The sequence below is a fragment of the Nitrospira sp. CMX1 genome (assembly GCF_054902215.1).
The window spans coordinates 1-57,671 of record NZ_JBUBKD010000057.1 but is presented as its reverse complement, the minus strand read 5'-3'; the positions used below and the strand labels follow the sequence as shown (position 1 = coordinate 57,671).

Sequence of the window (57,671 nt, the reverse complement as noted above, 5' to 3'; positions counted from 1 at the left end):
GGAGTTGATTCCTTAATAAAACGATGATGACCACAGTGAGAAACTTTATAGATTCCCGTCTTAGTTGTACCGGCGCACAATACTTGGAGCATAGGTAACCATGCAACACCCTGAATCCTCCGTACACATCGAGCAAGATGGATTTCGTGCTGCTCGTGAGTATTTGGTCATTGCCTCGCGTAATAAATGGGTCATTCTTGGATCTCTTGCGCTTTCTATGACCTTGGCGTTGATGTACTACCTCGTTGCCACCAAGTATTATCAATCGAGCACGTTAATCGTTGCTGAGGGGCCCAAGGGGATCAATAGTGTCATTGATAGGTTTGATAGTGGAGGGAGAAAAGGCGATCTCGAAGATAAATTTGATCAAATCCTGTTTCTTATCCAGCGACAAATCATCAGCCCTGATTTCTTGGGGGAGATTGCCAAGGAGACTGGCTTATATGCGGATGGGCTAGATGAAGAAGGGCAGGCGGACGCTCTTTACGAGGTGGCCCGCAGGACACGGGTGGAGCGGGTCAAAATGGAGGCGTCTGCTGGTTTTAGTAGCTCGACCTTCCTAGAAGGATTTGTGGTCTCTTATTTGGATCGGGATCCTAGAACGGCTATGCGGGTGACAGAACGTATCGCGGGCAAATTTATTGAAGACACAAACAAGGAACGAGAGAAGGAAGTAGAAGGTGCTGGAGAGTTTTTGGATCAAGAGCTGCAGCAGATGAAGCGTGAGTTGGAGAAGAAGGAAGATCGCGTCAGTCAGTTTAAGAAAACGCATGTGGGGGGGCTTCCCAGCCAAGGAGAAGCCAATATGCGGTTGTTGGATCGTGTGGAAGTCGATCTTGTGAGGACGAACGAGGACCTCCAACGCCATTCCGAGAAGCTTGCGATGCTGAATCAGGCAGTGCAACAGTACCGCGCATCTGGGCAACAGAGTCCGAGTCTTGTGACTTCTCGATCCATGGAACCAGACCCGTTGTTTAAGCGGCTTCGAGAACTGCGAGAGCAACTCGTGAAGTTGAGAGCTGAGTTTTGGGATGGGTACCCTGAAGTAGTCTTAGTAAAAGAAGAAATCCGACAAGTAGAGGATGAGCTAGTGAATGTGTATGGACGTGATGCAATCAGGTCGGATAAAGCGCCGCTCGATCCGTATCTTCAGGACCTTGCGAAGTTGCAGAGCGAGGAAAAGACGGAAATTTCTCTTCTTCAGCGGCGTCTTGGGCAGTTGCAAGCGTCTAGGCAAGACCTTGAAAAACGGCTGGAGAGGTCACCCATTGTTGAGCAGGAGCTCCTGGTCCTTGAGCGCGATTACGGCAATCTGAAGGAAAATTATGCGAAGCTCCTTGATAAGCGTTTGCATACGCGAGTCGAAGAAAATATTGAGAAACGCCAGAAGGGCGGTAAGTTCCGCATAATTGAGCATGCCATGCTTCCACTGGCTCCGGTTGTCCCAAACAAAGCGAAACTGTTGGCCCTGGGATTCTTGTTTGGATGTGTGTTGGGGGGAGGATTGGCGATTCTGCGAGAGCGACTTACGGAACAATTTCGAGGTCCAGAAGATGTTGAATTTCTTCTTACGGGTCCTCGGTTGTTGGCCGCCATTCCAGATTTTTCATCCTTATGGCAGACAGGTAGTGGTTCAGATTTATCGCAGAAAACGGCGTTGCCAAGGATTTCCCTCGGTATGACGATGAACTCTCGATCGGAGGGGATGCGGGGTGCTCTATCCCCTATTGGGCAAGCCAATTTTCAGGGGCTTGATAGGAGGTTTGTTACAAAGCTCTACCCGCGCTCCATGGCGGCTGAGCAATATCGTGTTGCTGCAGCAAGATTACAGCTTCTCAATACTTCAGGTGGGCCGATCGTTGCGGCTGTAACGAGTGCGATCAAGGGCGAGGGAAAAACAACGACTGTGATCAATCTCGGGTATACACTTGCTCGAGATTTTGGGAGGCGGGTTCTTCTGGTGGATTGTGATTTTGTGTTTCCCGAAATGGCGGCGTTTCTCGAAGCACCAGTCAAGCACGGGCTTGTTGATTGCCTAAAGAGCGATATTCCTCCACAGCAAGCGATGGGAGCGTTCTCTGACGTGTCCTGTTGGATTATGCCAGCTGGTGAATCGGTTGCTGGTTCTACTGAACTACTACGAGCTGGCCAACTAGGCCGAGTCTTGTCTCAGCTCCGAGATGAGTTTGATTATGTCCTTCTGAATGCGCCCCCAATCCTCCCTGTGGCGACTATGAATGTGCTTGAGAGCCATTGTGACCTCCATGTGCTGGTTGTACGGGCAAATGTGACATCAAAGCAGGCGGTCAAACAAGCGCTTGGTTCGCTACGGGCGCAAAAACCCATCCATGTGATCCTGAATGGCGTGGCGTCTAACGCGCTCCCAAGCTACATGTTGGATTATTCGGCCGGTGAACGGTCCGTGGCAGTGTAGATCCTGGTTCCACGGTAAGCGAAATGGATAAGAAATCACCAGTCGCCCTTGTGGCCAATCGAAACTCCCACGTGAACCGGTATCGCAGAGAGAGTGGCATGTCTATTGAGATGTCTCAGGGGATGACGGAAACAGGATAAACGGTTGCCTGGGTTCCTGATCCGGTGAGACATAGGTAGGAGCCGGCTCACCTGCTGGCCCCAGATGTCTGATGAACCGGTAAATGGCGCGCAAGTCCTGCTCCTTCATCTCGCGGAGGACAAACCAGGGCATAGGGGGGCGAAACTCGACCGAGCGAGCAATTCGAACCCATTGTTCTTCAGAGAGATTGTGGAAATACAGCCGTAAGTTGCTCGCATAGGTCGTGCCCCAGGGCCCTCGCCACCCCATGGCATCTCCTTTGAGCCAGTCTTTTTCGGGGATTCTCCCTGCAGCCTCAGCATAGCCGGTCGTGTGACAATCGTTACAGCCGGCGATCTTGATGATATACCGTGCATGGTCTGCAGTCTTCTTATCAAGGGCCGTTACTTGTTTGGTCGATCCGGCCTGTTCACCAGCTAAGGCTCCCGTGGTGAGCGTGATGGCAAGCACGAAGCATAACGGTGTTGCATATATCACTCGTATCATATGCACGGTGTTGTCCTCTCCTATGGGTTTCTCCATGATTGTGTATTGCTCGGCATGATCATCGATTGTTCATGCTGGAGTGTGGAAAGAGTATTGTTTAGTAATCATCGATTTCATCAGTTTCATCGAGCATCTCTGCTGTCACTTCATCTGGTTCAGCAGTCCATTGAGCCAGGGGAATGCTTTTTGCTTTGAGAATGGCCTCCTGCTCCGTTCCTGCAGCCATGGTGAGTTCGTAGCTTACGATTTGTTTGACTTGAAACATCCTCATGTTGATTCACCCTTTATATCTGTTCTGTTTGCCATTGAGGCACAGGTTGTTGATGTTCAGTTCTATCAGGTCCGCTGTGACCGTCATCAGTTAGGTTGTCTGGTGCATCGCTAGCAGGGGGCTTCTTTTTCCCCTGCATTCGAGCCTGTTCCAGTTCAGTCTGTTGCCGCATCTGTTCGAGTTGAAGGTGGAACTGCCGTTCCCTTTCATCGTTCTGGAATAGCGGCCGTGTATTCCCTCCAGCTCCATCTTTCCCATCGGCTTGAACCTCCAACGGTGTACGAATAGTACCCACCATGACACCGAGTATGAAATTCTAGATCGCTGTTTTCTCAGGCTCCTTTCCTTTTTAGCCCTATCGAGTGTTCACCAACGTTGGTGTGAGTGGATAGTCACTTCCCGAATGAGGAACCAGGCATTTTAATCGATTTAACCCCAGATACCATAGAGGCTCTTATAGCTTGATCCGGAGATCTTCGTGCTATCGCCCAGTCGTTACCTTGACTCTATTTCCATCGCTTTGCTAGAGTGATCAACTAATCTAAATAGTTGAAAGTTCCTCCGTTTCTGAACCATTTTCACGAGTAACTCTGAGGCAACATTGTGATGAACGCCTGGTTGTGTGATGACTTGCATCGCTTCAATCGTCGCCTATGTATCGATGGGCTCCAAGGGGAATGGGGTGGTGGAGACTCAGTAACTGAAGAAGAAGAGCTGCCGCTGCCTCCACAGAATGTTCACGCCAAGTCTGGAAATGGGCGCGTGACCATCACGTGGGATCCGGTTCCGGACGCCATGTACTATAACCTCTACTTCCAGACAACCAAGGGTGTGCAGATCAAGTTTTCGGAGCTGACCAGGCCGATCGCTGGCCCAGAAGATTTTAAGAGTGCCATCGGTGTCAAGAAGGACAAGGCGACCTGCTTGGAAGGGGCCTCCAGTCCCTATGTCCATGACGACCTCGCCAATGGCACCTGCTACCACTATGTCGTGACCGTTGTCACCCCGAAGGGAGAAAGTCTTGAATCTCAAGAAGTGATGGCGATTCCCTCCCCATATCTCCTTGCCATGGTGATTGGATGCGAGGGAGTGGGCGATGGTGAACTCAGCTCTCCGACCGGTATCGCGCTCGATAAGGAAGGCAATCTCTATGTGGCGGATACCGACAACCATTCGATCCAAAAGTTCGATAAGACTGGAAAGTTTCTGGCTCGATGGGGTGGTGAGCCGAGTTCACAGGAAGGCCAGTTCTACTATCCCCGTGGTCTAGCGGTAGGGCCAGACGATGTCGTGTATGTGGCCGACAGCGGGAACAACCGTGTCCAGAAGTTCGATCTCGAAGGCAACGCCCAGAAGGCCTGGGGAAAGTTTGGGTTTGCCTGGCGGGGTGCCGAGATGGGGCGGTTCGATGTGCCGTGGGGGATTACAACGGATCAAGACGGAAACGTCTATGTGTCCGACACGAGCAACGCGCGTATTCAGAAGTTTCAACCAGACGGGCAGCCGCTGTTGAAGTGGGGGCGGGACGGCAGTTTCGATGGTGCGTTCTTTTTCCCGCGCGGGGTCGCGGTGGATTTTGTCGGGAATATTTATGTGGCGGATGAGAGCAACAACCGTATTCAGAAGTTCGATACTCGCGGAAGTTTTTTAACGAAGTGGGGGCGTGAGGGGAGTGGACCCGGGCAATTTAGGTCTCCCTGGGGGATCGCCTGTGATGCTCTGGGCAATGTCTACGTGGTCGATAGCGGCAATCATCGGATTCAGAAGTTTGATGGGAACGGGACCTTCCTCTGTTCGTTTGGAAACCGTGGAAAAACGGAGGGACAGCTTAACTTCCCCTACGGGATCGCCGTGGACAAAGAAGGTTGTGTGTTCGTCGTCGATAGCGGGAATAATCGCATTCTCAAGTACGTACCGACCGAAGAGGAGTTGAATCGCGGCAAAGAGCAACCGGCGCAAGCAGCGGACGCCGGGGTGGTGCAGCCGCCTCGTAGCCTTGCCGTCAAGGCGGGTGATACAGAGGTCTTCCTGAGTTGGATGGAGGTGTCAGGCGCTCAGTCGTACAATCTCTATTTTAGTACTTCACCCCACATCACGATTGAGGGAGCCACCAAGATCGAGGGAGTGACGAATCCCTACACGCATGAAGGTCTTACGAACGATACCCCCTATTTTTATGCCGTGACGGCATCCTTTGAAGATGGGACGGAAAGCGGGTTATCCGAAGAGGTGACGGCCACGCCGGTGCTCATTGATATCACGGCACCACAAAATCCTTACGCTGTGATCAACCATGGGGCGTTCATGACGAACTCTCCGGATGTTGTGGTGACGATTTCGGCGACGGATTTGGATACAGGAGTCGCGGCCTACTTCATCTCCGAGAGTCCATTGACGCCCATGGCAGGCACACCGGGGTGGGTGGATGTGACGCTGGCGATCAAGTTTGGAGCGACCATTCCGTTCATTTTGTCTCCGGCCGACGGGCAGAAGACGATTTACGTGTGGTTCAAGGATATTGGGAACAATATCTCGACCCCAGCGAGTGCGACCATTCTCGTCAATACCTCCGGCTATCTCTGTGTAGCAAAGTGGGGGAAGCCTGGTCGCGGTGCGTCGTTGTTGCACGGCGGAGAATTCATGGCGCCGATGTACGGCCTCTGCGTGGATCAGCAGGGATCGCTGTTCGTCGTAGACAACGGCAACAATCGCGTGCAGAAATTCGACAGTGCGGGCAACTTCATCATCCTGTGGGGGAGTTTCGGTTCCGCGAATGCCAACTTCCATAACCCGACCGGTATTGCCTGCGACGGGAAGGGCGATGTCTGGGTGGTCGATACCAACAACCATCGGGTGCAGAAGTTCGACGGAAAACTGGGTGGCTACCTGATGAAATTCGGCTCGCGTGGGAATGGCGAGGGGCAGTTCAATGCCCCATGGGGCATTGCGGTCGATCGTGTGCGTGGATATGTCTATGTCGTCGATAGTGCCAATTTCCGAGTACAGAAGTTCGACATGGCAGGTGAGTTCATCATGGCGTGGGGCAGCTTCGGCAACGGAGATGGGCAGTTTTATTTCCCACGCGGAGTGGCTGTCGACCAAGAGGATGGAACGGTCTATGTCGTCGACATGGGCAATCACCGCATTCAGAAATTCGATACCAGTACCAACGTCTTGCCCCAGCTCTTGACGAAATGGGGAGGAAGTCCGGCCGCCGGGCATGCCAGCAGCTCCTTGGCGCAGGAGGCAGGACAACTGCGCTCGCCTTGGGGGATCACGGTCGATGGAGCCGGGGATGTGTATGTGACGGATACGGGAAATCATCGGATCGAAAAGTTCGACCGCGAGGGTAATTTCATCACGCAGTGGGGTGGGTTCGGCAACGGTGACGGGCAGTTTAATTTCCCGTACGGGATTGCCGTTGATGCCAAAGGCAGTGTGTTTGTCGTCGACAGCGGCAATACACGAGTGCAGCAGTTCATGCCGGCGGACGAGGGCAGCGAACGATTGCAAGACGAGGCAGAGGAATTGGCTGAGTTGGATAAAGCGCAACGAACTCAAAAGGTCTGACGAGGGAACAATGCTGGATAAAGAGCCGCGACTGGGACTGACCTACGATGACGTGATTCTAGTGCCGGCCAAGTCACAGATTCTCCCTAATGAAGTCGATACAAGCACGTTCGTCTCGCGAAACATTCGGGTCAATATTCCGTTGGTCAGCGCGGCCATGGATACGGTGACCGAGTCACGATTGGCGATTGCGATGGCTCGTGAGGGGGGGATTGGCATTATTCATCGAGTCTTGTCTCCGGCGGATCAAGCCATAGAGGTGGATCGGGTCAAGAAGTCTGAGAGCGGGATGATTATGGATCCGGTCACGATTTCTCCTGATGAAACCATTCGAGACGCGCATCAGCTCATGGCGAAATATCGGATTTCAGGGATTCCCGTCACCAAGGGTCGCAAGCTGGTGGGGATTCTGACCAACCGAGACTTACGGTTTGAGAGCAGAATGGACCTGAAAGTGTCGCAGGTGATGAAGCGGGATCGGTTGGTGACGGCGCCGGAAGGGACCAGTCTCGAGAAAGCGCGAGAGATCCTTCATGAACATCGGATCGAAAAGTTGCCGGTCGTCAACAAGCAGTATGAATTGAAAGGCCTCATCACCATCAAGGATATTGAAAAGCGGATTAAGTATCCCAATGCCTGCAAGGACGGACATGGACGCTTACGGGTTGGGGCGGCAGTCGGTGTTGGGCAGGATACGGAAGAGCGCGTGACCTTGTTGAAGAAGGCAGGCGTGGACCTTGTGGTGATCGATACAGCCCACGGCCATTCACAGGCCGTGCTGAATACCGCGAAAATGATCAAGAAGTTGTATCCAGATCTTGAACTGGTTGCGGGAAACATCGGGACGGCAGAGGCGGCGAAGGATCTGTTGAAAGTCGGAGTCGACGCGGTGAAGGTGGGGGTCGGTCCTGGCTCGATTTGTACAACACGGATCGTATCGGGCGCCGGCATGCCGCAGCTGACGGCCATTGCTGATTGTGCGAAAGTCTTACGTGGGACTGGCGTGCCGGTCATTGCGGATGGCGGGATCAAGTTTTCCGGAGACATTGCCAAAGCGCTTGCGGCTGGGGCCTCATCCGTCATGCTCGGTGGATTGTTTGCTGGAACGGAAGAGTCTCCGGGAGAGACGGTGTTGTATCAGGCCAGAACCTATAAGGTCTACCGCGGCATGGGGTCCATCGGCGCCATGGAGCGTGGGGGGGGCGATCGGTACGGACAGGGGGGACGCCCGGCGCAGAAGTTGGTCCCTGAAGGGATCGAAGGGCGTGTGCCGTACAAGGGGTCCTTGGCTGCGGTGGTCTATCAATTGGTCGGTGGCGTGCGATCGGGAATGGGGTACTGCGGGTGTAAGTCGATTCCCGATCTCCAGAAGAACGCCACGTTTATCAGGCAATCGGTCGCCGGTCTCAGAGAGAGCCATGTCCACGATGTCATCATCACGAAAGAAGCGCCGAACTATCGAATGGACTGGGAATAGATGCCGGTAAGGGGTTCCGATACCTGACCAGGCACTCACACACGTACCCCTTGCCACTCACGCCTCACCTCTCACGCGAGTAACATGGAACTCTGGCACGATAGAATTCTGGTTCTTGACTTCGGGTCTCAATACACGCAGTTGATTGCCCGCCGCATTCGCGAGGCGCAGGTTTACTCGCAGATTTTCCCCTGTACGACTTCGTTAGCGACTATCCTTGCCTATCGACCGAAGGGCATTGTGCTGTCCGGCGGGCCATCCAGCGTCTATGAGAAGAAGGCCCCTTCGATTGCAAAGGAACTCTTCGATCAAGGTATTCCCATTCTGGGTATTTGCTACGGCATGCAATTAGTGACACATCTGTCCGGTGGGGAGGTTGCCAGGTCGGTGCATCGTGAGTATGGCCGCGCGGAACTCACGGTCGACGATGCAAGCGATCTCTTTAAAGGAGTGGGCACCAGGCAGCTGACCACCGTCTGGATGTCGCATGGCGATCGCATTGAACGGATGCCGCCTGGATTTCGATCGATTGCGCATACGAGTAACTCACCCGTTGCCGCCATGAAGCGGAATGACGCCAAGCGCCGAATCTATTGCCTGCAGTTCCATCCCGAAGTGGCCCATACCCCGGAAGGGACCAAGATCCTGCGCAATTTTGTGTATGAGATCTGCGGTAGCAAACCGACATGGACCATGCAGTCCTATGTCGACCAGGCGGTGACGCAGATTCGTGAACAGGTCGGCAAGGAACGGGTGATTTGTGCATTGAGCGGTGGAGTTGATTCCTCCGTGGCGGCGGCGTTGACGCACCGAGCGATCGGGGATCAGTTGACCTGCATCTTCGTCGACAATGGAGTGTTGCGGGCGGGTGAACGTGATCAGGTCCAGAAGACTTTCGCCTCACAGCTCCACCTGAATCTGCGTGTGCTCGATGGGACGAAGCCGTTTCTTGCGGCGCTGAAGAATGTGACGGATCCAGAACGAAAGCGCAAGATCATTGGTCGGCAGTTCATCAAACATTTCGAGGTCGAATCGAAGAAGCTCAAGGGGACCAAGTTTCTGGTCCAAGGCACGCTCTATCCCGATGTGATCGAGAGCGTCAGCTTCAAAGGGCCTTCAGCGACCATCAAGACGCATCATAATGTCGGCGGTTTGCCGGCACGCATGAAACTCAAATTGATTGAACCGTTGCGAGAGCTCTTCAAAGACGAAGTACGGGTGTTGGGGCATGAGCTGGGATTGCCGGACGAGATCATTTGGCGTCAACCATTCCCAGGACCTGGATTGGCGATTCGCGTGTTGGGTGCGGTGACGGCGGAACGCTTGGCGATTCTGCGCGCAGCGGAAGCGATCGTCGATCAGGAGATCAGAAGCGCCGGGCTCTATCGGGAAATCTGGCAGGCGTTTGCCGTGCTGTTGCCGATTCGCACGGTGGGTGTCATGGGTGATCAACGGACCTATGAACATGTGATCGCCATTCGTGCCGTGACGAGTGTCGATGGGATGACGGCCGATTGGGCAAAGATTCCCAATGACGTGCTCGGCCGCATGTCCAATCGGATCATCAATGAAGTCAAAGGCGTGAATCGAGTGGTCTATGATATCAGCTCGAAGCCGCCGAGTACGATTGAGTGGGAGTAGAGGGTGATGGGCGACCAGGTGACTCCTGTGCTCGCGCACTCAAGATCGCTCTGCTGTGTAGGCAAATGTCGGTTGCTCGGTGCATGTGCGCAGGAAAGAGTCACCTGATCGCCCATCAGTAGGTAAAATGGAAATACGATTGCAAAAACTGATCGCCAGCACAGGACTCGCGTCACGCCGGAAGGCGGAGATGCTGATCGCCAGCGGCCGCGTGACGATTAACGGCAAGGTGGTGACCGAACTCGGAACGAAGGTCGATCCTGGTCGAGACCATGTGAAGGTCGATGGTAAGCACCTGACCTCCGCACAGCCGTTCGTCTATCTGGTGTTGAATAAACCGAAGAATGTGATGTCCACGTTGGACGATCCCGGTGGCAGGGATACGGTGAAGGATTTTCTTCATGGCGTGTCCGTGCGAGTGTTCCCGGTCGGGCGATTGGATTTCGATAGTGAAGGTCTGATGCTGTTGACGAATCACGGTGACCTGGCTCAGGCCCTGCTCCATCCGCGATATCATGTCCCCAAAACCTATTTGATCAAGGTGAAGGGAGTGTTGGGGGACGGAGAAATCAGGAAGCTGGAGCAGGGGGTGAAGCTCGAGGATGGTATGACTGGTCCAGCCCATGTGAAGAAGGTGAAGAAGGCTGAGCAGAACTCCTGGCTGGAGCTCACCATCCGAGAAGGGCGGAAGCATCAAGTCAAACGGATGTTGGAGGTCGTGGGGCACCCGGTCATCAAGCTCCAAAGAATACGGATGGGTCCCCTGTCGTTGGGTGGGCTTGCTCCAGGTGAATTTCGATTCTTGAGCGATCGGGAGGCGAACGCATTGCGAGAGCTTGTAGAGGAACGGAAAGATGCGGTCGAACGGGGAGAGGAACAAGTCGTGAAATCGAAACGTCCTGTCAGGCAAGCGGGATGGGCAAAGCCGGCGAGAACGAAACAGTTTTCCTCCAAGAAAGCGAGAGTGGCATGAACGTGCGGACGCACAAGTGCGGGGAGTTGAACAAGAAGCATGTGGGCCAGACCGTCGTGTTGAACGGCTGGGTGCAGCGTCGGCGAGACCATGGCATGGTCATTTTTATCGATCTGCGAGATCGCACGGGCATTACGCAGGTGGTGTTCAATGCCGAGCGCAATCTTCGGTGCCATCAAGCGGCCCACACACTCCGCAGCGAATGTGTCGTGTCTGTGACTGGGCAGGTGATGGCACGGCCGGATGAATCAAAGAATCCCGATCTCTCGACCGGTGAGATCGAGATCTTCGTCGATGACGTAGAGATTCTGAACGAGGCGAAGACGCCGCCGTTCTTGATTGAAGATGACGCAGATGTGACGGAATCGATTCGGTTGAAGTATCGTTTCCTGGACCTTCGCCGCCCCAGGATGCAGAAGCTGCTGAGCCTTCGCCATGGTATTACGCAGGCCACCAGAGAGTTCGTGAATGCAGAGGGATTCTTGGAAGTGGAGACGCCGATTTTGACGAAAAGTACGCCGGAGGGCGCCAGAGACTACTTGGTCCCAAGCCGCGTGAACGCCGGACAGTTCTTTGCGCTGCCGCAGTCACCGCAATTGTTTAAGCAGGTGCTGATGGTCAGCGGCGTCGATCGCTATTACCAAATCGCTCGTTGCTTCCGTGACGAAGATCTCCGTAACGATCGGCAGCCTGAGTTTACGCAGATCGACTTGGAAATGTCCTTCGTCGACCGCCATCAAGTGATGAGCTTGATGGAGCGCATGATCGTCACGATCTTCAGCAAGGTGGGTGGCGTGCAGTTGCCGACGCCGTTCCCACGGATGACGTATGCGGAGGCGATGGGCCGCTATGGGTCTGATAAGCCTGACCTTCGGTTCGACATGCCGCTCTACGACATGACGGCATTCGGAGCGGCGAGTGCGTTCAAGGTTTTCAAGGATGCCGCGACCAAGGGTGGGATCGTGAAGGCCTTGATAGTGAAGGGTGGCGCGACATTGTCTCGAACCAGGATCGATGCGTTGGGAGACACGGCCAAGAGTTTCGGGGCGAAGGGCCTCGCCTGGCTGAAGCTGACTGCGGAAGGTCAGCTGGAGTCTGTCATCGCGAAGTTTTTAGATCCGAAAGCGTTCGCGACAGCTCTGCCGGATGCGAAGCCTGGTGACTTGGTCCTGTTCGGCGCAGACAAGCCGGGGGTTGTCCACGATGTGATGGGGCGGATCAGATTACTCTTAGGCGAAGAATTAAAACTAATCGACACTTCGGCTTGGAAGCCCTTGTGGGTAGTTGATTTCCCCATGCTGGATTATGATGCGGACCAAAAGCGGTACGTCGCCATCCATCATCCCTTCACGGCACCGCTCGATGAAGATCTGGCCCTGTTCGATTCCGATCCGTTGAAAGTGAGGGCGAAGGCCTACGATATGGTGCTGAACGGGAGCGAAATCGGTGGTGGCAGCATCCGCATCCATCGTCGCGATGTGCAGAGCAAAGTGTTCGATCTGCTCGGGATCAGTAAGGAGGACGCAGCGGTTAAGTTTGGGTTTCTGCTGGAGGCGCTGGAGTATGGCGCACCACCGCACGGTGGGATCGCCTTCGGGCTGGATCGGTTGGTTATGCTGCTGGGTAACGCCGATTCAATCCGTGACGTCATTGCATTCCCCAAGACCCAGAAGGCGCAATGTCCGCTGACCGACGCACCATCGACCGTTGGCGCCGACCAACTCAAGGAACTGCGCATTAAGCTCGATCTCGTGGAGTGACCGAGGCCCTGCATCGGAACGCTCTGATCCCGGTGCTGGGCTCATCTGCGTGTGGCGTACGCCATTTCTGCGTTTCTCCGCTATGGTTCTGCATCAGACAAGTCTGCTCCAATTGAAGTAGACAAATGCTGTTCGACCTTTCCCTCGTCTCATCGTTGAATCTTTCGTAGAATACCCGTGTCCTGTGTGAAGGTGTCTGCAAACTTCTGCCGGAAGGAAAAGGGGAGTCCGTCATGAGTCATGTCATGCTGATCATCCTGACGCTATTGGCCGTCGTCCCGTGTAGCTCTGTGAGTCTCTTGGCGGAGACGGCGCAGGCGGTTGCGGAGGATAGGTCCAGGAATCCCCACATCGAAGTCTTCACACCGGAAGGATCTGTCGAAGGTGTACGCCAGGTCAGGGCAAGATTTTCGGAACCGGTGGTTCCGTTTGGCGACCCACGTGGCATCGTCGATCCGTTCGACATCGATTGCCCGGAAGCAGGGACGGCTCGATGGGCTGACGGAACTAATTGGCTGTTCGATTTTAAGCGAGATCTTCCTGCCGGAGTCCGCTGTACCTTCTCCCTCAAAGCTGCCGCTCAAACCCTGTCGGGACAGAAACTGACCGGGCCCAGCACCTTTTCGTTTTCAACCGGCGGGCCAGTGATCAAGTGGTCGCAGCCGCAAGAGGGAACCCACGACATTGATGAGGAGCAAGTCTTTGTCCTGGGGATTGACGGCGAGGTCGATCAGCCATCGGTCCTTGAGCATGTGTATTTCAGAGTCGATGGAATTGAAAGCCGAATCGGGGTCAGGATACTGAGTGGGCCTGAACGGGCGGCTGTGCTCAAGCATGTGTCGGGTCCAATAAAGCCGACGTCTCTCATGGTTCTCCAAGCCCGGCAACGGTTCCCAGCCGAGCACGCCGTCACGCTTGTGTGGGGGCATGGGGTGCGCTCGAAGAGCGGTGTTGCCACTGATCCTGCCCAGACGCTCCCGTTTCGAACAAGAGGGGCATTCCGGGCGACCTTGTCCTGTGAACGCGCCAAGGCAGGAGCAGGCTGCTTGCCGTTTAGCACGATGACTCTGAATCTGTCCGCACCCGTCACGGTGGCTCAGGCCAGCAAGATCGCGCTGAAGGACGCACAGGGTGCGGTCCTTGAACCGGTCCTGGAAGCGTTCGGGGGGGTGACGTTCCGCGTGAAGAATGGTGTGGTCATAGGTCTCTCAAGTAAGGCGGGTGGCTCAGGTGGAGCCGTAGCAGATCAGAAGTCTCCGGATCCTCATGAGTTCCAGAACATAATGATTGAGCGGGTGCAGTTCAAAGGGCCGTTTGTGGAAGGTCAAGCCTACCAGATCGAAGTGCCCGATGGGTTGGTTGATGATGCAGGTCGGAAGCTGGATAACGCCGATCGATTTCCACTTACGGTTCGGACTGGTTCTTTCCCTCCTCTCGCCAAGTTTCCTTCGACTTTCGGCATTTTGGAATCGAAGGCGGATCCGGTCTTACCGCTCACCGTGCGCAACCTTGAGGCCAAGATCAATACAAGTGTGCTGCCGGTCATACAAGATACCCAATATGCTCAGAAGTTGTCCGGGCAAGTGGTGCAGGTGAAGTCGGCAAAGGTTCGAGAGATCCTGGACTGGCTCTATCGGGTTGAGCGGAAGAATTCGATGGAATACGAGATGCGTACGGCTTCAATTTTTTCGAAGTCGATGGGAAAGCCCAAGCGCTATACCATCCCCAATCTGGAGGGCAGCAAGGCGACTGAAGTTCTGGGACTGCCGCTCCCCAAGTCTGGGTTGTATGTCGTGGAGATCAAGAGTCAGATTCTTGGAAAGGCGCTTCTGTCAAAACCGGCGCCTATGTATGTCGCGACGGCAGCCTTGGTGACCAATCTTGCCGTACATTTCAAGAAGGGACGTGAAGCGTCGCTGGTATGGGTGACGGCACTGGACAGTGGGAAGCCCGTGTCGGATGCCACTGTGACCATCCATTCGTGCAGCGGCAATGAGTTGTGGAAAGGCAAGACGGACAGCCAAGGGATTGCAAGAGTCGGCCCCCTGCCGGAACCATCGTCCTGTGAATGGCACAACGACTATTTCGTCATGGCCACGACGCAGGATGATCGATCGTTCATGCGGTCGTCCTGGCAGGATGGGATTGAGTCCTGGCGATTCAATCTGTCCTCGGGATATCAAGCCCAGCCGGGAACAGCTGCCCATACGGTATTCGACCGAACGTTGTTGCGGGCTGGGGACAAGGTCCAGATGAAGCATGTGATCCGGCACCCGAGCATGCACGGCTTCGCGATGCCAAAAGAGGATGAGAAACCCAAAGCAGTCGTGATCCATCACGAAGCGACGTCACAGCGGTATGAATTTCCGGTTCAGTGGGATGCGCAGGGCATTGCAGAAACGAGCTGGACAATTCCCAAAGACGCCAAGCTGGGTACCTACGGCGTGTGGCTGAAGAAAGAACCGCCGCAGTCGCAAGACAGGCCAGTAGCCAACGATCAGGAGGCCTTTTACTCCCCACAGGGACTGCGCTCCGGAGAATTCCGTGTCGAAGAGTATCGGGTGCCACTCATGAAAGGCGTCATCAATCCCCCTGCGAAACCACTTGTGGCTGCGTCAGAGGCGACGGTGGATCTTGCGGTGAGTTACTTGGCCGGAGGGTCTGCCGGGGACCTCCCGGTCACGTTTCGCAGTCTTGTTCAACCAAAAACGCTGCAGGCCTTCGAGGGATTTGAGGGAGCGGCCTTCGCGAACGGACCAGTGAGGGTGGGGCTCACGAGGGAACGACAGCAAGATATGGCTGAGGAGCGCGAAGAGACAGCTCCAACGGAGGGTGAGAGTGAGAGCGGACAGAATGGTGGTGACGGCCAACCGTCGAAGAAGGAATCGAAGCTTACCCAAAGCCAGAGTCTGGTCCTGGATGCCAATGGAGGATTCCGGACCACGGTTCAGCATCTCCCAACCGTACAGGTTCCAATGGATCTCGCGATGGAACTGGAGTTCCGTGACTCAAACGGCGAAGTGCAGACGGTGGCCAGCACCGTTCCACTGTGGCCGGCCCATCGGCTTGTCGGGCTGAAGCTGGACTCTTGGGTGGCAACACAAGACAGACTGTCATTTCAGGCAATCGTCGTGGACACGTCCGGCAAGGCTCTCACCGGGGTTCCCGTGACGGTGGACCTGTTTGAGAAGAAGGTCTATTCCCACCGCAAGCGATTGCTGGGCGGGTTTTATGCCTATGAACATGTGACGGAGGTCAGGTCGGTTGGGACGGTATGCGAAGGCCATACGGATGGGCAGGGCCGACTCGCGTGCGAGACGACGTCGTCGGTATCCGGGAACGTGATTCTGCAAGCGCAGATCGCCGATAAGGCCCAGCATCGTTCAGCTGCGCATGCGGACTTGTGGATTCGGGGTGAGTCGGACTGGTGGTACGGGGTGAGCGATGACGACCGGATGGATGTGCTGCCGGAGCGGGGCCGCTACGAGCCGGGAGAGACGGCGAAATTGCAAGTGCGGATGCCCTTTCGAGAAGCCACCGGGCTCATCACCGTTGAGCGAGAAGGGGTGATCGATGCCTATGTGCAACCACTGAGCGGGAAGACGCCGGTCGTCGAGCTGCCGATCCTCGATACCTACGCACCGAATGTGTTTGTGTCGGTGCTGGCGGTGCGGGGGCGGGTGGAGGGGGTGAAGCCGACGGCCTTGGTGGACTTGGGAAGACCTGCCTATAAATTGGGACTCGTTGGCATCAACGTCGGCTGGAAGGCGCACGAGTTGAAAGTGGTGGTGGCCTCGAATAGCCAGATCTATCGAGTTCGTGAGAAGGCCAAGATCGCAATCAAGGTGACGCGGACGGATGAACAGGCTTTACCGCCTGGGAGTGAAATCACCCTCGCGGCGGTGGATGAAGGACTGCTGCAACTGTGGCCGAACAACAGTTGGCGTCTGCTCGATGCCATGATGAAACCAAGGAATGAAGAGGTGGATACGTCAACGGGCCAGATGCACGTCGTCGGAAAGCGACACTTCGGGTTGAAATCCAAACTTCCCGGCGGTGGAGGGGGGAAGCAGCCGACGCGCGAGCTCTTCGATACGCTGTTACTCTGGAAGGGGCGGATCCCGTTGAGCGAGAAGGGTGAAGCGACGATAGACGTCCCGCTCAACGATTCGATCACGAGTTTTCGAATCACGGCAGTGGCGACAGCGGGCAGTCAGCTCTTTGGGACCGGGTCGACCACGATTCGGTCCACTCAAGAGCTGATGATTCTATCTGGGATCGCGCCGCTCGTTCGGGAAGGAGATCGGTATCGATCGGAAGTAACCGTCCGCAATACCTCGACGAAAGCGATGGATGTGACGGTCACTGGTCTGGTGCGGCAGCTGCCCAAGCCGCTGGGTCCACAGACGGTCGCGTTGGCACCAGGAGCAGCCAAGACCATCGGGTGGGAAGTGCTGGCGCCGGTGGGGGTGGAGCAGTTGGTCTATGAGATTGAGGCTACTGAGAAGGGTGGGAACTCGGATAAGCTCAAAGTCGTGCAAACAGTCGTACCGGCCGTACCGGTGAGGACGTTCCAATCGACGGTCACGCAGTTGAGCCGGGATGCCCGTTTCCCGGTGGAGCGCCCGAAAGATTCCCTATTGGGAAAGGGCGGTGTGTCCCTCACGGTCCGCCCGAGTTTGGTCGGCAGCCTTGGTGGTGTCGAAGCCTACATGTCTCAATACCCCTATTCTTGTTTGGAACAGCAGGCCTCGCGAGCGATCGTGTCACAAGATGAGACAATATGGAAGAAGATCACCGATGACTTGCCGGCATATCTCGATGGAGACGGGTTGGCCAAGTATTGGCCTGGGATGAATGGGGGCAGTGATGTACTGACAGCCTATCTCCTGGCAGTTGCGCATGAGGCTGGGCGGCCCATCCCGGCGGTCACCTTGGAGCGTATGCTGTCGGGGTTGACGAAGTTCGTCCAAGGTTCGAGCACCGGCTATTCACCGTTGAATACCTCGGATCTGACGATCAGGAAGTTGGCGGCCATCGAAGCCCTCTCTCGATATGACAAGGCTGAGGTTGGCATGTTGGATGCGATCAGCATCACCCCGAATCGGTGGCCGACCTCGGCGGTGATCGATTGGGTCAATATTCTCCGGCGGGTGCCTGACGTGAAAGATGAAGCCAAGCGCAAGGCGGAAGGCGAGCAAGTTCTTCGCACTAGATTGAATTTTCAGGGCACCACGATGGGGTTCTCGACTGAGCAGGAGGATAAACTGTGGTGGCTCATGACGTCGGTGGATACCAATGCCGTTCGTCTGGTGCTGACAGAGTTGGATTCGTCGAAGTGGAAAGATGACATGCCGCGAATCATGCGTGGGGCGATCGCTCGACAGAAGAGAGGGCATTGGGATGTGACGACTGCGAATGCCTGGGGTGCTCTGGCGGTGCGGAGGTTTGCCGCGGCGTTCGAGCGTGAAGCGATGACCGGAACAACGACAGCCGGTTTGGGATCACAGTCGGACGTCGTGAATTGGTCGAAGGAAGAGAAAGGCGCGGCACGGTATTTCTCGTGGCCTGATCAACAAGCCGAGGTGGCTGTCCATCATCAGGGAACAGGAAAGCCCTGGGTGACGGTCCAAAGCCGTGCGGCGATTCCTCTGACGGAACCGTTCTCGAGTGGCTATCGAATCGTGAAAACCATGACGTCTGTGAGCCAGAAACAAGCGGGACAGTGGACGCAAGGCGATGTAGTACGGGTTCGCCTGGACATCGAGGCCCAGGCTGATATGACGTGGGTGGTCGTGAATGATCCTATTCCCGGGGGAGCGTCCGTGATGGGCGGCGTCGGTCGTGAACGGCAGTTGCTGACGCAGGATGAGGTACGAAAGGGATGGGTGTGGCCGGCGTTTGAGGAGCGGTCATTCGAAGCCTTCAAGGCCTACTATGCCTATGTGCCCAAGGGGACTTTTACCGTGGAGTATACGGTTCGGCTCAATCAAGCCGGGCTCTATCAGCTCCCATCTACGCGGGTAGAAGCGATGTATGCACCGGAGATGCTGGGCGAACTGCCCAATCACGAATTCGAAGTCAGTCGATGATGTGCCTGAAGCGGGTGTGGCCGGTGTTTGAAGAGCGGTTGTTCGAAGCCTTCAAGGCCTACTATGCCTATGTGCCCAAGGGGACTTTTACCGTGGAGTATACGGTTCGGCTCAATCAAGCCGGGCTCTATCAGCTCCCTGCTACACGGGTAGAAGCGATGTATGCATCGGAGATGCTTGGCGAGCTGCCGAATCACGAATTCGAGGTGAATCGGTGACGTTCGTGAGAGTGGTCCGGCTTCTGCTGCTGTTGGCGGTTGGTCTGCAGGGCGGTGCCGCTTACGGGTTTGACCAGTCGTTTGATCAGGTGCGACACCGCTACCGGTCGTCGGATGCGTTTTTGCTGGACCGAAATGGCATGGTGATTGATCAGCGTCGTGTGGTGCAGCAGGGGCGACGGTTGGAATGGGTGGCCTTGACCGAGACCTCTCCCGCCTTGATTCGAAGCATGTTGCAAGCTGAAGACCATCGCTTCTATGACCATCACGGGGTGGATTGGCTGGCGATGGGATCAGCGTTGTTCCATGGGGCCGGTGGTGTGCGAGGCGCCAGTACGATCTCGATGCAGCTCGTCGCACTGTTGGATAGGAACCTTCACAGAACTGCGAATCGCAAAACGCTGTGGCAGAAGGTCCAACAGGTGCGGGCCGCACAGGACGTAGAGCGGACCTGGTCTAAAGACGAAATTTTAGAAGCCTATCTCAATCTCGTGAGTTTTCGCGGAGAAATTCAGGGCCTGGCCGCAGCATCCATCGGGTTCTTCGGCAAGCGCCCTCATGGCTTGATCGAGATGGAGTCTGTAATCCTGGCCGCGCTGCTTCCTGCTCCCAATGCGGATATGGACCGAATCGTTGCAAGAGCCTGCGTGTTGGCCAAGAGACAACAGATGGCGGAATCCTGTGGCACGATCATGGAGAATGTCCGAGAGCTGTTGTCCAAACCGCCGATGTTCATCCAGCAGGAACATCTGGCCTCCCATGTTGCGGCCCAGATTCTGTCAGGGGCAGAGGTCCGTGGGAAGAATCAGTCCAAAGCGGTGAATACGACCTTGGATGGACAGGTCCAACGTGTGGCGATGGAATCGCTGCGGCAGCAATTGCAGGCACTTCGTTCGCAGCATGTTGAAGATGGCGCGGTGTTGGTGGTGGAGAATGCGACCGGCGAGGTCCTGGTCTATGTCGGCAGCAGCGGCGAGCTCTCGCGGGCTCGGCATGTCGACGGAGTGCGGGCCAAGCGTCAGGCTGGCTCCATCCTGAAACCCTTTCTCTATGGCACCGCGTTCGACACCAAAGTGCTGACGCCTGCCACGCTGTTGGACGACAGCCCACTGGAAGTCTCCGTTGAGAACGGAATCTATAGACCCAAGAATTACGACCGACAATTTCGAGGGTTGGTGACCGCAAGAACGGCATTGGCCTCTTCGCTGAATGTGCCGGCAGTCAACGTCTTGCGATTGGTGCGGGAGGATGTATTTGTTCGTCGGCTGCAGTTGCTCGGGTTTACCGGACTGCAAGAACAGGGGGACTTCTATGGACCGTCGCTGGCACTGGGCTCTGCCGATATCTCACTGTGGGATGTCGTGAATGCCTACCGAACTTTAGCCAACGGGGGGGTTAGAACTCCACTCAGGCTTGTGCCAGACGGGGTTTCCAGCCAAGAGCAGATGCGTGTGTTTTCACCAGAAGCCACATTTCTGATTGCGGACATCTTGTCGGATCGTGAGGCCAGGAGTGCGACGTTTGGCTGGGAGAGTCCGTTGGCTTCTCGGTTCTGGAGTGCGGTGAAAACCGGGACGAGTAAGGATATGCGAGACAATTGGTGCGTGGGCTATACCGACCGCTATACGGTTGGGGTGTGGGTCGGGAATTTTTCAGGAGAGCCGATGTGGAATGTCAGTGGGGTGTCCGGCGCAGCTCCCGTGTGGCTCGATGTGATGAACTGGCTCCACCGCGACGGTGCCAAGATCGCACGGACTATTCCGCAAGGCGTCACGCATAAGACTGTCAGCTTCAGCACAGGTGAACCGACGCGAACGGAATGGTTCATCACCGGAACGGATCCGCAAGCGGCCAAGTCCCTTATCCCTCAACGACAGCCACGGATCGTCTATCCCGTCGCGGGAATGGTGCTCGCACCGGACCCGGATATCCCCGTTGGACAACAACAGATGTTTTTCGAAGCGCACCCAACTGATCCGCGCTACCGCTGGCGGTTGAATGGTACTGATATGGGGGCCGCCGGCGAGTTGACCATCTGGGAACCGGTTGCCGGCGCACACAGGCTGGCACTCATCGGGCCGGAGCAGCAGGTGGTCGAAACAGTTGAGTTCATGGTGCGGGGGGCGACCCAACCACAGGAACCGGATCCCGTGGTCAACGGCGATCAGTCCCGTTGAGAATTTCTCACGAATCTCTGTTGTATTGCGTGGTTTGGCCCCTTGCGCTTACAATGGCCCTCGCATGCGATGACAGAAATGGTTCTCGTAGAGAGTGTTGTATGAGACTCGATGCTGGTCAGATGGAGGTGTTGGATCAGACCATGGTAGAGGTCTTGCGCCAAAAGACTCCTGCTCAACGTCTGCAGATCGGTTTTGTGCTGTGGGCTTCCACCAAGAGCATGCTAACGGCGCATTTGTCCGCAGAGCATCCTGATTGGACACAAGAACGCATTGGTCAGGAAGTGGTGCAGAGAATGTCACAGGGAGAATCCTGAGTTGTTCAAGCAGCGTTCCAGAGACACGTTCGTGCTGAGCTTGTCGAAGCATGAACGGAAGGGGCTAAGTTGTGAGCCCTTCGACGAGCTCAGGGCGAACGGATTCTCAATTGGATTTGTATAGGGAAGACAGGGTTTCCACGCTGGGAGCTAAGGCAGAATGGCGGGTAATACATTCGGTCGAATCTTTACCGTTACCTCTTTCGGTGAAAGCCATGGTCCGGCAATTGGCTGTGTCGTCGATGGCTGCCCACCTGGGCTGACGCTATCCACCGAAGATATCCAGAAAGATCTCGACCGACGGAAGCCCGGTACCTCTCGTCATGTGACCCAGCGGCAAGAGTCGGATACGGTCGAGATTCTCTCCGGCGTGTTTGAGGGAAAGACGACCGGTACACCCATTGCGCTCCTGATCCGCAACGAAGACCAGCGTAGCCGGGATTACGGTAACCTGATCGATACCTTCCGGCCAGGCCACGCTGATTACACTTACTGGCAGAAGTATGGGATTCGCGACCATCGCGGTGGGGGACGAGCTTCAGCTCGAGAGACAGCGGTACGTGTGGCGGCGGCGGCGATTGCGAGGAAGTGGCTCAACGAAAAGTATGGGGTGGTCATTCGTGGGTATCTCAGCCAGCTTGGGCCTCATGAGTTGCCATTCAAGACTTGGGACTCGGTGAGTCAGAATCCGTTTTTCTCTGCTGATCCGGATATCGTACCCAAGCTCGAATCTTTCATGGATGAGTTGCGGAAGGCCGGGGATTCGGTCGGGGCTAAGATTACGACGATTGCTGAGCATGTGCCGGTTGGGTGGGGTGCGCCGGTCTATGCGAAGCTCGATTCGGATCTGGCCGCAGCGATGATGAGTATTAATGCAGTCAAGGCTGTCGAAATTGGGTCAGGCTTTGCCTCGGTGACTCAGCGCGGCTCTGAACATGGCGACGAACTGACGCCAGAAGGGTTTCTCTCCAACAATGCCGGAGGCATTCTCGGCGGCATCTCAACAGGGCAAGATATCGTCGTCACCATTGGTATCAAGCCTACGTCGAGCATCCGCATCCCACGCAAGTCGATCGATAAGCAGGGCAAGCCGGTCATGGTGGAAACCAACGGCCGCCACGATCCCTGCGTCGGTATCCGTGCCACCCCGATCGCCGAAGCCATGTTGGCCCTCGTTCTCATGGACCATGCACTCTTACATCGGGCACAGAACGCAGATGTGACGACGAAGACTCCGAAGATTGCTAGTAGAATAAAAGATACCGACCTCACAGACTAAGATGCAGCTAACCTTGAAGTATATTCTTGACCCTCTCGGAACGTGATTTATTCAATGGTCAAAAAGATTCTTTCCCATAAAGGCTTGCCGGGCTTGAAGAGTTGAGTAGAGCATCCAGCTATAGTTACATGGCTATAGGTAGGTATAGTGGTACCAGATTTTCAGTCATTGATGCTTCCAGTCCTTGAGCGTCTCTCCTCAGGAGGCGATCAAGCTTCATCTGCCATCCGACAGACTGTGTCCGCACATCTCAGCCTTTCTGCTGAAGATCTCTCTACCATGCTACCAAGCGGCCGCCAGACTACTTTCAGCAATCGGGTGGCATGGGCACTGAGTTACCTCAAACAGGCCGGTCTTGCTGAGAGTCCAAGGCGTGGACTTTATCGCATTACGCTCAGAGGTACTGGTGTCTTAGCGGAGCATCCAGACCGCATCGATATCCAATACCTGATGCGTTTCCCTGAGTTTGTTGCATTTAGGACATCCGGTGCCGAGATTTCTGATCCCATACCTGCAACGGCCAAGGCTGTTGCTGAAACAACCCCTCTCACTCCTGATGAGCAAATTCGACTTGGATATAGTCGCTTGCAAACTAATCTCGCAGCTGAGGTGCTTGAGCGTGTGCGCCAGGCGTCCCCTAAATTCTTTGAGGAACTAGTTGTCGAGCTGCTTGTGGCAATGGGATACGGTGGTTCCCGGGAAGATGCTTCTTCTGTTCGCGGTGGCAGTGGGGACGAGGGTATTGACGGTATCATTAAAGAAGATCGTTTAGGACTGGACACCATCTATGTTCAAGCTAAACGATGGAAGGAAAATGTAGGTCGTCCTGAGATCCAACGATTCGCTGGTGCACTTCAAGGGCAGAAAGCTCGTAAAGGCGTGTTCATCACAGCGTCAACTTTTACGGCGGATGCGCGTTCCTACGCTGCCAATCTTCAGACAACCATCGTCCTTATCGATGGTCCCCAACTTGCCCAGCTAATGCTGGAAAGTGGTATTGGAGTATCACAAACTGGAACAGTTAAGCTGCTTCGCCTCGATGAGGACTATTTTGTCGAAGAGTAGATGTGTTTTCTAGATGGGGTACTCTAGATAACCCGATCAGTTTTGTCTCTCGTTATTCCAAAAACAGACCGCAAAAAGGAAGACTTGTCGAGCTAGGTGCTCAATGTGGCGTCGCCTGGAGCTTGGCGAAGGCTTCACGGGCCTCGTTCACGATTGCCGCGAGTGCTTTGTCTGGGCTGCCGGCATCGAATGGTGGTTGCGGATCGTACTCGATCAAGAGTTGGGTGAGTTGTGCCGCATTGGCGCCGAACTCCTCGGCTACTAGTGTGAGGGCCATGTCGATTCCTGAGGAGACGCCGGCGGCGGTGAAGACTTTGCCATCTCGGACCACTCGCTCTGTCGTTGGGATTGCTCCAAATTGTTTGAGTACGTCATGCGCGAGCCAATGGGTGGTGGCTTTTAATCCACGGAGCACACCAGCTGCTGCCAAGCCCAATGCCCCCGTGCAAACCGACGTGGTCCATTTGGTGGCCTTGTGCACTTGGGCGATCCATTCGATCACTTGCAGGTCACCCATGATGGCTTTGGGGTAGGCCGTTCCTGGTACGAGGAGAATGTCGGGACTGGGAATCTCATCGAGACTGTAGTCTGCCGTTAACCGGAGCTTACCGAAGTCTGTCTGCTTTACCCCCTTCTCGCGTGCCACGAAGCGCACATCGGTGTTGAGTGTTGGGGCCTGGAGCACTTCGTAGGGGCCGATGGCATCCAGCGCCGTCATCCCGTCATACAATAAGATTGCCACTTGTAGTTTCTTTGTTTCCTGTACGTCTTGCATGGTTGCCTCCATGGTGATGTTCTGCGTCAGCCATTACGGATCTGGTGTCCCATCGTATGAAATCGTTGTCGATAGTCCTGTGGCGTGATGCCTTTATGCCGCTGGAATGTGCGGCGTAACTGTTCGTGCCCGGTGAAACCACAGGTCTGTGCCGTGATATCAAGCGACGTGTTGGTGGTTTCCAAGAGGCGAACAGCATGTTCCAAACGAAGCTTCTCCAAATAGAGTGCCGGTGTGTCTCCGGTTTCCGTGACGAAGACACGCGCGAAGGTTCGTGGGCTCATGCCGGCTTGTGAGGCCATGTCCTCCACAGTCATCGGCTTATGGTGATGGTCCGCCAGCCAGCTCAAGTGGTCGGCTAACCGTTGCCCCTCGACGGCCTGAGCTTGTAGTTGTGTGCTGAATTGGGACTGCCCGCCGGGACGTTTCAGAAACAGGACCAGCATCCGGGCTGCAGCCAGGGCGATGTCACGCCCGAGATCTTCTTCCACGAGTGCCAAGGCCAAGTCCATGCCCGCCGTGATTCCGGCTGACGTATAGACGTGACCGTCCTTGACATAGATTGCGTCTGGCTCGACGGTGGTCGACTGATACTCCTTTGCTAAACGCTCGACCTCACTCCAATGGGTCGTCGCACGGCGGTTGTTGAGCAGGCCGGCTTCTGCGAGTAGGAAGGCACCGGTACAGATCGAGCCGATCCGTCTGGTGCGGCGTGCCATGGTGCGGAGCCAGGACAGGAGTTTCTGATTGCGCTGAAGCGCGGTCATGTCAGGTCCACCGCAGACCAGCAGTGTGTCGACCTTGTTATGAAAGTTCTGCCACGAGGCATCCGCAATCATGCTGAGTCCTGATACGGAGCGGACTGGTCCTGCTTGATCTGCAAGGAGCACGATCCGATAGGGCGGCACTGCCTTGTCCTGTGCGAGAAAGGATGGCAGGGAGAAGACCTCGTAGGGGCCGGTGATGTCGAGTGCTGCGACACCATCGAAACCAAGTAAGGCGATGGTGCGCGGCCGATGCTTGGTTGTTTTTCCGTTCTGTTTCATGAGCCGTATCTTCCTATCAATCTGAGAATGGCACAATGACAAAGATGCTGCAAAAACTGCCATACGTGCCAAGATGTATAGACAGGTGTCGCTTGGCAGAGCCCAGTTTCATTTGCGCAGGGGGCCAAATCCAAACGACCACTAGCTGGGTTTCGAGGCCTGGGAAGTGTGCAATCATGGTGCATTGACGTGACTATCGAAGGAAGATAAAATTAAACTAGTTGCAGACTAGACTGTAGAGGGAATTAACCATGAAAACCATTGGGGCGTTTGAAGCCAAGACACATTTGGCAGCCTTGCTTGAGCGGGTGAGCAAGGGGGAGACGATTATCATCACCCGGCACGGCGTGCCTGCGGCACGGCTGGTTCCAGTTGAGGAGCCTGCAAAGCGGATGATGCATGCGACGCTGATCGAGCGTATGCGTGATCTGCGCGCACGGGTGAAGCCCGATCGGATAACTGTCAAGGAGATGATCGAAGAGGGGAGACGATTGTGAAGAGCGTGGTGCTTGATGCCTCGGTGGCGCTGGCCTGGTGTTTTCCTGATGAACACAGTCCCTATGCCGACCAGGTTTTACAAGAGGTGGAAGGGCGGCCTGTGCTGGTTCCGTCTATTTGGGCGCTAGAAATCGCCAATGGCCTCTTGGTCGGTGAACGGCGCAAGCGTCTTGGTCAGACTGAGATTGTTCGATTTCTTGATCTGTTGGAGGCATTACCGGTTCAGAAAGTCTCTGTGCCGATCGCTACCCAGATCTCAGGAATCCTGCCGCTGGGCCGCGAATATGGGTTGTCTGCTTATGATGCGTCCTACCTAGATGTGGCGATTAGACGTGGGGCCGACTTAGCGACGGCTGATGACGCGTTGGAGAAGGCTGCAAGGAAAGCAGGAATTGGGATCCTGTGTGCACCGCTTTCACGAAGAACCAAGCGGTAACTTCTCTCGAATATAGCCGGCCAGTCTCCCGGTCGTGTAGTGGTAGGTCCTATTGCAACCCGCGCCCCTCAACCTTACGAATCTCGATTGTCTGTAGGGTGATGACTAAGCCCGAGCTGATCTGCTGTTCGATCCAGGCAAGGAACCCTTCGACCTTATCGCGCGAATCGACGATTTCAATGGTGATGGGCAGATCTTCAGCCAATCGTTCGATTTTGAAGGTGTGGATCACGCGGGTGTGGGGACCGAATCCCATGAGCCCTCGGTAGACGGTGGCTCCGGCCAGTTGCCGCGCGTGAGCCTGTGTAACGATCCACTCATAGAGGGGATGTCCAGCGTGTTTATCTCCTTCTCCGACATAGATTCTTAGCAGGCAACCCTGTTCAATACGCATGATTCACTTCCAGAGTAGATAGGCGGTGGAATAACCAAGCCAGACTGCGCCAAGGCCCAGGATTGTATGGCCGATGATATTTCCGAAAGCCAACCACAATTCTCCATCGCGAAGCAGATTCATCGTTTCGTTGCCGAAGGCCGAAAAGGTTGTGAAGCCGCCCAGTATTCCGACGATCAGAAAAGACCTGGCCTCCGCGGGAATGACGCCTCGATGATCGGCCAATTCGGCGAGAAAGCCAACCAGTGCGCATCCCACAAGATTGACGGCCAAGGTGCCGAATGGAAATTGAATACTCTTGCTGAGTTGTTGCGCATAGCCGCTCACAAGGTAGCGCAAGATGGAGCCGATGAACCCGCCAGTGCCGATGAGGAACAATGCACGCAAGATGAGACTCTCTGCAAAATGTGAGCGTCAGTGCCAGGTCATTGTACCCAAGTAACTTGTTCGAGTCACGGAATTCACTCTGGCTCTGTGAAAAGACACATAGTACAATCGCCGAGGCGAAACGATTTAGTCAAAGGATACAGCCTATGATTGAGATCTACACCGATGGGGCCTGCAGCGGGAATCCCGGGCCTGGGGGGTGGGGTGTGTTGGTGCGAGATGGGAACGTCGAAACCGAATTCTCCGGTGGCGAGCCGGCGACGACGAATAACAGAATGGAATTACTCGCGGTCATTGAAGCCTTGCAGTCGTTCGCTCAGCCGGTACAGGCGCGGGTCTACACGGACTCACAGTATGTGCAAAAAGGCATCAGCGAATGGATCCACAGTTGGAAACAACGGGGCTGGAGAACAGCCGGGAAGGATCCAGTCAAAAATGAGGACTTGTGGCGGAGGCTTGATGAATTAGCTGCCAACCATACCCTCGAATGGCATTGGGTCAGGGGGCATAACGGGCATCCGGAGAATGAGCGGGTGGATGCGCTCGCCCGAGCTGGTCTTGAGCAGGCACGACGAGGTGGGAAACCAGCCGGTCGTCCAGCTCTAGTTCCTGCCGTGCCGTCTTGTTCTTCAGCCGACACGAAGGCGATCGTCGAAATCCGGCATGCGACGGTGTATCGAGGCGACACCTGTGTCTTCTCGGACTTTTCATTTTCTCTTAGAGAGGGTGAGCATGCCGTGATTCTTGGACCCAACGGGGCAGGGAAATCCACGCTGCTCAAGTTGCTTTCGGGTGAAGTGCATGCCATGTCGAAGGATGAGACGCGGTGGGCGCTTTTCGGCGAGGAGCGCTGGAATGTCTGGGACGTGCGAAAACAGATCGGTATCGTGTCACACGATCTCCAACGGGATTACCTGATCTGTGCCGAAGGGCTCAATGTGATTCTCTCAGGCTTCTATGCCTGCAACGATATCTACGCGTATCAAGAGTTCAGCAAGACACAGAAGACCAGGGCCTATGAGGTGATGCAGGAATTGGGAGTAATGGATCTGTCCGGCCGCCGCTTCGGTCACTTGTCCACCGGTGAGCAGCGACGGTTCTTGCTCGGGCGAGCCTTGGTGCATGATCCCCCAGTACTCGTGTTTGATGAGCCAACCAGCGGCCTTGATCCGAAGGCCTGCTTTCACTACCTTGATCTATTGCGTTCGCAAATCAGCAAAGGCAAGACCCTGTTGCTGGTGACGCATCACCTGCATGAAATCCCACCGGAGATCGATCGCGTGATTTTCCTCAAAGCTGGGAAAATCGTGGCCGACGGTGCCAAATCAACCTTGCTCACGAGCGATCAGATCAGCAGACTCTTCGACAGTAAAATGACCCTCGTACAGGCTAATGGCTGGTATCAGGCCCTGCCGGGGTAGGATGTTGAAAATGCCCTCAGCCTACTAATTCGAATCGTTACCGGTTTCTACCGCAGTACCCTCGCTTCTTTTTGACGAAATCTGGTTTAAACGATAGGCTTCAAAGGCTACGATTATTGGTAGCCGGTCATGTGTCAATCCCGCTCTCAAACCATTAGTCGACGAATCCAGATTGTTTCCATTGCTCTTCTCAACCTTTATGCCATCGCCTCACTCTTTGAGTGCTCCTCGTGGGCCGAGACCTGGGTCTGTCCCAGGTCAGGGCAAGCGGATCTGTATACGGACCGTGAATACCCGGGTTGTCGGCAAGTGGGAGAGGCGAAGACCTATTCACCGCTGATCATTTCTCCGATGCCGAAGGCGTCGCCAAACCGCAATTTTCCTCCACCGTCTCCATCAGTTGCGAATACCGTCTCGTCCGAATTTTCACAGCAACCACAGGGGAGGAAGCCCTTGCCCTTTTCAGACGTCACATTGTCCTTGCCCCTCTTGAGTGTTGGGCAGGATCGTGTCGGTTCCATCACTGGTTCATGGAGGGGATACGTGGCGCAACTCATGGTCGGGTACAAGGCCGACGGAAGAGGCCCAGAGATTCTTGGTGACTCCAACTTAATGCCTGTCTCTGCTCATTCTTTTCGTACGGCGGTCGCAGTGGCCTCAAGGGCGGTAGGCTATGACCCGCACTATCTTAGTATCCGGATTCTCGTTCCGGACCCAGTAGATGGACCCAGTGCCGGAGGGATTTTTGCTGTGGGTGTTGCTGCCGCCCTGCTTGGCGATCCAATTCGTCAGGATATCTGCATGTCGGGCACGATTGAGCCGGATGCAGAGATTCAAGCCGTGGGGCGACTCATGGATAAGATGAATGCCTGTCGAGATCTGAGAAAGACCACGATGATCGTGCCGGATGCATTGGATAATAGTCGTCTTGCCTTTACCGGTGCCGAGCGCTCCATCCAGGTGATCGAGGTGCATACACTCGCGGAGGCCTATAGCGCCGCCACCGGGCAAGCACTGCGCCAGGCTCCGTAGCTGTGTTCCCCACGCATCATGTTCCATGAAGAGGAGGGTCGTCATGAACAGGATTCTACGCTTGGTAGAATTGACACTCATCAGCCTTGTGTGGTTGGTCCCCGTTGCGTGGGCTGCAGATCCGGTCTCGATCAACTCCCTGCAGGCGTACCCCGAAGCGTACAAGATGAAAGTCGTCCAAGTCACGGGGATGGTCAGTGGGTATCAGATGCAGCACTTCATTGGAAGTAGCTCGAAACTGGAGAAGTGCGTCCAGAATTTTTTGGTTGATGATGGGAGTGGGATGATTCAGGCCAGCTATGCGGCGCTCTGTCAGATGGGGCCTGTCCTCCTTAAAGACGGAGATCAGGTCACAATCGAGGGGCACTATTTGGGAATGCTGGATGTGAAATCGGTGAGGAAGAACTGAGGGAAAGTTCGTGCATTGTCAGGATGTACGGATGGGGTATGAGGATGTCGCTATTTCCCCCGAACCCCAAAAAAGGCGCCGGCGCCGGCGGCACCGGCTGAGGGGAGATAGCCGACTGCCACTTCCTTCAAGCTCTGAGCTTGGCCTCGGGCCCAGTCGAGCGTGCGATTTACATCGCTCTGGATCAAGTTCCATTCCAGGTGAATCCAGCCGGTGGTTTTGAGAATGACCACGAGCGCCGCCAATGAGATGGTGATCAACAGCGCAACCTTGAGGGTTTTCCGAAAGGCCCAGCCGAGCAAGAATCCGCCGAGAAAGCTGGCGCCCCCGCGGGCGAGTGCCGGCGACATCATATCGCTGAGCCATGCGCCGAATCCGGCGACGGTTGTGGCGCTTGCGGCCATAAACGATTTGGCGGCCCAGGGTGGGTCGGACAGCAGGGGCCCGAGTGTTTTCGCAAGAAAGCTGCTTTTTGCCGCAGGAACTGGGTTGCTCATAGACGATGGTTCTCAAAGGTATTGCAGACAGACGGATCCCCGGACTCCAGCCCACGCTTCAGCCAGGTCATCCGTTGTTCGGATGAGCCGTGAGTCCAGCTTTCCGGCTGGACGTGGCCACGCGACATCTTCTGCAGTCGGTCATCGCCAATGGCTGCCGCTGCGCGGAGCCCTTCTTCAAAATCTCCCGGCTCGATCAGGTTCCGGTTACGTTTGGCATGGTAACCCCACACACCGGCATAGCAGTCGGCCTGGAGCTCCATGCGAACCGACAAGGCATTGCCCTCCGCTTCGGAGGCCCGCTGCTGGAGACGATGCACTTTTTCAGCGACGCCCAGGACATTTTGCACATGATGGCCGACTTCGTGCGCGATCACATAGGCTTGGGCAAAGTCCCCCGTTGCTCCCAATTGATGTGCCAGCTGATTGAAGAACGCCAGGTCGAGATAAACTCGACGGTCGTTGGGGCAGTAAAACGGACCGACCGCTGAGGAGGTGGTCCCACAGGCTGATTGCACCGCTCCGGTAAACAGCACCATGCGCGGATCTTGATATCGTGACCCGAGAAGCTCTCGCCATGTTGTTTCGGTATCGGCCAAGACGATGGACGCAAACCGACCCAGTTCATCTTTCGGGGCACCGACCGCGCCTGGTTGTGATGGAGACGAGGGCGAGATCGATTCGGTCACACTCTGGACGCCTGTCAGGAGATTGAGGACGGTCAGCGGATTGACACCGGTGAAATAGCTGACGGCCAAGGCCAGTACAATCGTGCCGATGCCGAAGCCTCCTCGTCCGCCGATACGAGCAGGGCCCATCCCGCGACGATCTTCAATGTTGTCGCTTTCGCGTTGGTCGTCGATCCTCATATAGAATCCTCAGAACCTTCTCGAGTCTGGCACAATCAGTCTGACTCCTTCTCCATCGTCTGAATGAACTTGTCGGCTTCGGCGATGGAACGGTTCATATCTTTCACCAGCTGATCGACCTGCGCATCCACTTTCACGAGTTCACCTTTGATGGCGGAGAGTGCCCGCGCATTCAGATTGTGTTTCAGATAGAGAACCTGATCGCGCAGCGGTTTGAGGACCGGTTCAATGCGCTGCTCCGCCCGTTTCATGGCCGCGAGCATGTCACGGTAGCGGCTTTTAGTCTGGGTGAGCTTGGCTTGGCTCTTCCGGCGCAGGTCGGCGTTGGAGTATTGACCGAGTTCTTGTTCCCATTCCGAGAAGAGGGCGTCCGCCACACTTTCGACGTCGGAGATCTTCTTCCTGACGGCCTTGGCACTGTCTTCGCTGTTCTCGAGTTCTCCGTTCAGCTTCTTATAGGTGGCTTCGAGATCACCGCCTTCATAAGCGACGACCTTGCCGAATTGCTCGAGTGTGGTTTGAATTTCTTGCTTGGCGTCTTCCTGCGCATCTCGCGCCGATTTGACACGGCTGCTCAGGATATCGCGCTTGGCATACCCCATTTTCTCCATGGTGGCCATGTAGGCCTTATCACAGGAGGAGAGACTCAACGGTAGAAACGACAATAGGGCGGCCAGGAGGAATCTGAACATCTTCACCTCTCTACGGGGATCGTGCATTGGCGAGCCAGTCGGTTTCTTACTATCATGGCTCGGTCCTGCATCATAACTGAAGAACGTATGGGGAGAAAACCCCTAATTGCACACGATGCCAAGTAGAAACCACCGCACCTTCGCGCTATAGTGTGCCTATGCATCTTGCCTCTTTCAAGTCATCGTGGGTGGGGGTGTTTATCCTGGCTACAGCCTGTTCGTCACCGGGGATTATCCCAGAAGCGCTCGAGCCTCTCGTTGACCGAGCCGTTGGCTTTCGCCAGCTGGCGAGTGCTTCGGAGTCGTACCAGGGAAAGATCGTGGTTCTCGGTGGAGTGGTCCTCAAGGCGAAGCGGCTCAAGGAAGGCACGCAGATCGAACTGTTGCAGGTGCCGCTCGACAAAAGAGAGAGACCGATTCTCGACCGCCAACAATCGCAGGGGCGATTTCTGGCGCTCCAGCAAGAGTTTCTCGACCCAGCGACGATTGTCGAGGGATCGGCGATGACCGTTGTCGGAGAAGTGTTCGGAGCCAAGATCGACTACCTCGACGACGTGGAATATCGGTATCCGGTTGTGATCATTAAGCACCTCCATTCCTGGCCCGCTCAATCGTATGACAACACCCAACCACGGCCCAGATTCTCAATTGGGCTTGGGGGTGGAACTGGAATCGGTCTTGGTGGAGGCGGTGGATTCGCCATTGGATTTTGAACCAGGTGAGAACGATGCGGGATGACTTCTGCCGTACACCTAGGGTCAGTAGAAGTTGTATCGTAAGAGGATGGTGGCGAGCATGGCCCCGTCGTGCCACGATTGAGTAAAGGCCTTTCCAGGAAAGAAATATCCAAGGACAAACTTGGTTTGTAGGTGAGGTATGCCTTGATAGCCCACCACAAGATCGACTTCACTGCCGATATGTTTGCTGAGTCCGGTTGGATCGGTTGAAAGATCGGAGCCACGAATCCGCTCCGACTCATGGTCTTGCATGTAATAATGGTACACCAGGTCAAAGGAAGTCTTAGCGAACGGTTTGATCCCTACGCCGCCGGTAAAGACCATGAGGTTGGTCAGTCGTGGGTCGAGTACTTCGCCATAGTACTTGAACCGAGCGACGCCGTTGAATTTATCGGAATTGCCCTGAAACCCGGTTTGCCGAAATGATGTATCGACTTTGTCATCAGGGTTGTTGTCACCGGTCCCATAGGCATAACCGACAGTAAGAGACGGCTCCCAAGATCCGTTGAAAACCTGTGTCAGTCCGACGTCGATCGCCTCTCCTCGAATACTGTTCCCGCCGCTGGACCCACGCACGATGGCTGTTTGGAGCCAGTACTTCAAGTCGCCTAACAGTCTCCCACCGGACTGGAGCCCAACATAGAGAGGTTGGGCCGTACCGAGCCGTTGCTGATCCTGATAGAGTGCAAAGAGTCCGATATGGTTTTTTTTGCCGAACTTGTAGTTGGCATAGGCGTAATAATTGACGAACCCTTCCTCGTCCTCTTCCGCTTCCCGTCTTAGGAGATTCCGCTGCACGAGGTTCAGTTGGCTGACCGACAGCTCCAGCGAAAATTGTTCATGCTGATAACCCAGCCTGATCGCGTCCATATTTTCGTTGAACAGCCAGCGTCTGGAGTCGATAAAACGCTGTCGTCCGATTTGGAATCGTGTGCCTGGGACAATGTTTTTGACCGTGAGGAAGGCTAAGTTGAGATTCAATTCTTTTGTCTGTGTCGTCTCCTCGACCTCCTCTACGGCGACCGGTAGTTCGAGGATCGGATTCACATAAATTTGAAGATATTGATTCGGCTCATAGGCGAATGCAGGGGCGAGGATCGGTGTCAGGATGCTGTCGGCTTCGCCCGGATTGGACGAGAGTCGGTAGTTGCGATTGGATTCTCCCTCGAGTGACACATAACCGCCGACAAACAGATTGGGTCCGATGGGGATCGTGGCTCTTGGTGGCGCGTTCGGATCAAAGGGCTCCACGAGTGGACCGGTCGTCTGACCGTTTGTGTGACTGTACGTCGGAAGAATTGGACCATTGGTTGCCGAAGGCTCGTTTGACGACGGTGTTGAAGATTGTAGTGTTCTATCCGCGGTTTCCTCTGCCGCATAGGCGACGGTGGTCAGCGATAACGTACAGGTTGCCGCTATGAGGATCCGTCGTATGGGAAGCCCGCGGTTCATGGGTGTTAGACGAAAAGGCCGCGCTGGCGTTACCTTATTGGTGTACAGCATCGAAAAATATGTTGGGCTACGTCAGATGGCCAGATTGAGGACGGACGTAGACATCCGATTGTTGCGCGTAGAGGCCGGCGTAGAGCCCATGCTGATCCAGCAATTGGCGGTGTGTGCCCTGTTCGACCAAGCGGCCTTGGTCTAAAACGAAAATGCGATCGAACAAGTCCATTCCAACCAAGTGATGGGTAATGACGATCGTGGTCCGATCTGCTTGGATGCGTGTGATGGCTTCACGAATATAGGTGGCCGATCGATGATCCAGTGACGCGGTGGGTTCATCCAGCATGAGAATGGACGGTTGTTTGACGAGTGCTCGTGCAAGGCAGATCCGTTGCCGTTGGCCACCGGACAAGGTGCTGCCGCGTTCTCCAATGACAGTGTCGTATCCGTCCGGCAGGGCCACGATGAACTCGTGGGCATTTGCCTCCCTGGCCGCTTCGATAATCTGCTCGCGAGCCGCCTGCTCGATGCCGTACGCAATGTTCTCCGCGATGCTGGCTCTGAACAGCAGAGTGTCCTGGAGCACCACGCCGATGTTGTGACGGAGCGATTCGCGCTCGTAGACGACAAGGTTCCTCCGATCGAGAGCGATCGTGCCTTCCGACGGTTGATAGAGTCGGAGCAGCAGGTTAAGGACCGTCGATTTTCCGGCTCCAGATGGACCGACCAGCGCCACTCGCTGACCGGGCGCAATCTGGAGGGAGAGGTCATGGAGCACGGGACATCCTTCGAGATAGCTGAATGAGACATGTTCCAAACGGATGTCGCCGATCAGATGATCCACCTTGATGGCGTCTGGGCGGTCCTGAATGTCGGGTTCATTACCGAGCAAATCGGCAATGCGTCGGACGCTGACCATGGCCTGGGAAAATTGAGTCGACAACTTGGACAGGTCCTTGATGGGACTGTAGAGATTCTTCATATAGCTGACGAAGATCAAAAGATCTCCTGGGGTCATGCGCGCCTTGAGGACTTGCCATGCTCCCAAAAACACGGTGGCGGCCGTACTGACGGCACCGATGATGGAGACGACTCGCGTGACTGCCGCGGTGGTTCTGGCCGTTCGAAGCCCGGTGTGAAGGTGTTTGGCACTTTCCTGGTCGAACCGATCTTGCTCGACCCGTTCTCGCCCGAAGGTCTGCACGACCGAGATAGACGACAGCAGCTCATTCAGTCGCGAGGCCATATGACTGTCTCGCTCACGCTGATCGCGTGTCGTCGCCAGAATTTTACGATTTAAGATGAAAAGAGCGCTCACGAGAATCGGCATCGTGGCCAAGATGATCAGGCTCAGTTCCCAATTGACGGCAAACATGACCGTAAACATGCCGACGAATGTGAGGAGGTGGCCGGACACGGTTAACGGAATGTCCGTGAAGGCATTCTTCAGGGTTTGGGTATCACCAGCGAGTTTCGTGAGCAGTTCGCCGGAACGGGTTTGCGAATGGAAGGACAGCGAGAGCCCTTGGACGTGAGCAAAAAGGTGTCGTCGGATCGCAAACACCAAGCGATGGCCGATTTTGCTCGTGACAAATGATTGGGCATAGGACAAGGCACCGTTCATGGATGCGATCACGGCGATCGATGCAGCCAGGCCGGCCAACAGAGACAATGGCCATGATTGGGAGAGTCTCTCAAGAAATGCCAATGAGGAAGGGATCGGTTTCTGGAGCAGGATGTAGTCAAAAATGAATTTGAGCGGCCATGGCGCCACAAGCTGCATGAGGGTGACACCCAACAGACAGCCGGCGGCCAGGGCCAGATGGCGCTTGGCCGAGCGTAAGTGCGAGACGATGATGGCTCGGAATCGAGCGTACCCTCGACGAGCGATATCCGTCTGTCTCATCGTGGTACCACCTGTGGTTCTCGTGTGAGCGGCAGCAAGGTGCGAAACGTATGGAACCGTACGATGGAACGGCGAATGAGCTCACAGAGAATCTGATCAAGAAAACTGAATGCGTCCGGGGCCATGACGTTATGATGCAACAGCAGTCCTACGACGGGGAGCCTGTCCCACTGCGTCATGAGTTCACGTACGATCTCATGCGGAGATTTCATACGCGCCCCTTCTTTCCAGGTGTAGAGGTCCAGCGTCGTGGAAATTTCTGAGAACCGGTACTCGGTGACACAGCTCTTTCCCAGATCCTTCGACAACACATGAAAGCCGAGTTCATCGAGAGCGTGATGCGTGTCCTTGGTGCAGCGATTCCAGGGCGGGGTGAAGGCTGGGAAGAATAACTCTTCAAATGTGGCCTCAAGAAGGGCTTTCCCCTGTGCGATGTCGTTCAGTTGCTGCGTGAACGAGCGGGAAGGGCCGAATTCACATTTGCGTCCCTCCGGCTCGTGATTGCTGTGCATCCAGCCATGTTGGTCCAGACTCAACAGAGCATGGTCGGCCCGAAGGGCGTTCTTGAGAATGGTCGTGCAGGCCGGCGTGAGACGACCAGGGATAATTTCTAGATTCATCGGCACACTTCGGGCCAGTGCAAGATCAAGCAGATGCTTAAGCGAGTCTTCATCTTCGTCGACATCATCATCGCGAAGAAAAATGTGGAGGTCTCGGCCGTCAGCCTCCTTTGTATCGAGAAAGTGCTTGAGCTCGGTGAGCCATTGGCCAGGTTGATGTATGGGTGCCGAGGTCGAGGCTCTGCTCGCACTGAGAGTCCGACCGTGTGGCTGTGACGCCAGTCGTTCAATCGCCATGGCTGTCTCTCGTCCACCGTTAGTATTAATGGAATGTGGAGCATGGATTTGAGAACGACTCAGGGATGCCACAATCTTTTCTGCCAACCTCGCTGGGCTGAGATCGGTAGGCTTCAGCAGGGTCAGGAGCCCAAGTCGTTCCAGTTTCTGTGCTCGAATGGTTTGCTCATCATTCTTGTGACCGGTAAAGGGCCACACGAGCGCGCGAGTACCGGTATTCAGCAGATTCATGCAGGTGTTGTAACCCGCCATTGAGATGGACAAGGCGGCCTGCTGCATGAGTGATTCGAAGGATGAGGTAAAGCGACGGACCCCGATGTGTGAGTACTGAGCTGCAAGCTCGTGGAGTTGCGCATACTGGTGCTCGGGCATATAGGGACCCGTGAACAGCAGCATCCGATGGGGCACTCTCCGAATCAGCAGAACGGAGGCACGAATACTCCCGTCGAGCAGTTCGTAGCCCACGCGCCCTCCGCCGATACTGGCAAGCACCAGCGGAGTGCCGTTGGATACCGGTTTCTCTCCTGCCAGGACTGTTTCCATCGGTATATTGGATTCCTGGGCGACAAAGCCCGTGTACTGAACATCGCATCGGAGATCTTGGCAGCGTGAAAAGGTTTCATCCAACGTCTGAAAGGTCGGGTCCGAGTGAATCAGGAGCAGATCGAAGTACCGATTCATCAGGCTCACGACCCAGCCTTCGTGACGAACCTGATCCGGTTTTGTCACGAGAATATCTCGCAGGCTACAGACAACTTTGGTAGACGGGGAGGAGAGACGGATGTGCGCCAGCAACGGCAGTAATTCGAAGGCAAACCGCTTTCTCCCGAATGGGAAGAGTTCGATGACCACGACGTCGGGACGAAAGTGCCCGAAAAGCTCGAACAACATGTGCTTTCTGGCCAGTTGGATCTGCTCAAGGGTGGTGTCCTTGCCATGAATGTTCAGTCCTTGGAATTCGCTATCTGACGTGATCGGGGGCAGGTTGACGATCGTGACCCACGATGGCACCTCCACGCCGGAGAGTGATTCGCCTCCGTTTACAAACACAACGGTGCAATTCCTAAGCGCGCGTGCGATAGCCATGCTGCGGATGAGATGGCCCATCCCAAGGATGTGCTGACAATAGATGAGAATGTGGGGTTTCTCGGTACTCGCCGTCTTGTGCTCAGACTGGTCTCTCATAGACTGAATCCTCTTCCGGCCCACCGGATAATTTCCTCGACGGTTCCCTCAAATCCTGGCGCGAACCGCACGTAATGCCGATAGGCCTTATTGATGAATTGGAGCCGGGTATGCCAGGTCAACCGCTCGATCGGGACGTCCCATTCCACCTGTTGGCGGTAGGCCTGATACAGCCGAGTCGCGAGATCCCGCACAAATTGCCGGTCCAACCCACGGAAATGTAGATCGACTATAAAGTTAGCAAGATCCTGAACCGGGTCTCCGAGGACTAGCTCATCAAGATCACAGAACACGAGCTGTCCCTGGTGGGCGAGTAGCTGTTGAATGTGAAAATCCCAATGGATAGGACACGAAGGAATAGTTGATGCCTGAGGCGCGGTCTGTTCGAGGTCATCGGCCATGGCCATACATGTTTTCGCGAGGGATGGGACGGCGTCTGAGAGTTTCGCTAGTTTCTTGCCAACCTCGGCGATATGTTCGACTGGCTGATGCGTCAGCAAGCCGACTACGTGACTGGTATGCAGCGAAGCCAAGCCTCGTGCGAGTTCCGCGATGTACTGGTCAGAGTTCGATGGGTTCAAAATCTGGAGGAGCGGTCTACCGGGTACGCCGAGTTGCCACACGGTATTCGCCGATGCGCTGTACCCAAGCGGTTGTGCGACGGTCATGGCATCAGAGTCATGACGGGACCGGTCCCAGAAGTATTGGAGTCGTGCACAGAGGGATCGTCCCTCGTTCTGACGAAATGTTTTGCCGAACATCTGGTACGAGCGGTTCTGGATGGAATCGTACAAGTCATAGCGGTTCGTGCACCGTATTTCCGGTCGGTAGTTCACGACGTGGCTTGCCGTCACGTGCGGTGTTCCGCTCATGCCGATTCGGCTCAAGCCTTCCGATGGGAGGTGTTCCCCAACGGCCTGAAGATTGATGAGTTGAGACAAATGGGGAAGGACGGGATCGTGGGGGAATCGCCAGATGACGGCATCATATTTCGGCACGTGAGTCACTGCCTGGTCAAGCGCCTGTTCGGCATGTCGGTCATGGCCGAGACAGCGAAAGACCTCGGCACTGCGGCCGTTCAGATAGGCCTTGAGGTAGACCAGACGTTGGGAATCCTGACTCGTTGAGGGTTCTTGCACCGTGAGCTGATAGCAAGCAGACAATGTGGATTTGACCCTACTTGACGATTTCATGAACGTCTTCAGTCTCGCATCTTGAATGGTACAGTCGCTGATCCCACGAGAAGTACTCGCCAGTTCAGGCAGGCAAGATCGAAGGATCTCGGATGCGGTACCCGGACTTGTGAACTGTTGAAACCTTTGTTTCATCGTTGGCCAATCAGCGTCGACCATCGGTTTGTTGGCCGCCTCTGTTTCGATGACCTCTATAGGTGCCATGTTTTCAGGCTATGGTTTGTGTCGTGGCCGCTCGTGTAGATCCCTGTTAAAGAGACATCCCGAAGCTGATCAGCCAGTAGCCGGGCCTGTCGGACACCATTTGAAGAGAGTGAGGTGCCGAGCTGACCAGACACGCGTTTCTCTCGGTTCAGCAGACTTTCACCGTGGTGAACCAGGTGGACGGTGGTTGGGCGGAGTGTTGTCTGGGCGCTCACTGTTCACTGGTCCTTTCACAAGTGGCAGTCGATTCGTCAGTTGGAGAAGGTAATGCACAGACCTTGGAAATTTCGTGGGCAAGGTTCAGCAGACTGTCCAACAATCCTAGTCGACCGTCCTTGAGACGGGTTACGCATCGATACGAACGCTCGGTAACCAAGGCCACGGCGGTAAACCAGGCGAGCGTTGGCTGATCAAGCTTCCATGGTGCGCATTGATTGTAGTGCTGGAGAAATGTCTGCAGTGGACCTGCCGCTTGAGACAACGGCATCTGCTTCGCCAGTGCCCCCGTCAGCAACCCGGCAACAAAGCTGCCGATATCCTGACCAGGATGTCCCTGACAAACGTTGTCGAGATCGATCAAGGCGATCCTGTCGTGTGTCAGGAACAGATTCTTCATATGGAGATCACCGTGTAGCGTCGTGGTCGGTTCAACAGAAATGGTTTTGGCCTGATCTATTAACCGATCTCGTAGCGGGATAAGTATGGATCGGCAAGAAGGTCGGCACCGCATCAACATAGATGTCACTACTTCGAGCTTGCCGAGCAGCTCCAATACGGTGATCGGTGGAATATTCGACACAGGGGTTGTGTGGAATGTGGCGACTGCGTGAGCGGCTTTCTTCAGAATGGGAATACCGGCTGGGGCTTCAAAGGAGTTGTTTTCCAGCGTGGTGCCATGAATACCCAATTGCCACAATGTCTTGAGTCGGGCGTCGTACCACAAGGGTTGCGCCATATGCAGCTGCCCACTCCGTCTGGGGGCACTGTCCCATAGTTGGCGCATGACGCGATCTGTTTGGACGCCGTCCTCGTTGTAGTAGGTCTTGCCGAAGATGGTCAGCGTCTGTCTCGTATTCTGGGACGGGTGGATCAGTTCAATCGATGTCTGCATTGTGCAGCTGTGTTCCCCAACATAGTGCATCAGTCGGGACCTCGAGTGGGCCACGCGCCACCCTGTGCCTACATGCGATAGGAGCCAGCTCGGCGGAGTTTCAGACGTGCTGTGGGTTGCATCAATAGCGGCCGGCAACGTGTGCATCTTGCGATCGCTCGGAAAGCTCCAGAGGACCATCTCGAGATCGCTGAGATGGATCAGTGGCTTCCCGAAGCAAGGCTGAACAAGAGCGCGGGCACCAGCCTTCTCCCATTGTGATTGCGAACAGCCCTCTGGGAAGGCACGGCCGCATAAGATTTGTTCTCCATGCTCTCTTGTCGACGTGTTCTCGATGCCCAGGCGATAGCTGACCATGCAGGACGAGGCCGGTTTGTACCGAATCTGTATGATCTCGCATTGCCGGACTACAAACTGTGTTTGATCATTGATTGATACGAAGAGGCAGTCTTGGAACTTTTCCCTCATGATCTCCATGTCTAGGATGATCGGCAGCTGTGGAAGGCGAGTATCCGTTGGGAGGTCATTGAGCACAGTATTCGTGGGATGTGAGGATGAAAACCCGTTGTTGATCACAGCAGGGTCCATCATAGTTTAGGCCTGGTACCGAAATAGGAGACGATCGTCCTGGTCCGTACGGGAGACGTGCACATGACTGGTGGAGGAGGTCCCCGACATTCTGATTCCCTGGTCAGGCTGGTCGGCGAATAACAGTTCATCGGTATATCGTCGTCCATTGTGAACAATGGTGATCTGTGCCGATGATCGTTCGCCCAAAAGGAGGGCCTGAGGGCCTCGATCAGATTCCGGCGTCTCAACGGAGATGTTCGGTTCGTCGCCCTTGTAGGGATACAGTACGGTGAGGAAGCATGTACTTGAGTCTTGTTGAGTCAGCCGCACGATCGGCGCGTGCTGTTTTTCGCCGTACGAGGGGGACACAAAGCCTTCCTGGATAGACAGGCGCATGTTCGGAATGAGAGGCTGAGCGAGAATAAGTTGCGGCGAACGGATCGACAGCGTGTTGTCGGACAGCATGACCGAGACCCGATCCTGCGCCGGAGGCGACAGGTGGAACAACAGGTCGTACGTATGGGATTCAGTGGCTCGCAAGAGGTCGACAATCACCCAGTATTCCCCGTTGATGAATAGCACCTTCCGCTCGTGAACAACGGGGTATTCATGACTCCTGGCAACCCCATGCAGATAATCGAGTCTGGGTTCATTGACGTACGCCTTGATCTCCCGTTCCGGCTCAAGGCCAGAAATCCTGAAGCGATTCTTTCTCCACTCGTACCGCGTTTGATTCCGACCATTCACCAGCACCGTATTGTGGGAGGCCGTGCTACGAAAACGGACACGCCAATTAACAGGTCCTGATTCGTCGTAGGTGTAACGGCCTGGATCCACGATAAGCGATGTGCCATAGGCGTACGCTTCAAAGCTGAGGAGATCTAAGTGCCCATGGTTGCCTGCGCCCAGAGGGCCGCAATCGAAGATCAAATAGCGTTCGTCCCGATAGGCTTCGCCCTGATCGCCCCATCCGCTCCGTAGTACGTAGTACCCTGAGTGGGGAAACCCTTTTGAACGGAGGATGGGAGGCTGTCCCTTTGTCCCTTGCGATGTCACATAGAGCAGGTCTTCTCCTCCATAGAGGTCGTAGCCTTGTTGCAAAAGGTCCAAGAAACAGCGGCTATCACCGTCGCTCAGCGCTGGGATCCTGCCGTCTGGTCTATGGCAGTAGAGCGAAAACTCCAAGGCTTTCTGTATCAACGCATCAAACTCTTCCGACATCCGGATCTGGTTGATGAGCGCAAGCTTCTTGACCCAGAGGTAATTCTTGAGGACCAGATGGTGGTAGTCGGTCGATTGTTCACAATGGACCCCGTCGGGCAGGAGATCGGAGTGAATATTCTTCAGCAGTTCGTCTTTGGACCATCGCAGCCATTCGGCGGATTCGGCAAACTCCGGAAACACAACGGAAGCTAAGAAGATCGCGCAGAGTTCCAACGTGCGGTGATTGCGAGCCGGCGTGACATGGTCTCGAAGGTACGAGACCTGGTGGTGCAGCGATACCAGAAAGGAACGGTAGAAGTCAGGAGTGATGCAGCTCGGCAGAGGAGTGTTCATGAAATAGTAGTGGGCGAAGATCCAATTCTGGATCCGCCGTCCCGCGACGTCGCTCGGGAGGAAATCGAGCGGAACAGTTCGGATCCAGGAGCTGATGAGGTCAACCCATTTTTGGGCGTACCGAGGATCCTTCGTTTCGTGATAGGCGATGCCGAGCCCGACGGCGTAATAGAATTTATGAAGCAGGATCAGCCATTCTTGGTCGCTGCTGAGATTGGTGAGCCAGAGGGGTGAGGCAGGAAAGGTGTGGCGTTCACCGTTGAATTCAAACTGATTCATCAGTATTTCGTCAATCTTCGGACGTGCCGCTTCAACGGCATCCGGGACGGGGAAATAGCGAACCGTCGTTCTGGTCTGGAAATGCTCCAGCAGGGTTTTCACGGGTAATCCTTGAAAGGGTTCCGCAAAGACCGGCCGCTGGTCGATCCGTTCATCCGAGTCGTGCTGACTAGTGGCAGGCAACATGGGTCTCCTGATGGGTGGTCGTCTTGACCGTTTCCATTTGAAAGAGATCAAATAGCTGTATTGTGGTCTGACTCGAGTCGAAAATGCGGCACATCGTTTCACGCCCTGCTTGAGCAAGATGGTTCCGGAGGTCAGCGTCGACCAGTAGTTCTTCAATGGCTTTGGCGAGGGCCACCGGGTCGCGTGGAGTGACCAGAAGGCCGTTGCGTCGATCCTCAATGATTTCCGGGATCCCGGAGACCACCGTTGAAATGACCGGGACTCCGGAGGCCATGGCTTCCGCCAAGACGTTTGGGATCCCGTCCCGATCACCGTTGTCCACGACATGACAGGGGAGCACAAAGGCTGTCGCCTCCTGATAAATCGTGCGGAGCTCTTCTTGTGTCACGCCTGGTCCGATTGAGATCTCTTGTTCAAGGCCATACCGACGAATCAGGGCCTGCACCAGATCGGTCTGTTCATCCGGATCACCGATAATCCGACAGTGAAACGGGATTCCGTGATCACGAATGATCCGACAGGCCTCGATCAAGAAGGGAAATCCTTTCTTCTCAACGAAGCGTCCGATCGACAGGATCGTTGGGATTGTTGGTGCTGGTCGATGAATGGATGGGGCAAAACGAGTTGTATCGACGCCGTGATAGATAGTGTGGATCGGTGCACCCTGTGAGGAGACTTCCTGCAAATGCTGATGGTTGGCTCCTGTGCAGGTCACCACAAACTTCGCTCGACGTAATTTCATTGGTAGCAGATCGCCTGGATTCAGCTTGGGTAGATAAATGTCTTTGGCGTGAGCGGTGAAGCTGAAGGAATAGCCGGTCAACATGCTTGCGAACATGGCCATGGTCGTCGCGCCATGGCAAAAGTGGGCGTGCAGATGGCGGACGGTTCCCGCTTCGAGTATGGCGTTGGCGATCGCACCAGCACGAAGAAAATCTTTATAGAACACCTTTTTCGGCCAGGAGAAGAATCTGTTTCGGCAGCGAAGGCTGAGCCTCCAAGCTTCCCAGGCCGTGTGCAGATATCGGCGCGGAACGGTGCGGATGAGTCGAACATGACTGGAAAAATATCGGGGAAGGTTCGCGGTCAGCCAAGATACAAATCCGCTGTCCATGTTCTCGCTATCTTCAGGAAGATACGTTACTGGTGAGATGACGGCCTTGTTATCACGTCCTGTACAATTGGTTTCCCCCTGAAAGGCAGAGAAGAGGTGGAGCCGAAGCCCCATTTGTTCCAAGAGCCTAATTTCATTGGTGATGAAGACTTCAGATCGGCGAGGGAATCCTTTCAAAATATAGCCGATCGCGCTGTTGGACGAGTGAGTTTCTATCTTGTTCTGGTCGGGATGCGAGAATGGTTCTGCTGTCTGCGATAGCGCTGCTTCCTTGGACGCCGTTCCCGTGAGAAAAAGCACCTTGAGTTGGTGGCTTGCATCGCTGGAGGAAAAGTGTTGCTCTATGGTCTCGCGCCCGGCTTGCCCTAAGCGCTGACGGATTGCAGGATTGTCCAGAAGATGGGCGAGGGCCAGCGCTAACGCTTCAGGATTTCGCTGGGGAACCACAAGCCCATTGCGATCGTGCTGGACGAGCTCCGGAATACCGGAGACCGCTGTTGTGACGACGGGGAGTCGGCATGCCATCGCTTCCATCAGGACGTTCGGAATCCCGTCACGGTCACCGTCCTGCGCGACCTGACATGGAAGGGCAAAGATGTCGGCGCACTGGTAGAGTCCCACGACTGCTTCGAGCGGTTGTTGTCCCATCAGCATGACGAGCTGTTCGAGATGCAACTCTCGAATCAAGGCTTCCATGTCGGCTTGCAAGGGACCGAATCCAACGATGCCGCAGTGAAACCGATATCCACGAATGTTGAGCAGGTGGCAGGCGTGAATCAGTGAGCGCAACCCTTTCTTTTCTCGAAAGCGTGCGACGCAGAGAATTGTGGGGATCGCCGACTGTATCCCATGGTGATCGTGCAGGAGCTGGTCGAATCGGGCCAGATTCAGGCCGTGATAGAGACGAAGCAGAGGCGTCCCGTTGTCCGACAGGCGTTCGAGGTACTGCCGATTATCCTCGGTGCAGGTGACGACGAATTCCGCATGGTGCATTTTCCGCTGCAGCGTGGATGGTGGCGTCAAGAAGATGTCTTTGGCATGACAGGTCATGCTGTACGGAATGCCTGTCAGCCGGTGAGCCAGCTCCGCGACGCTCGTGGGCGCATTGGCAAAATGGACGTGGAGGTGGCCGATGTGCGCATCGAGGAGTGCGGTGGCGAGAGAGCCGGCCTGGAGAAACTTTGACCACGAGGGGGGCTCGGTGGCTTGAAGCCAAAACTGAACGGTTGAGACATACCGCCGGGGGGACGTGATGAGGAGACGCAGATGCGCCCACAAGGGATTTCGATCCACGGTGTGGAATGAACGAGGCAGATAGGTGATCGATGCACGGACGTGGTCGACCAAATTGTGGGTGACGGGATCGGTCGGTGGCTCAAGGGCGAAGACCGACAAGTCCAGTCCAAGCGCTTCCAGGTCCAACACCTCTTGAAGGATGAACGTCTCCGACACCTTTGGGAACACCTTGAGGAGATAACCTATTTTCTTGATTGATGACTGAGTCGTCATGGCTCACATCAATATGGGTGACGGTCTGAGCTCTGGCACCGCCCGAAAATCCGAAGGACGATGGCGTAGAGCAGTGCTCACTTTGTTTCGTTGGCTCTCTTGGTAAAGTTGCTTCACCGCCCTGGAGACATTGATGGCCCCGTCAAGCGTGATCCCGATATCCTGTGGGCGAGGCGGGAGCGGCCGTTGCAATGATTGTGTGATGGCGTGGAACAAACTGTCAGGAGTTAACTTCGTAGGATGAATCATGTCGAGCAGGCCTTTGGCTGCCAATCGCTCGGCTCGGATACATTGTTCAAGTCGTGGATGGATGCGTGGAACAATGATCCCACGTTGGTTGGCGGTCAGAATCTCCACCACGGTGTTGTATCCGCCCATGGAGACGACGAGGTCGGCTGCACGAAGGTAATCGTAGAGATGCGGAGTGAAATCAATGACCTTGAGCGCCAAATCCTCACCAGCAGCCTGTTTGAGAATGCGGCGTTTCTCCGGGCACATCAATGGACCTGTGACGATCAGCGAATCGAACGTGTGACGACCAGGCTGAATGTTCTCACGTAGCATGCGGACATGAGTATCGACGATGGCATACCCGTCATCACCGCCACCAGGCGTGACCAGGACGAATTGGCCCGTGCGCAACCCCAGTTCGCTTCGGATGTGTTTTCTCTGAGGCGAAGACTGATTTCTGCCTATGTAGCCGCATGGGATGAGCTTTTGTTCGATAAGGGAGGACAGTCTGTATTCCTGCACCGGGTTGTACAGCGACGGGGTGCCGTACAGGAAAATCGCGTCGTACGTATGCTCAAGTAATGACACGACGTCGGACTTTCTCCACTCCTCAGCAACATGGCGAGGATCGTCCTCGATGTCGCGCATGCCCAACACGAGCTTGGTGTCGGGGAGGAATGCTTTGCAATGCCGTAGGGCGGGAAGTAATTCGCCTTTAATACCGGCCGGTGATTTGTCCACCAAGAAAATATCCGGTTTGAGCATACACAGACTTTCCCAGATGATTCTCTGCCGTAGCTCGACGGTAATGTTGATTGGGTGAGGGAGCGATCGGGAACAGTAGAACCCTTCTTCATTCTTGGTGAGCGTCGGAAGCTTGATGTATTCCGTACGGGGAGGCAGTGCGTATGTATGAGCCTGCATCGAACCAGTCAAGATGATCAGCGAAACGTCGGGTATGTGCTGTACCAACTGGCTCGCGATTTCCAGCGTGCGGCGAATATGGCCGAGACCGTAGCTATCGTGTGAGTAAAGCATAATCAACATAGGTTCAACTCCGTTCCCCTGCGCTGCCTGAAATCCCAGCGAGGTTGATGGAAAAGAAGGTTGTTCATGGCCGCTTCCATATTCTGCTCATGGCAGCGCTGAAACATTTCCTCCTATCCATCTCAGAAAGGGTCATGTTGGTTGGACGAGATTGATCGGATTTGGTAAACGCATCCGCTCTGTTTCTGAAGAGCACGTTGGCTGCTCGACTGTTGTCGTGAGACGATTGGAAGAGATGTTGGACGCACCGAAGCGTGTGAGTGTCTCAAGAAGATCATCGAATGAAAAAGGTTTTGAGAGGTATGCATCCGCACCGGCATGCTTGCTCATCTTTTCGATTTCTGCCGTTCCTTTGGCCGTCATGAGGAGAATGGAGGATCCCACCCCACGCTGTCTGAGGGCACGACAGATGTCGAGTCCGTCATCAGGCCCCAGAAAGATATCGAGAATGATGACGTCATAGGTGCAGGCTTCAGCGAGATCTAGAGTTCGTGCCTTGCTTGAAGCGATTTCGACTTCGTACGATTCAGCTTCAAGCCCACGCTTCATGAAACCGACAATCCGCTCATCATCTTCCACGATCAGAATGTGCACGTCCGTTCCTCGCTGAATCATGTGAAATGTAATATCGTCAGGCGGCTACCATACGTGAGCGAGATGAGAGGCGATTGAGAGGGAAATGAGAAATTGGTAAGAACCGCACGGTGAGGGAAACGGTATTCGCCGTCAGAAACAAGAATGAGGTTACGAAGAGGGGCTGTCGGAAATCTTATATCCGAAGTCCCGTACCGTCTGAATGAGCTTGTTCGGGGATCCGGCCTCTACTTTTTTCCGAAGGTAGCCGATGTAGACATCGACGGTATTGGTCAGAGTGTCGTGATGATAACCCCAGACATGCTCAAGAATGGAGGTACGGCTGAGCGCCTTATTGGGATATGACATGAGGAAGGCTAGGAGGTCGAATTCTTTCCTGGTCAAGGGGATGATGGTGTCGCCTCGGCGCACTTCTCGCGAGTTTCGGTTGAGCGTGAGATCGGCTACACATAATACTTGAGTTGCTTCTTCGTTGTAAGACGGTCTCCGTCGGAGCAACGCCTTAATCCGCGCGAGCAGTTCCTCGAAGGCAAAGGGTTTTGTAAGATAGTCGTCGGCCCCGTGGTCGAATCCGCTGAGTTTGTCTTCCAGGGCATCTTTAGCCGTCAGGATCAGAATCGGAGTTTGGATCTGTTCACGGCGCAGGGTTTGACAGATCTCGTGGCCATTGGTGTCGGGTAATAGAAGGTCGAGAATGATCAGGTCGTATGGAGTGAGGCCTCGTTGTACTCCTTCTTGACCGTCTTGAGCGATATCCACCAGGTACCCTTCTGCTCCGAGACCACGTTTGATGAACGTGGAGATTCGCTCGTCGTCTTCAATCACAAGAATGTGTATGGCTGCCATAAATTATATCCTTTTCGAGGTGCGTGAAGAATGATCAGCCCCATCACTGGATTGCGAAGTGGAAGCATGATGAAGGGGAAGCCGAACAGTCACCGTGGTTCCACGGTTGAGAGTGCTGGCAATCGAGATCGTGCCATGGTGTGCTTCAGCGATCCACTTGGCGATCGGTAGGCCGAGGCCGGCTCCACCCACTGCCGACGGACGGCCTCGCCAGACGCGATAGGCCCGCTTGACGACATGCGGAAGATCTGTTTCGGGAATTCCAAGTCCGTTGTCGGCCACAGTGACATGTGCCTCACGATCCGTGGTCTTCAGGCCAATCACAATCGCACCGCCTTTCCGGCCGTATTTGATGGCATTGTCCGTGAGAATCATGAAGAGTTGCTTGAGTCGTTCCGTATCCCCCTGAATGGTCGCATCAGGCGAGAACCCTTCACGCGTCACGGTCATGCTCCGTGATTGCGCAAGAATGTTCGTCTCTCGACGCACGTCTTCAAGAAGCGGTGTCAGCAGGGTCGGCTTCAGATCCATCTGCAACGTACCCGATTCCGACCGAGCCAAAAACAGAATATCACCGACTAATTTGTTCATTTGATCCGATAGCTGGACGATCCGTTCCAACGTGCTCCGGTATTCGGAGATCGGTTTTTCTTTCCCTCTGAGCGTCACCTCAGCCTCGCCCCTGATCACGGTCAAGGGTGTCCTGAGTTCATGGCTGATGTCGGCAAAAAATTGCGATCGCAATTGATCGAGCGCCTGTAGTTTCTGGTGGGCATCTTGAATCGTCTCCACCGCTTGTTTCCGTTTCGTGACATCCTGTTTGATGCTGACAAAGTGACTGATCTCACCGTTCCGGTCACGAACGGGAGTGATGGTTTCTTCTTCCGTGTAGAGGGTGCCATCTTTTTTTCGATTGGTGCTTTCGCCGTGCCATACCTTGCCCCGCATGATCGTCTGCCACTGTTTCTGATAGAACGGTTGGTCTTGCCGATCCGATGTCAGGTTGCGGATGCTCTGACCGAACACTTCTTCAGATGGATAGCCCGTCAATGTGGTGAAAGAAGGATTGACCCATGTGACACGCCCGCTTCGGTCCATAATCATGACCGCATTTGCAGCGGATTCTAGTGCGGTGCCCTGTAAACGAAGGCGTTCCTCATCCTGATTGAGCTCCGTCATGTCTTTGGCGACACAGGCTATGCCCTCAATGCTTCCCTCCTCGTTCCGCATGACGGCAGCAGAAAACAACACGGGGAATGTCTGACCATCATGTGCAAGATAGGCGGCTGCAAACTGATGAATCGAACCGTGTGAGAGGATCTCCTGATACTTCCGCCCATCCAGAGGGTTTTCATTCGGTGGAAACAGAATCGTCGCATCTTGGCCTAGCAGTTCATGTTCCTCGAAGCCGAGCAGATTGAGCGCGGCCTGGTTGACGCTTCGTATGGTGCCATCGGGATTCAAGACGATCAGAAGATCGGTCATGGAGCGAATAACGTTGTCCACGTAGTTCTTGGACACGGTGGTCTGCAAGAGCTGCTCGGTCATGCTGTTGAAGCATTTCGCCAATTCGCCCAACTCATCGCTGGTGGACACAGGAACGGTCGTGTGTAAGTCGCCTTCTGCGACCCTCTTAGTCGCTTCGGTGAGGGGGGCGATCACATTGAGAGATCGCCTAAGGAGGAGGATGAACAAGGCGCCACCAAGCACGAGAGTCACAATGCTGGTCGCCAGGGTTTCGTTGATCAGCGTGCGGAGTCGTTTTTCAAGCGCGCTTCGATCCAGGAAGATTCTGACCCATCCGAGGGGCTGAGCCGTGACCAAGCTGTCTTTCCCGGCAGGAGTTGATGAGTCAGTCACCACACTCCCGAACGCCGACACCCGATAGCCTTTCGTGAGCACCAGATCCCTTTCCCAGACATCGCCTATTTCCGGAAGCGTCAGGTCCTCGGGAGTGAGTTGGATTCCAGAGAACTCAAGCCACAAGACCTTGGATGGTCGGTAGGCGAGAATTGCGACGACATCTTCTCCCTCACCCAGAGACTGGAGAAGCGTGGTCAGCCCCTCAACGTCCTGCTCCTGATAGTCCGTTCGCGCTTGTGACGCAATGGTCTTGGCCAACGTCCGCCCACGAATTTTGAACTCTTGATACATGGCATTGCGGCTGGAGGTATAGGCGAAGTAGGCCAAGCCACAGACCGCGGAGAAGAAGATGGCAAGAAAGAGGGCCATCAGTTTGTAGGTAAGGGACTGTGCGAACCACTTTCGAATCAACATGGCGGTGATGTTACGGGTTGTCGATAACCAGGATGATTCTGATCTGGCCATCGTTCATGTCGTTGAGCGTGGACAGACCGACGTATCCGATGGCTCCCTCAATGACGCCGACGAACCGCACGACGGCTTCGTCCGACCGTTCGATCACACTCTGAATGGGAACGGGTGTGCCTTGGCGATAGAACACTTGATCCGGCTTCGCATTCAGCACTCGCAGATAGAACGTTTTTCTCTCCTCGGCGGAGATTTCCCGGTTGACCAATTTGATTCGGTTGCCCCCTGGCCAGTGAAGAGTCTCACCTCGATACATACTGGCGACCGCTGTCATGCTCACCGAGGTGTTGGGATTATTCTTGTTGACGATAATGGCGAGGGGGTCGGCGTGGGCGAGGGTGAGGCACGACCACAGCGAGAACGCAAGTGTCAGCGCCGTTAGCCAACGCCTTCTGGTACGGAATGGGCGATTCATGCGATGGCCGTCAGAAGATCCACGCGATGGATGTCAGAAATCCGTCGGACGGGAACTGATTGAACTGGCCGTTGTTAAATTGATACTCCATTTTGAAGACATAATCCTCGACCGGGCGATAGTTGAATCCGACGATGATTTGTTCTCCGGTCAGGCTTCCCGTTGGGCTTGCCGTCGTATTCATCTTGGTTCGGCCATAGAGGCCGACGAGTGCGAATGTCGGATTGTTGAAGTGGCGTCCCAGGATGGTGGAGTTCAATGCGGACGGCCAGAACCGATAGGTCAGCTGGAGGTAATACCCCCAAAGGCTTGATGGTGTCGTGGAGCCCTGGAGGTCGAACCGTGCAAATTCACTCCTTAGCTGGAAGTTTTCCCATATCCGCACATTGCGAGGCTTGAATTCAGCATCAAATCCGATCCCGGTGATGAGATCATTTGAGCCAGGCTTGTATTCCCCGCGATATCCGGAGAATCCCATTTCATATTGATCGAAGAATTTCAACGTGCCTCGGCCCACGACGGCCTTGTCGCCGTTATTGTCCGTGCGCAATCCTGATCGTGCGCTTTGCAGGCCGGGGTCGGGAAGGTAGCCGGGTGCGGCCAGAAACTTATCTGTCAGTCCGTTGATGACCTGAATTTCATAGGTAGCCTTGAGGTTCTCTGAGATCGGCACGAACCCGAAGGCGCTGAATCCTAGATCGGACCAGGTGGTCGGGGTGACGAGCCGCGCGACGGAGGGAGGGCGTATGAGATCTCTGCGTGGATCGAAGTGATCGAGATTGAACTTGCCGAATGGGATCAGGAGCACTCCTGCACGGACATTGAATGCCTGGGTGAGGAGAAGATCGACATAGGCCTGTTCTGCATCCGCGGTCCCATGTGGAAGTCCGAGATCGATTTCGGTGTAGACGCGAATCCGGTCGTGAAACTGTCCTGAAATCAGGAGTTCGAAGTTGCCATCATGGGTGGACCGTCGATCCTGAAAACTCTCAAACGCTACGGCCCCGTAGGCGCCGACTCGGATGTTCTGAGCCAGTTCGTCCGACAGGCTGCTCTGCTGTTGTTCCACTACCCCAAGACGTTCTTTCAGATCGGCGAGTTCCTTGCGATGTTGCTCCTCAATGTGGTGAAGTCGGTCTTTCAGCTTTTCGACCGTATCCTCATGGTCACTCTTGGACGGCAGGCCGGAGGTTTGGGCGAAGAGCAGGGTGGGAATACAGAGGCAGAGAAGGAGCGTGATCAACGCCGCGATATCGTATACGGGTGTCTGGTTATCGGGGGATAGGCGAAACCAGGGGTGGTGTCGTCTCATGCGCTCATGATCCTTTACGGAGGGGAGTGATGATCCAGTTTGTCATTGCCCCCTTCCCGTCCGGGCGATGTGCATAGAGTCGTTGAGGGCTGGTTGGCCGGAGCTTCCAGGTGGATATCGGTTGTTGATACGTATTCTGCTCTCCTTCGTACCGGGGGCGTCGTAGGGCTTCGATGATGAGATGGAGCTCGTCGTTGAGGACAAACGCAAGCCCCTTCGTCTGCCGGTCGGGCTTGTCCGTTTCGGTGATGGTAAAGGCTGTGACCTGCTGTGGCGGGGCAAGGCTCAACGCTTCGGCTAATTCTGGCGCCAACCGCTCTGCTTGAGGCTTGGTGAAGACTCTCCGGGGATGAGTCTTGGACAACGGCAAGACGGCATCTGCTTCATAGGTCAGCGACTCCAGAATATCGACGACTGCTTCCGGTGGTATTGTGTAGGGGTGGTGAAAGGGATTGATTGATGGGTAGCCTCCTGGCAATTCTCGGAGCACGACCGAGAGGGTGTCTGATTGATGAATGACGAGATGTGGGCGAGCGGTACAGGAGTGAATGATCAACAGCGTCAGGAATATGGCGACCACGACGAAGTTTCCTGGTATCGGCCCATTCTTTGTGAGCATCAGTGTCCCCTTCGTACCGGTCGAGATTTTTGGCGTTCTCCGGGTGATTCCCCTTTGACGAGACAGGGGTAGACATTGTAAACGCCAGAAGATGTCTTGTAATTGGTATGGACCACAAGAAACAAGGCCAAGTAGAACAACGCGGTCTCGATGGGGGCTCTGTTCCTAGAATAGAAAGCTTAGAGAGGCTATGTTATGTAGTGTGTGGCATTGGAATGGACCGACCGTTGTCTCTTCATGGGCTGCGTAAGCGGGTCGGTCCGTTGAACGATCAGGTTCGTGGAGCGAGACTGTGCTATCATGAGACACCGGATGATGGGTCGGTCTCGTTAGCCAGGCGTAGGTTTCTTGCAAAAAGGGGAGTGCACCCACGAGGAAACAATAATGTTGGGCGGTCGCCAATTCCCCTTGCGTGCGTCGAACCGGGCATGATATGCAAGCATATGCGATTGTGATGTGAATGGATACACTGAGGAGGAGATGGGTCTCATGAAGCAGCAGGTCTCAAAACGTAAGGAGAGGGTCACGCTCTCTCTCTCCGCGGATATGGTCGAACGCTTACGCACCGTTGTGTATTGGAGTCCGAAGTTGACACTTACCGGAGTCGTCGAATCTGCGATCCAGTCCACGCTCGCCAAGCTCGAAAAGGGGAAGCGGTTCAAGAAACGAAAGGGAAAGCTCCCGGTTGGACGTCCGCGCAAAGACCAATCGTCCTGACGACGGTCTTAGCTTGACCGAGGGTGTCTCGATTCGTGAAGCCGTGGGGAGGAGAAACAGGTCAGCCCTCGTCGAAGCCGCGATTGGTGTGGAATGATGCCCCGCTTTAAACGAAGTGTGTTGGTTCTCCTGCTGCTCATCCTCTGTGTGGGGTGTGATCAACTTACGAAGGACGCAGCCCACCAGTATCTGGCCTTTCAGCCACCGCACTCGTGGTTTCACGATACGGTCCGCCTCCAATATGCCGAGAACGCCGGGGCGTTTCTGAGCTTCGGTGGAGAGTTCTCCGAGAGAGCACGCGTCCTTCTCTTTCAAGTCTTTCCTGCCTTATGTCTTCTCGTCTTGACGATGGTCCTCGTTGTCCAACCGATACCATCCACCACTGTCGTTGCCTGGAGTCTGGTACTGAGCGGCGGGTTGGGCAATCTTGTAGACCGCGTTATGAACGATGGCCGTGTGATCGATTTCATGAATCTTGGCATCGGCAGTCTTCGTACGGGGATCTTCAATGTGGCCGACATCTGCATTACAATCGGAGTCCTGGTGCTGTTTTTCCAAGCTGCTTGGGTCAAGCCCTCATCTGAGGAATCTCTCTCTCGCCGTTAGTCGTCCGGTGTATCGCTTCTCGACCATGTTGAGTTTTCTTGCCAGCCTTTGATTGCCCTTCACGTTGGACCAATTCGAACGCTTTGAGCGTGATATTGAGTAGGGTGTTTGCCGAGAGAAGAACTCGAGAGCCTCATGATGAATTGGCAGGGCTACTTGTGTTAAGGCAAGGAATTGCTCAAAAGCCTGGTTTTGTCAATCGCGGGCTTGGTGTTGTTGATGGGGGTGGCCGGTTGCGCATCAGTGGGGAGCGGTCTACTCGACGGGGTACTTGGCGTCGGCGCGGCTGATGGGAACCATGAGTGCCACCCTGAAGCGTGAGAAAGGATCGGGTGGAGGAAGATCTCAAGGCCGGGGGAATTGCTCAGAAAGAATACGAGATCCGTAAGGACCAGATCTCACATGGCTCATTCTTTCATAAGGTCAAGTGACCTGCCCTCGTAGGATTATTGTTGGTATTGGCGGTAGGGTGAGACGTCGATCATAGTACGAGATGACAGATCTCTCCTCATGGATGTCGTGTCGCCTTCTTCTATAGCTGCTCCACTTCCGAAATGATTGTGTGGTATCCGCTGGCGCCGGCTGGTTGGGGACGGACGATGTCCGCGATTTGAAGTTGCCCCCTTGTGTCGGTGGCGCGCACGACGGTTTGGAACTTCCCCGGTTTCGGCGGTCGCCATGTGTAAGTCCAAATCACCCAGGAATAGGGCGACATCGGCGGCTCGATCGTACAATCGTTCCATGTGCGGCCTGCATCGAAACTCAATTCAACTTTGCTGATGCTGTTGGGGCCACCGAAGGCAATGCCTCGGAAGGTGTGTTCTGGTCCGCGCAAGGTTTGATAATGCCCAGGTGAATCGATGCGTGAAAATACCTTAATTGTGCCGTCGTCGGTCCATCCTTTACGTTGCCAGTAGCCCTTGTAGTCGCCGGGATAGACTTCGATCTCGACAATCCACTTCACATTCTTGATGCCGTAGAGCCCCGGTACCAGGAGGCGGAGGGGGAAACCATGTTCTTTGGGGAGCTTCTCACCGTTCATCAGAAAGGCCAGCATCACGTCATCCTGCATGGCACGGGCGAAGGGAATGCTGTCGTCGTACCCGTCGATGCCGCGAAAGACCACGTCACGCGCTGTCTCAACGTCAGCCCCGCAGTCGACCAAAAGTTTCTTGAGCGAAATACCTCGCCATGTCGCTGTGCCCAGGCTGTCGCCACCGGGGAGGGTATCGATGCACATGAGAGTGGAGATTTGATCATAAGAATCGCGATTTAAAATATCGCGCCAGCCAAGGGACATCGGGGTTTTGACCGCGCCCGTAATATGAACTTTCCACTGTTCGATGTTCAGCTCGCGGGAGGCGGAGACGGCGCCATCAGCATAATTGACGATATAAAACTTAGCGTTTGAGGTGAAATACGTTGTGTCGCGTGGGGGGACTGCAAACATTCGACCGAATATTCCACCGACGGCGTCACAGCCGCTGGTACTCCCGACTAGTGTTCCCAATCCCAAGGCTTTGAGCAGTGTCCGGCGATGCATGGGCCAACTATTTTTGTTCTGTGTCATAATTTTAAAATTATACACTGATCAGCCTCTTGACTCTTGGGAAATACCTTGCTATCTTCCCACTCGTTGATTGCGACTGTGTTCCTGCCTGATGACCGCGCCTGATGCGAGTCACGGTGCGGTGCCAAAGGGAAACTACGCGAAATTAATTCGAGCGGGTCCCTTGACACGAGACAGTGCACAATGTATAGTGCACGGCTCGCGTGAGGAACGCGGATGTTCTTTGAAAACTGAATAGAGGAAGTTGAGCAAGGTGTAAGGTGTATTGAAGTGGTGGCCCTTGGTCCAAATTTAAAGAACACCTATTTTTGAGAGTTTGATCCTGGCTCAGAACGAACGCTGGCGGCGCGCCTAATACATGCAAGTCGAGCGAGAAGACGTAGCAATACGTTTGTAAAGCGGCGAACGGGTGAGGAATACATGGGTAACCTACCCTCGAGTGGGGAATAACTAGCCGAAAGGTTAGCTAATACCGCATACGACTCCTGGTCTGCGGATCAGGAGGGAAAGCGATACCGTGGGTATCGCGCTCTTGGATGGGCTCATGTCCTATCAGCTTGTTGGTGAGGTAACGGCTCACCAAGGCTTCGACGGGTAGCTGGTCTGAGAGGACGATCAGCCACACTGGCACTGCGACACGGGCCAGACTCCTACGGGAGGCAGCAGTAAGGAATATTGCGCAATGGGCGACAGCCTGACGCAGCGACGCCGCGTGGGGGATGAAGGTCTTCGGATTGTAAACCCCTTTCGGCAGGGAAGATGGAACGGGTAACCGTTCGGACGGTACCTGCAGAAGCAGCCACGGCTAACTTCGTGCCAGCAGCCGCGGTAATACGAAGGTGGCAAGCGTTGTTCGGATTTACTGGGCGTACAGGGAGCGTAGGCGGTTGGGTAAGCCCTCCGTGAAATCTCCGGGCCTAACCCGGAAAGTGCGGAGGGGACTGCTCGGCTAGAGGATGGGAGAGGAGCGCGGAATTCCCGGTGTAGCGGTGAAATGCGTAGAGATCGGGAGGAAGGCCGGTGGCGAAGGCGGCGCTCTGGAACATTTCTGACGCTGAGGCTCGAAAGCGTGGGGAGCAAACAGGATTAGATACCCTGGTAGTCCACGCCTTAAACGATGGATACTAAGTGTCGGCGGGTTACCGCCGGTGCCGCAGCTAACGCATTAAGTA

At 55.0% G+C, this 57,671-nt stretch carries 46 protein-coding genes, 1 rRNA gene and 1 pseudogene (1 of these 48 running past the window's edge); 23 read left to right on the top strand and 25 right to left on the bottom strand.

What is annotated here, in order from left to right; all coding sequences use genetic code 11:
* Together ACYX34_RS14340 and ACYX34_RS14335 are read left to right on the top strand one after the other, a co-directional pair.
* Window positions 1-27 carry the 3' portion of an SDR family NAD(P)-dependent oxidoreductase gene (locus ACYX34_RS14340; protein WP_462077251.1) on the top strand. It extends 2,523 nt beyond the left edge of the window, so 27 of the gene's 2,550 nt are visible here — the last part of the coding sequence; its start codon lies off the left edge, out of view; the stop codon is at window positions 25-27.
* A 73-nt stretch (window positions 28-100) separates the two neighbouring features.
* Window positions 101-2,434 (top strand): GumC family protein, encoded by a 2,334-nt coding sequence (locus ACYX34_RS14335; protein ID WP_462077250.1) that lies wholly within the window; start codon window positions 101-103, stop codon window positions 2,432-2,434.
* A gap of 102 nt (window positions 2,435-2,536) precedes the next feature.
* On the opposite strand, the gene ACYX34_RS14330 is transcribed toward ACYX34_RS14335, so the two are convergent.
* The gene (locus tag ACYX34_RS14330) at window positions 2,537-3,061 is read right to left on the bottom strand and encodes a cytochrome C (RefSeq protein ID WP_462077249.1); all 525 of its coding nucleotides are present in this window, start codon (window positions 3,059-3,061) and stop codon (window positions 2,537-2,539) included.
* A gap of 97 nt (window positions 3,062-3,158) precedes the next feature.
* Complete coding sequence (locus tag ACYX34_RS14325; protein ID WP_462077248.1) at window positions 3,159-3,326, bottom strand: hypothetical protein; 168 nt, start codon at window positions 3,324-3,326, stop codon at window positions 3,159-3,161.
* Window positions 3,327-3,938: 612 nt separating this feature from the next.
* Between ACYX34_RS14325 and ACYX34_RS14320 the strand changes: the two genes are divergently transcribed.
* From ACYX34_RS14320 to ACYX34_RS14270, 11 genes are all read left to right on the top strand, one after another.
* Window positions 3,939-6,902: an SMP-30/gluconolactonase/LRE family protein gene (locus ACYX34_RS14320; RefSeq protein WP_462077247.1), complete on the top strand. Its 2,964-nt coding sequence runs from the start codon at window positions 3,939-3,941 to the stop codon at window positions 6,900-6,902.
* Window positions 6,903-6,912: 10 nt separating this feature from the next.
* The gene (gene guaB / locus ACYX34_RS14315; protein WP_462077246.1) at window positions 6,913-8,379 is read left to right on the top strand and encodes an IMP dehydrogenase; all 1,467 of its coding nucleotides are present in this window, start codon (window positions 6,913-6,915) and stop codon (window positions 8,377-8,379) included.
* An 84-nt stretch (window positions 8,380-8,463) separates the two neighbouring features.
* A complete protein-coding gene (gene guaA, locus ACYX34_RS14310) occupies window positions 8,464-10,020 on the top strand; it encodes a glutamine-hydrolyzing GMP synthase (RefSeq protein ID WP_462077245.1) in 1,557 nt (518 codons plus the stop codon).
* A 127-nt stretch (window positions 10,021-10,147) separates the two neighbouring features.
* Window positions 10,148-10,993: a pseudouridine synthase gene (locus tag ACYX34_RS14305; RefSeq protein ID WP_462077244.1), complete on the top strand. Its 846-nt coding sequence runs from the start codon at window positions 10,148-10,150 to the stop codon at window positions 10,991-10,993.
* A complete protein-coding gene (gene aspS, locus ACYX34_RS14300) occupies window positions 10,990-12,753 on the top strand; it encodes an aspartate--tRNA ligase (RefSeq protein ID WP_462077243.1) in 1,764 nt (587 codons plus the stop codon). Before ACYX34_RS14305 ends, aspS begins: the two co-directional genes overlap by 4 nt.
* A 233-nt stretch (window positions 12,754-12,986) precedes the next feature.
* The gene (locus tag ACYX34_RS14295; protein WP_462077242.1) at window positions 12,987-18,845 is read left to right on the top strand and encodes an alpha-2-macroglobulin family protein; all 5,859 of its coding nucleotides are present in this window, start codon (window positions 12,987-12,989) and stop codon (window positions 18,843-18,845) included.
* Window positions 18,842-19,063, top strand: coding sequence for an alpha-2-macroglobulin family protein (locus ACYX34_RS14290; RefSeq protein ID WP_462077241.1), 222 nt, complete (start codon window positions 18,842-18,844; stop codon window positions 19,061-19,063). The genes ACYX34_RS14295 and ACYX34_RS14290 overlap by 4 nt, the downstream gene beginning before the upstream one ends.
* The gene (pbpC, locus tag ACYX34_RS14285; protein ID WP_462077240.1) at window positions 19,060-21,240 is read left to right on the top strand and encodes a penicillin-binding protein 1C; all 2,181 of its coding nucleotides are present in this window, start codon (window positions 19,060-19,062) and stop codon (window positions 21,238-21,240) included. Before ACYX34_RS14290 ends, pbpC begins: the two co-directional genes overlap by 4 nt.
* A 101-nt stretch (window positions 21,241-21,341) precedes the next feature.
* A complete protein-coding gene (locus tag ACYX34_RS14280) occupies window positions 21,342-21,557 on the top strand; it encodes a hypothetical protein (protein ID WP_462077239.1) in 216 nt (71 codons plus the stop codon).
* A 160-nt stretch (window positions 21,558-21,717) separates the two neighbouring features.
* Window positions 21,718-22,836: a chorismate synthase gene (gene aroC, locus ACYX34_RS14275; RefSeq protein WP_462077238.1), complete on the top strand. Its 1,119-nt coding sequence runs from the start codon at window positions 21,718-21,720 to the stop codon at window positions 22,834-22,836.
* A 171-nt stretch (window positions 22,837-23,007) separates the two neighbouring features.
* A complete protein-coding gene (locus ACYX34_RS14270) occupies window positions 23,008-23,901 on the top strand; it encodes a restriction endonuclease (protein ID WP_462077262.1) in 894 nt (297 codons plus the stop codon).
* 100 nt (window positions 23,902-24,001) lie between these two features.
* On the opposite strand, the gene ACYX34_RS14265 is transcribed toward ACYX34_RS14270, so the two are convergent.
* Window positions 24,002-24,676 carry a DJ-1/PfpI family protein gene (locus ACYX34_RS14265; RefSeq protein WP_462077237.1) on the bottom strand — a complete coding sequence of 225 codons (675 nt, stop codon included), beginning with the start codon at window positions 24,674-24,676 and terminating at the stop codon, window positions 24,002-24,004.
* 26 nt (window positions 24,677-24,702) lie between these two features.
* Window positions 24,703-25,722: a GlxA family transcriptional regulator gene (locus ACYX34_RS14260; RefSeq protein WP_462077236.1), complete on the bottom strand. Its 1,020-nt coding sequence runs from the start codon at window positions 25,720-25,722 to the stop codon at window positions 24,703-24,705.
* Between the two features lie 251 nt (window positions 25,723-25,973).
* Here ACYX34_RS14260 and ACYX34_RS14255 point away from each other — a divergent pair, with 251 nt between their 5' ends.
* Together ACYX34_RS14255 and ACYX34_RS14250 are read left to right on the top strand one after the other, a co-directional pair.
* A complete protein-coding gene (locus tag ACYX34_RS14255; protein ID WP_462077235.1) occupies window positions 25,974-26,219 on the top strand; it encodes a type II toxin-antitoxin system Phd/YefM family antitoxin in 246 nt (81 codons plus the stop codon).
* Window positions 26,216-26,656: a type II toxin-antitoxin system VapC family toxin gene (locus ACYX34_RS14250; protein WP_462077234.1), complete on the top strand. Its 441-nt coding sequence runs from the start codon at window positions 26,216-26,218 to the stop codon at window positions 26,654-26,656. Before ACYX34_RS14255 ends, ACYX34_RS14250 begins: the two co-directional genes overlap by 4 nt.
* Before the next feature lie 49 nt (window positions 26,657-26,705).
* On the opposite strand, the gene ACYX34_RS14245 is transcribed toward ACYX34_RS14250, so the two are convergent.
* Both ACYX34_RS14245 and crcB read right to left on the bottom strand, forming a co-directional pair.
* On the bottom strand, window positions 26,706-27,050 hold the full coding sequence (locus ACYX34_RS14245; RefSeq protein ID WP_462077233.1) for a DUF190 domain-containing protein: 345 nt from the start codon (window positions 27,048-27,050) through the stop codon (window positions 26,706-26,708).
* 3 nt (window positions 27,051-27,053) lie between these two features.
* On the bottom strand, window positions 27,054-27,437 hold the full coding sequence (gene crcB, locus ACYX34_RS14240; protein WP_462077232.1) for a fluoride efflux transporter CrcB: 384 nt from the start codon (window positions 27,435-27,437) through the stop codon (window positions 27,054-27,056).
* 146 nt (window positions 27,438-27,583) lie between these two features.
* On the opposite strand from crcB, the pseudogene rnhA reads away from it, so the two are divergent.
* The 4 genes and pseudogenes from rnhA to ACYX34_RS14220 all read left to right on the top strand — a co-directional run.
* Window positions 27,584-28,018, top strand: a pseudogene (gene rnhA, locus ACYX34_RS14235) (ribonuclease HI); the annotation flags it as partial.
* A 33-nt stretch (window positions 28,019-28,051) separates the two neighbouring features.
* A complete protein-coding gene (locus ACYX34_RS14230; protein ID WP_462077261.1) occupies window positions 28,052-28,858 on the top strand; it encodes an ABC transporter ATP-binding protein in 807 nt (268 codons plus the stop codon).
* A 129-nt stretch (window positions 28,859-28,987) separates the two neighbouring features.
* On the top strand, window positions 28,988-29,890 hold the full coding sequence (locus tag ACYX34_RS14225) for a S16 family serine protease (RefSeq protein ID WP_462077231.1): 903 nt from the start codon (window positions 28,988-28,990) through the stop codon (window positions 29,888-29,890).
* A gap of 43 nt (window positions 29,891-29,933) precedes the next feature.
* Window positions 29,934-30,299: a hypothetical protein gene (locus tag ACYX34_RS14220; protein WP_462077230.1), complete on the top strand. Its 366-nt coding sequence runs from the start codon at window positions 29,934-29,936 to the stop codon at window positions 30,297-30,299.
* A gap of 50 nt (window positions 30,300-30,349) precedes the next feature.
* Here the strand turns inward: ACYX34_RS14220 and ACYX34_RS14215 are convergent, their stop codons facing one another.
* The 3 genes from ACYX34_RS14215 to ACYX34_RS14205 are packed head-to-tail and all read right to left on the bottom strand — an operon-like array spanning window position 30,350 to window position 32,357.
* Window positions 30,350-30,796: an FUN14 domain-containing protein gene (locus ACYX34_RS14215; RefSeq protein ID WP_462077229.1), complete on the bottom strand. Its 447-nt coding sequence runs from the start codon at window positions 30,794-30,796 to the stop codon at window positions 30,350-30,352.
* The gene (gene ypfJ, locus ACYX34_RS14210) at window positions 30,793-31,665 is read right to left on the bottom strand and encodes a KPN_02809 family neutral zinc metallopeptidase (RefSeq protein WP_462077228.1); all 873 of its coding nucleotides are present in this window, start codon (window positions 31,663-31,665) and stop codon (window positions 30,793-30,795) included. The genes ACYX34_RS14215 and ypfJ overlap by 4 nt, the downstream gene beginning before the upstream one ends.
* 35 nt (window positions 31,666-31,700) lie before the next feature.
* Window positions 31,701-32,357, bottom strand: coding sequence for a DUF2959 domain-containing protein (locus ACYX34_RS14205; protein WP_462077227.1), 657 nt, complete (start codon window positions 32,355-32,357; stop codon window positions 31,701-31,703).
* 158 nt (window positions 32,358-32,515) lie between these two features.
* Here ACYX34_RS14205 and ACYX34_RS14200 point away from each other — a divergent pair, with 158 nt between their 5' ends.
* On the top strand, window positions 32,516-33,070 hold the full coding sequence (locus tag ACYX34_RS14200; RefSeq protein WP_462077226.1) for a Slp family lipoprotein: 555 nt from the start codon (window positions 32,516-32,518) through the stop codon (window positions 33,068-33,070).
* Between the two features lie 45 nt (window positions 33,071-33,115).
* On the opposite strand, the gene ACYX34_RS14195 is transcribed toward ACYX34_RS14200, so the two are convergent.
* The 15 genes from ACYX34_RS14195 to ACYX34_RS14125 form a co-directional block, all read right to left on the bottom strand.
* A complete protein-coding gene (locus ACYX34_RS14195) occupies window positions 33,116-34,546 on the bottom strand; it encodes an alginate export family protein (RefSeq protein ID WP_462077225.1) in 1,431 nt (476 codons plus the stop codon).
* Between the two features lie 67 nt (window positions 34,547-34,613).
* Window positions 34,614-36,446, bottom strand: coding sequence for an ABC transporter ATP-binding protein (locus ACYX34_RS14190; protein WP_462077224.1), 1,833 nt, complete (start codon window positions 36,444-36,446; stop codon window positions 34,614-34,616).
* On the bottom strand, window positions 36,443-38,488 hold the full coding sequence (locus ACYX34_RS14185; RefSeq protein ID WP_462077223.1) for a glycosyltransferase: 2,046 nt from the start codon (window positions 38,486-38,488) through the stop codon (window positions 36,443-36,445). The genes ACYX34_RS14190 and ACYX34_RS14185 overlap by 4 nt, the downstream gene beginning before the upstream one ends.
* Window positions 38,485-39,885 (bottom strand): phosphotransferase family protein, encoded by a 1,401-nt coding sequence (locus ACYX34_RS14180; protein WP_462077222.1) that lies wholly within the window; start codon window positions 39,883-39,885, stop codon window positions 38,485-38,487. Before ACYX34_RS14180 ends, ACYX34_RS14185 begins: the two co-directional genes overlap by 4 nt.
* Window positions 39,873-40,100, bottom strand: a complete 228-nt coding sequence (locus ACYX34_RS14175) for a histidine phosphatase family protein (RefSeq protein WP_462077221.1) — start codon at window positions 40,098-40,100, stop codon at window positions 39,873-39,875. The genes ACYX34_RS14180 and ACYX34_RS14175 overlap by 13 nt, the downstream gene beginning before the upstream one ends.
* The gene (locus ACYX34_RS14170) at window positions 40,097-40,996 is read right to left on the bottom strand and encodes a phosphotransferase (RefSeq protein ID WP_462077220.1); all 900 of its coding nucleotides are present in this window, start codon (window positions 40,994-40,996) and stop codon (window positions 40,097-40,099) included. Before ACYX34_RS14170 ends, ACYX34_RS14175 begins: the two co-directional genes overlap by 4 nt.
* Window positions 40,997-41,590: 594 nt before the next feature.
* The gene (locus ACYX34_RS14165; RefSeq protein ID WP_462077219.1) at window positions 41,591-43,588 is read right to left on the bottom strand and encodes an alginate lyase family protein; all 1,998 of its coding nucleotides are present in this window, start codon (window positions 43,586-43,588) and stop codon (window positions 41,591-41,593) included.
* On the bottom strand, window positions 43,572-46,211 hold the full coding sequence (locus ACYX34_RS14160) for a glycosyltransferase (protein ID WP_462077218.1): 2,640 nt from the start codon (window positions 46,209-46,211) through the stop codon (window positions 43,572-43,574). Before ACYX34_RS14160 ends, ACYX34_RS14165 begins: the two co-directional genes overlap by 17 nt.
* Window positions 46,212-46,214: 3 nt before the next feature.
* Window positions 46,215-47,489, bottom strand: coding sequence for a glycosyltransferase family protein (locus ACYX34_RS14155; protein WP_462077217.1), 1,275 nt, complete (start codon window positions 47,487-47,489; stop codon window positions 46,215-46,217).
* A 132-nt stretch (window positions 47,490-47,621) separates the two neighbouring features.
* Window positions 47,622-48,104 carry a response regulator transcription factor gene (locus ACYX34_RS14150; protein ID WP_462077216.1) on the bottom strand — a complete coding sequence of 161 codons (483 nt, stop codon included), beginning with the start codon at window positions 48,102-48,104 and terminating at the stop codon, window positions 47,622-47,624.
* A gap of 129 nt (window positions 48,105-48,233) precedes the next feature.
* On the bottom strand, window positions 48,234-48,929 hold the full coding sequence (locus ACYX34_RS14145; RefSeq protein ID WP_462077215.1) for a response regulator transcription factor: 696 nt from the start codon (window positions 48,927-48,929) through the stop codon (window positions 48,234-48,236).
* Window positions 48,930-48,932: 3 nt separating this feature from the next.
* Window positions 48,933-51,257 (bottom strand): PAS domain S-box protein, encoded by a 2,325-nt coding sequence (locus ACYX34_RS14140; protein WP_462077214.1) that lies wholly within the window; start codon window positions 51,255-51,257, stop codon window positions 48,933-48,935.
* Entirely contained in the window at window positions 51,217-51,675 is a 459-nt protein-coding gene (locus tag ACYX34_RS14135) for a type 2 periplasmic-binding domain-containing protein (protein ID WP_462077213.1), read from the bottom strand. Before ACYX34_RS14135 ends, ACYX34_RS14140 begins: the two co-directional genes overlap by 41 nt.
* A 10-nt stretch (window positions 51,676-51,685) precedes the next feature.
* On the bottom strand, window positions 51,686-52,987 hold the full coding sequence (locus tag ACYX34_RS14130) for a hypothetical protein (RefSeq protein ID WP_462077212.1): 1,302 nt from the start codon (window positions 52,985-52,987) through the stop codon (window positions 51,686-51,688).
* Between the two features lie 4 nt (window positions 52,988-52,991).
* The gene (locus ACYX34_RS14125; protein WP_462077211.1) at window positions 52,992-53,606 is read right to left on the bottom strand and encodes a hypothetical protein; all 615 of its coding nucleotides are present in this window, start codon (window positions 53,604-53,606) and stop codon (window positions 52,992-52,994) included.
* Window positions 53,607-54,095: 489 nt separating this feature from the next.
* On the opposite strand from ACYX34_RS14125, the gene ACYX34_RS14120 reads away from it, so the two are divergent.
* Window positions 54,096-54,323, top strand: coding sequence for a hypothetical protein (locus tag ACYX34_RS14120; RefSeq protein ID WP_462077210.1), 228 nt, complete (start codon window positions 54,096-54,098; stop codon window positions 54,321-54,323).
* 117 nt (window positions 54,324-54,440) lie between these two features.
* Window positions 54,441-54,929 (top strand): signal peptidase II, encoded by a 489-nt coding sequence (gene lspA / locus ACYX34_RS14115; RefSeq protein WP_462077209.1) that lies wholly within the window; start codon window positions 54,441-54,443, stop codon window positions 54,927-54,929.
* Window positions 54,930-55,461: 532 nt separating this feature from the next.
* Here lspA and ACYX34_RS14110 read toward each other — a convergent pair.
* On the bottom strand, window positions 55,462-56,499 hold the full coding sequence (locus tag ACYX34_RS14110) for a molybdopterin-dependent oxidoreductase (RefSeq protein WP_462077208.1): 1,038 nt from the start codon (window positions 56,497-56,499) through the stop codon (window positions 55,462-55,464).
* 304 nt (window positions 56,500-56,803) lie between these two features.
* On the opposite strand from ACYX34_RS14110, the gene ACYX34_RS14105 reads away from it, so the two are divergent.
* Window positions 56,804-57,671: ribosomal RNA gene (locus tag ACYX34_RS14105) — 16S ribosomal RNA — on the top strand; the annotation flags it as partial.

Bases quoted from the DNA above. Each gene is read 5' to 3' on its own strand.
- ACYX34_RS14260 (WP_462077236.1), bottom strand. From the start codon at position 25,722: ATGAAACAGAACGGAAAAACAACCAAGCATCGGCCGCGCACCATCGCC.
- ACYX34_RS14160 (WP_462077218.1), bottom strand. From the start codon at position 46,211: ATGACGACTCAGTCATCAATCAAGAAAATAGGTTATCTCCTCAAGGTG.
- ACYX34_RS14145 (WP_462077215.1), bottom strand. From the start codon at position 48,929: ATGGCAGCCATACACATTCTTGTGATTGAAGACGACGAGCGAATCTCC.
- ACYX34_RS14290 (WP_462077241.1), top strand. From the start codon at position 18,842: ATGATGTGCCTGAAGCGGGTGTGGCCGGTGTTTGAAGAGCGGTTGTTC.
- ACYX34_RS14220 (WP_462077230.1), top strand. From the start codon at position 29,934: ATGAACAGGATTCTACGCTTGGTAGAATTGACACTCATCAGCCTTGTG.
- ACYX34_RS14205 (WP_462077227.1), bottom strand. From the start codon at position 32,357: ATGTTCAGATTCCTCCTGGCCGCCCTATTGTCGTTTCTACCGTTGAGT.
- ACYX34_RS14125 (WP_462077211.1), bottom strand. From the start codon at position 53,606: ATGCTCACAAAGAATGGGCCGATACCAGGAAACTTCGTCGTGGTCGCC.
- ACYX34_RS14330 (WP_462077249.1), bottom strand. From the start codon at position 3,061: ATGATACGAGTGATATATGCAACACCGTTATGCTTCGTGCTTGCCATC.
- ACYX34_RS14110 (WP_462077208.1), bottom strand. From the start codon at position 56,499: ATGACACAGAACAAAAATAGTTGGCCCATGCATCGCCGGACACTGCTC.
- ACYX34_RS14165 (WP_462077219.1), bottom strand. From the start codon at position 43,588: ATGTTGCCTGCCACTAGTCAGCACGACTCGGATGAACGGATCGACCAG.
- guaA (WP_462077245.1), top strand. From the start codon at position 8,464: ATGGAACTCTGGCACGATAGAATTCTGGTTCTTGACTTCGGGTCTCAA.
- ACYX34_RS14130 (WP_462077212.1), bottom strand. From the start codon at position 52,987: ATGAGACGACACCACCCCTGGTTTCGCCTATCCCCCGATAACCAGACA.
- ACYX34_RS14320 (WP_462077247.1), top strand. From the start codon at position 3,939: ATGAACGCCTGGTTGTGTGATGACTTGCATCGCTTCAATCGTCGCCTA.
- ACYX34_RS14325 (WP_462077248.1), bottom strand. From the start codon at position 3,326: ATGTTTCAAGTCAAACAAATCGTAAGCTACGAACTCACCATGGCTGCA.
- ypfJ (WP_462077228.1), bottom strand. From the start codon at position 31,665: ATGAGGATCGACGACCAACGCGAAAGCGACAACATTGAAGATCGTCGC.
- ACYX34_RS14245 (WP_462077233.1), bottom strand. From the start codon at position 27,050: ATGCGTATTGAACAGGGTTGCCTGCTAAGAATCTATGTCGGAGAAGGA.
- ACYX34_RS14270 (WP_462077262.1), top strand. From the start codon at position 23,008: ATGCTTCCAGTCCTTGAGCGTCTCTCCTCAGGAGGCGATCAAGCTTCA.
- ACYX34_RS14280 (WP_462077239.1), top strand. From the start codon at position 21,342: ATGAGACTCGATGCTGGTCAGATGGAGGTGTTGGATCAGACCATGGTA.
- ACYX34_RS14305 (WP_462077244.1), top strand. From the start codon at position 10,148: ATGGAAATACGATTGCAAAAACTGATCGCCAGCACAGGACTCGCGTCA.
- aroC (WP_462077238.1), top strand. From the start codon at position 21,718: ATGGCGGGTAATACATTCGGTCGAATCTTTACCGTTACCTCTTTCGGT.
- aspS (WP_462077243.1), top strand. From the start codon at position 10,990: ATGAACGTGCGGACGCACAAGTGCGGGGAGTTGAACAAGAAGCATGTG.
- ACYX34_RS14200 (WP_462077226.1), top strand. From the start codon at position 32,516: ATGCATCTTGCCTCTTTCAAGTCATCGTGGGTGGGGGTGTTTATCCTG.
- guaB (WP_462077246.1), top strand. From the start codon at position 6,913: ATGCTGGATAAAGAGCCGCGACTGGGACTGACCTACGATGACGTGATT.
- ACYX34_RS14140 (WP_462077214.1), bottom strand. From the start codon at position 51,257: ATGGCCAGATCAGAATCATCCTGGTTATCGACAACCCGTAACATCACC.
- ACYX34_RS14180 (WP_462077222.1), bottom strand. From the start codon at position 39,885: ATGGCACCTATAGAGGTCATCGAAACAGAGGCGGCCAACAAACCGATG.
- ACYX34_RS14150 (WP_462077216.1), bottom strand. From the start codon at position 48,104: ATGATTCAGCGAGGAACGGACGTGCACATTCTGATCGTGGAAGATGAT.
- ACYX34_RS14255 (WP_462077235.1), top strand. From the start codon at position 25,974: ATGAAAACCATTGGGGCGTTTGAAGCCAAGACACATTTGGCAGCCTTG.
- ACYX34_RS14195 (WP_462077225.1), bottom strand. From the start codon at position 34,546: ATGAACCGCGGGCTTCCCATACGACGGATCCTCATAGCGGCAACCTGT.
- ACYX34_RS14120 (WP_462077210.1), top strand. From the start codon at position 54,096: ATGAAGCAGCAGGTCTCAAAACGTAAGGAGAGGGTCACGCTCTCTCTC.
- ACYX34_RS14215 (WP_462077229.1), bottom strand. From the start codon at position 30,796: ATGAGCAACCCAGTTCCTGCGGCAAAAAGCAGCTTTCTTGCGAAAACA.
- ACYX34_RS14190 (WP_462077224.1), bottom strand. From the start codon at position 36,446: ATGAGACAGACGGATATCGCTCGTCGAGGGTACGCTCGATTCCGAGCC.
- ACYX34_RS14185 (WP_462077223.1), bottom strand. From the start codon at position 38,488: ATGAGAGACCAGTCTGAGCACAAGACGGCGAGTACCGAGAAACCCCAC.
- ACYX34_RS14135 (WP_462077213.1), bottom strand. From the start codon at position 51,675: ATGAATCGCCCATTCCGTACCAGAAGGCGTTGGCTAACGGCGCTGACA.
- ACYX34_RS14155 (WP_462077217.1), bottom strand. From the start codon at position 47,489: ATGTTGATTATGCTTTACTCACACGATAGCTACGGTCTCGGCCATATT.
- ACYX34_RS14295 (WP_462077242.1), top strand. From the start codon at position 12,987: ATGAGTCATGTCATGCTGATCATCCTGACGCTATTGGCCGTCGTCCCG.
- ACYX34_RS14265 (WP_462077237.1), bottom strand. From the start codon at position 24,676: ATGCAAGACGTACAGGAAACAAAGAAACTACAAGTGGCAATCTTATTG.
- ACYX34_RS14225 (WP_462077231.1), top strand. From the start codon at position 28,988: ATGTGTCAATCCCGCTCTCAAACCATTAGTCGACGAATCCAGATTGTT.
- ACYX34_RS14335 (WP_462077250.1), top strand. From the start codon at position 101: ATGCAACACCCTGAATCCTCCGTACACATCGAGCAAGATGGATTTCGT.
- ACYX34_RS14170 (WP_462077220.1), bottom strand. From the start codon at position 40,996: ATGCAGACATCGATTGAACTGATCCACCCGTCCCAGAATACGAGACAG.